Annotated in this window: 48 protein-coding genes (1 of these 48 running past the window's edge); 20 read left to right on the top strand and 28 right to left on the bottom strand. The window is 71.4% G+C overall.

Translation table 11 applies throughout. The features are described from left to right. Window positions 1-121: 121 nt before the first annotated feature. A complete protein-coding gene (locus tag MXD95_RS18830; protein ID WP_250641980.1) occupies window positions 122-958 on the bottom strand; it encodes an ABC transporter permease in 837 nt (278 codons plus the stop codon). Window positions 959-1,005: 47 nt separating this feature from the next. Then, window positions 1,006-1,923, bottom strand: a complete 918-nt coding sequence (locus MXD95_RS18835) for an ABC transporter ATP-binding protein (protein WP_250641981.1) — start codon at window positions 1,921-1,923, stop codon at window positions 1,006-1,008. A 377-nt stretch (window positions 1,924-2,300) separates the two neighbouring features. Between MXD95_RS18835 and MXD95_RS18840 the strand changes: the two genes are divergently transcribed. Then, on the top strand, window positions 2,301-5,681 hold the full coding sequence (locus tag MXD95_RS18840; RefSeq protein WP_250641982.1) for a WD40 repeat domain-containing serine/threonine protein kinase: 3,381 nt from the start codon (window positions 2,301-2,303) through the stop codon (window positions 5,679-5,681). Window positions 5,682-5,700: 19 nt separating this feature from the next. On the opposite strand, the gene MXD95_RS18845 is transcribed toward MXD95_RS18840, so the two are convergent. Beyond that, window positions 5,701-7,371 carry a DHA2 family efflux MFS transporter permease subunit gene (locus tag MXD95_RS18845; protein ID WP_250641983.1) on the bottom strand — a complete coding sequence of 557 codons (1,671 nt, stop codon included), beginning with the start codon at window positions 7,369-7,371 and terminating at the stop codon, window positions 5,701-5,703. Window positions 7,372-7,633: 262 nt separating this feature from the next. Here MXD95_RS18845 and MXD95_RS18850 point away from each other — a divergent pair, with 262 nt between their 5' ends. The 6 genes from MXD95_RS18850 to MXD95_RS18875 all read left to right on the top strand — a co-directional run bounded on the left by MXD95_RS18850 (window position 7,634) and on the right by MXD95_RS18875 (window position 13,602). After that, the gene (locus tag MXD95_RS18850; RefSeq protein ID WP_250641984.1) at window positions 7,634-8,230 is read left to right on the top strand and encodes a MarR family winged helix-turn-helix transcriptional regulator; all 597 of its coding nucleotides are present in this window, start codon (window positions 7,634-7,636) and stop codon (window positions 8,228-8,230) included. Window positions 8,231-8,878: 648 nt separating this feature from the next. Then, window positions 8,879-9,880: an ABC transporter substrate-binding protein gene (locus MXD95_RS18855; protein ID WP_250641985.1), complete on the top strand. Its 1,002-nt coding sequence runs from the start codon at window positions 8,879-8,881 to the stop codon at window positions 9,878-9,880. Continuing rightward, window positions 9,877-10,761: an ABC transporter permease gene (locus MXD95_RS18860; protein WP_250641986.1), complete on the top strand. Its 885-nt coding sequence runs from the start codon at window positions 9,877-9,879 to the stop codon at window positions 10,759-10,761. Before MXD95_RS18855 ends, MXD95_RS18860 begins: the two co-directional genes overlap by 4 nt. Window positions 10,762-10,895: 134 nt before the next feature. Then, window positions 10,896-11,663, top strand: a complete 768-nt coding sequence (locus MXD95_RS18865; RefSeq protein WP_250642028.1) for an ABC transporter ATP-binding protein — start codon at window positions 10,896-10,898, stop codon at window positions 11,661-11,663. A 119-nt stretch (window positions 11,664-11,782) separates the two neighbouring features. Further along, complete coding sequence (locus MXD95_RS18870) at window positions 11,783-12,709, top strand: TauD/TfdA dioxygenase family protein (protein WP_250641987.1); 927 nt, start codon at window positions 11,783-11,785, stop codon at window positions 12,707-12,709. 146 nt (window positions 12,710-12,855) lie between these two features. Next, a complete protein-coding gene (locus MXD95_RS18875; protein ID WP_250641988.1) occupies window positions 12,856-13,602 on the top strand; it encodes an SDR family NAD(P)-dependent oxidoreductase in 747 nt (248 codons plus the stop codon). Window positions 13,603-13,710: 108 nt separating this feature from the next. Here the strand turns inward: MXD95_RS18875 and MXD95_RS18880 are convergent, their stop codons facing one another. Further along, a complete protein-coding gene (locus tag MXD95_RS18880) occupies window positions 13,711-14,487 on the bottom strand; it encodes a TetR/AcrR family transcriptional regulator (protein ID WP_250641989.1) in 777 nt (258 codons plus the stop codon). 79 nt (window positions 14,488-14,566) lie between these two features. Between MXD95_RS18880 and MXD95_RS18885 the strand changes: the two genes are divergently transcribed. From MXD95_RS18885 to MXD95_RS18895, 3 genes are all read left to right on the top strand, one after another. Continuing rightward, the gene (locus MXD95_RS18885) at window positions 14,567-16,225 is read left to right on the top strand and encodes an MFS transporter (protein ID WP_250641990.1); all 1,659 of its coding nucleotides are present in this window, start codon (window positions 14,567-14,569) and stop codon (window positions 16,223-16,225) included. Window positions 16,226-17,214: 989 nt separating this feature from the next. Then, entirely contained in the window at window positions 17,215-19,002 is a 1,788-nt protein-coding gene (locus MXD95_RS18890) for a phosphatidylglycerol lysyltransferase domain-containing protein (RefSeq protein WP_374122075.1), read from the top strand. Window positions 19,003-19,345: 343 nt separating this feature from the next. Continuing rightward, window positions 19,346-19,996 carry a histidine phosphatase family protein gene (locus MXD95_RS18895; protein WP_250641992.1) on the top strand — a complete coding sequence of 217 codons (651 nt, stop codon included), beginning with the start codon at window positions 19,346-19,348 and terminating at the stop codon, window positions 19,994-19,996. A 96-nt stretch (window positions 19,997-20,092) separates the two neighbouring features. Here MXD95_RS18895 and MXD95_RS18900 read toward each other — a convergent pair whose 3' ends face one another. From MXD95_RS18900 to MXD95_RS18915, 4 genes are all read right to left on the bottom strand, one after another. Beyond that, window positions 20,093-21,346 carry an LLM class flavin-dependent oxidoreductase gene (locus tag MXD95_RS18900; RefSeq protein WP_250641993.1) on the bottom strand — a complete coding sequence of 418 codons (1,254 nt, stop codon included), beginning with the start codon at window positions 21,344-21,346 and terminating at the stop codon, window positions 20,093-20,095. A 105-nt stretch (window positions 21,347-21,451) separates the two neighbouring features. Continuing rightward, window positions 21,452-22,657 (bottom strand): SfnB family sulfur acquisition oxidoreductase, encoded by a 1,206-nt coding sequence (locus MXD95_RS18905; RefSeq protein ID WP_250641994.1) that lies wholly within the window; start codon window positions 22,655-22,657, stop codon window positions 21,452-21,454. Window positions 22,658-22,760: 103 nt separating this feature from the next. Beyond that, the gene (locus MXD95_RS18910) at window positions 22,761-24,044 is read right to left on the bottom strand and encodes an acyl-CoA dehydrogenase family protein (RefSeq protein ID WP_250641995.1); all 1,284 of its coding nucleotides are present in this window, start codon (window positions 24,042-24,044) and stop codon (window positions 22,761-22,763) included. Window positions 24,045-24,304: 260 nt separating this feature from the next. Further along, window positions 24,305-25,534 carry an RNA-guided endonuclease InsQ/TnpB family protein gene (locus MXD95_RS18915; protein ID WP_250641996.1) on the bottom strand — a complete coding sequence of 410 codons (1,230 nt, stop codon included), beginning with the start codon at window positions 25,532-25,534 and terminating at the stop codon, window positions 24,305-24,307. Window positions 25,535-25,556: 22 nt separating this feature from the next. Between MXD95_RS18915 and tnpA the strand changes: the two genes are divergently transcribed. Further along, window positions 25,557-25,973 (top strand): IS200/IS605 family transposase, encoded by a 417-nt coding sequence (tnpA, locus tag MXD95_RS18920; RefSeq protein WP_250641997.1) that lies wholly within the window; start codon window positions 25,557-25,559, stop codon window positions 25,971-25,973. 40 nt (window positions 25,974-26,013) lie between these two features. Here tnpA and MXD95_RS18925 read toward each other — a convergent pair whose 3' ends face one another. Next, complete coding sequence (locus MXD95_RS18925; RefSeq protein ID WP_250641998.1) at window positions 26,014-26,241, bottom strand: hypothetical protein; 228 nt, start codon at window positions 26,239-26,241, stop codon at window positions 26,014-26,016. Window positions 26,242-26,894: 653 nt separating this feature from the next. Between MXD95_RS18925 and MXD95_RS18930 the strand changes: the two genes are divergently transcribed. Beyond that, window positions 26,895-27,818, top strand: a complete 924-nt coding sequence (locus tag MXD95_RS18930; protein ID WP_250641999.1) for a LysR family transcriptional regulator — start codon at window positions 26,895-26,897, stop codon at window positions 27,816-27,818. Here MXD95_RS18930 and MXD95_RS18935 read toward each other — a convergent pair. Together MXD95_RS18935 and MXD95_RS18940 are read right to left on the bottom strand one after the other, a co-directional pair. Then, window positions 27,806-28,267, bottom strand: a complete 462-nt coding sequence (locus MXD95_RS18935) for a hypothetical protein (RefSeq protein ID WP_250642000.1) — start codon at window positions 28,265-28,267, stop codon at window positions 27,806-27,808. The two genes, MXD95_RS18930 and MXD95_RS18935, sit on opposite strands and share 13 nt — an antisense overlap. Before the next feature lie 35 nt (window positions 28,268-28,302). Next, entirely contained in the window at window positions 28,303-29,037 is a 735-nt protein-coding gene (locus tag MXD95_RS18940) for a M24 family metallopeptidase (protein ID WP_250642001.1), read from the bottom strand. Window positions 29,038-29,178: 141 nt separating this feature from the next. Between MXD95_RS18940 and MXD95_RS18945 the strand changes: the two genes are divergently transcribed. Further along, the gene (locus MXD95_RS18945) at window positions 29,179-30,375 is read left to right on the top strand and encodes an RNA polymerase subunit sigma-70 (RefSeq protein WP_250642002.1); all 1,197 of its coding nucleotides are present in this window, start codon (window positions 29,179-29,181) and stop codon (window positions 30,373-30,375) included. Between the two features lie 3 nt (window positions 30,376-30,378). Here the strand turns inward: MXD95_RS18945 and MXD95_RS18950 are convergent, their stop codons facing one another. The 6 genes from MXD95_RS18950 to MXD95_RS18975 all read right to left on the bottom strand — a co-directional run bounded on the left by MXD95_RS18950 (window position 30,379) and on the right by MXD95_RS18975 (window position 36,392). Next, window positions 30,379-32,271 (bottom strand): MFS transporter, encoded by a 1,893-nt coding sequence (locus MXD95_RS18950; RefSeq protein ID WP_250642003.1) that lies wholly within the window; start codon window positions 32,269-32,271, stop codon window positions 30,379-30,381. Beyond that, complete coding sequence (locus MXD95_RS18955; protein ID WP_250642004.1) at window positions 32,271-32,696, bottom strand: MarR family winged helix-turn-helix transcriptional regulator; 426 nt, start codon at window positions 32,694-32,696, stop codon at window positions 32,271-32,273. Before MXD95_RS18955 ends, MXD95_RS18950 begins: the two co-directional genes overlap by 1 nt. Window positions 32,697-32,901: 205 nt before the next feature. Further along, the gene (locus MXD95_RS18960) at window positions 32,902-34,311 is read right to left on the bottom strand and encodes a phosphotransferase family protein (RefSeq protein WP_250642005.1); all 1,410 of its coding nucleotides are present in this window, start codon (window positions 34,309-34,311) and stop codon (window positions 32,902-32,904) included. Between the two features lie 198 nt (window positions 34,312-34,509). Next, the gene (locus tag MXD95_RS18965; RefSeq protein WP_250642006.1) at window positions 34,510-34,680 is read right to left on the bottom strand and encodes an antitoxin; all 171 of its coding nucleotides are present in this window, start codon (window positions 34,678-34,680) and stop codon (window positions 34,510-34,512) included. Between the two features lie 143 nt (window positions 34,681-34,823). Next, window positions 34,824-35,249, bottom strand: coding sequence for a MarR family winged helix-turn-helix transcriptional regulator (locus MXD95_RS18970; RefSeq protein ID WP_250642007.1), 426 nt, complete (start codon window positions 35,247-35,249; stop codon window positions 34,824-34,826). A gap of 375 nt (window positions 35,250-35,624) precedes the next feature. After that, the gene (locus MXD95_RS18975) at window positions 35,625-36,392 is read right to left on the bottom strand and encodes a type 1 glutamine amidotransferase domain-containing protein (protein WP_250642008.1); all 768 of its coding nucleotides are present in this window, start codon (window positions 36,390-36,392) and stop codon (window positions 35,625-35,627) included. A 674-nt stretch (window positions 36,393-37,066) separates the two neighbouring features. Between MXD95_RS18975 and MXD95_RS18980 the strand changes: the two genes are divergently transcribed. The 3 genes from MXD95_RS18980 (at window position 37,067) to MXD95_RS18990 (ending at window position 40,016) form a co-directional block, all read left to right on the top strand. Beyond that, entirely contained in the window at window positions 37,067-38,149 is a 1,083-nt protein-coding gene (locus MXD95_RS18980; protein ID WP_250642009.1) for an aromatic ring-hydroxylating oxygenase subunit alpha, read from the top strand. Window positions 38,150-38,272: 123 nt separating this feature from the next. Then, window positions 38,273-39,478, top strand: coding sequence for an isopenicillin N synthase family dioxygenase (locus tag MXD95_RS18985; protein ID WP_250642010.1), 1,206 nt, complete (start codon window positions 38,273-38,275; stop codon window positions 39,476-39,478). A gap of 211 nt (window positions 39,479-39,689) precedes the next feature. Further along, on the top strand, window positions 39,690-40,016 hold the full coding sequence (locus MXD95_RS18990; RefSeq protein ID WP_250642011.1) for a hypothetical protein: 327 nt from the start codon (window positions 39,690-39,692) through the stop codon (window positions 40,014-40,016). Between the two features lie 301 nt (window positions 40,017-40,317). Here the strand turns inward: MXD95_RS18990 and MXD95_RS18995 are convergent, their stop codons facing one another. Beyond that, window positions 40,318-40,734 (bottom strand): hypothetical protein, encoded by a 417-nt coding sequence (locus MXD95_RS18995; protein WP_250642012.1) that lies wholly within the window; start codon window positions 40,732-40,734, stop codon window positions 40,318-40,320. Window positions 40,735-41,475: 741 nt separating this feature from the next. On the opposite strand from MXD95_RS18995, the gene MXD95_RS19000 reads away from it, so the two are divergent. Next, entirely contained in the window at window positions 41,476-42,378 is a 903-nt protein-coding gene (locus MXD95_RS19000) for an alpha/beta hydrolase (protein ID WP_250642013.1), read from the top strand. Between the two features lie 142 nt (window positions 42,379-42,520). On the opposite strand, the gene MXD95_RS19005 is transcribed toward MXD95_RS19000, so the two are convergent. From MXD95_RS19005 to MXD95_RS19030, 6 genes are all read right to left on the bottom strand, one after another. Then, the gene (locus tag MXD95_RS19005; RefSeq protein ID WP_250642014.1) at window positions 42,521-43,822 is read right to left on the bottom strand and encodes a hypothetical protein; all 1,302 of its coding nucleotides are present in this window, start codon (window positions 43,820-43,822) and stop codon (window positions 42,521-42,523) included. 5 nt (window positions 43,823-43,827) lie between these two features. Continuing rightward, window positions 43,828-44,124: a hypothetical protein gene (locus MXD95_RS19010; protein WP_250642015.1), complete on the bottom strand. Its 297-nt coding sequence runs from the start codon at window positions 44,122-44,124 to the stop codon at window positions 43,828-43,830. Further along, window positions 44,121-47,039: an SUMF1/EgtB/PvdO family nonheme iron enzyme gene (locus MXD95_RS19015; RefSeq protein WP_250642016.1), complete on the bottom strand. Its 2,919-nt coding sequence runs from the start codon at window positions 47,037-47,039 to the stop codon at window positions 44,121-44,123. The genes MXD95_RS19010 and MXD95_RS19015 overlap by 4 nt, the downstream gene beginning before the upstream one ends. Before the next feature lie 34 nt (window positions 47,040-47,073). Then, window positions 47,074-47,403, bottom strand: coding sequence for a hypothetical protein (locus tag MXD95_RS19020; protein WP_250642017.1), 330 nt, complete (start codon window positions 47,401-47,403; stop codon window positions 47,074-47,076). A 25-nt stretch (window positions 47,404-47,428) separates the two neighbouring features. Beyond that, window positions 47,429-47,998: a class I SAM-dependent methyltransferase gene (locus tag MXD95_RS19025; protein ID WP_250642018.1), complete on the bottom strand. Its 570-nt coding sequence runs from the start codon at window positions 47,996-47,998 to the stop codon at window positions 47,429-47,431. Window positions 47,999-48,195: 197 nt separating this feature from the next. After that, complete coding sequence (locus MXD95_RS19030) at window positions 48,196-48,483, bottom strand: EthD family reductase (protein WP_250642019.1); 288 nt, start codon at window positions 48,481-48,483, stop codon at window positions 48,196-48,198. 306 nt (window positions 48,484-48,789) lie between these two features. Between MXD95_RS19030 and MXD95_RS19035 the strand changes: the two genes are divergently transcribed. After that, the gene (locus MXD95_RS19035; RefSeq protein ID WP_250642020.1) at window positions 48,790-49,635 is read left to right on the top strand and encodes a TIGR03619 family F420-dependent LLM class oxidoreductase; all 846 of its coding nucleotides are present in this window, start codon (window positions 48,790-48,792) and stop codon (window positions 49,633-49,635) included. Between the two features lie 654 nt (window positions 49,636-50,289). Further along, window positions 50,290-51,210: a hypothetical protein gene (locus tag MXD95_RS19040; protein WP_250642021.1), complete on the top strand. Its 921-nt coding sequence runs from the start codon at window positions 50,290-50,292 to the stop codon at window positions 51,208-51,210. A gap of 434 nt (window positions 51,211-51,644) precedes the next feature. Here the strand turns inward: MXD95_RS19040 and MXD95_RS19045 are convergent, their stop codons facing one another. The 3 genes from MXD95_RS19045 to MXD95_RS19055 all read right to left on the bottom strand — a co-directional run bounded on the left by MXD95_RS19045 (window position 51,645) and on the right by MXD95_RS19055 (window position 55,756). Next, window positions 51,645-52,976, bottom strand: coding sequence for a CoA transferase (locus MXD95_RS19045; protein ID WP_250642022.1), 1,332 nt, complete (start codon window positions 52,974-52,976; stop codon window positions 51,645-51,647). Further along, complete coding sequence (locus MXD95_RS19050) at window positions 52,973-54,280, bottom strand: CaiB/BaiF CoA transferase family protein (RefSeq protein ID WP_250642023.1); 1,308 nt, start codon at window positions 54,278-54,280, stop codon at window positions 52,973-52,975. Before MXD95_RS19050 ends, MXD95_RS19045 begins: the two co-directional genes overlap by 4 nt. A 216-nt stretch (window positions 54,281-54,496) precedes the next feature. Beyond that, the gene (locus MXD95_RS19055) at window positions 54,497-55,756 is read right to left on the bottom strand and encodes an amidohydrolase family protein (RefSeq protein WP_250642024.1); all 1,260 of its coding nucleotides are present in this window, start codon (window positions 55,754-55,756) and stop codon (window positions 54,497-54,499) included. Window positions 55,757-55,817: 61 nt separating this feature from the next. Between MXD95_RS19055 and MXD95_RS19060 the strand changes: the two genes are divergently transcribed. After that, window positions 55,818-56,756, top strand: a complete 939-nt coding sequence (locus tag MXD95_RS19060; RefSeq protein ID WP_374122076.1) for an AraC family transcriptional regulator — start codon at window positions 55,818-55,820, stop codon at window positions 56,754-56,756. 310 nt (window positions 56,757-57,066) lie between these two features. Here MXD95_RS19060 and MXD95_RS19065 read toward each other — a convergent pair whose 3' ends face one another. Next, a protein-coding gene (locus MXD95_RS19065) for an NAD(P)H-binding protein (protein WP_250642025.1) crosses the window boundary here: on the bottom strand, window positions 57,067-57,671 show its 3' portion. Its footprint extends 253 nt past the window's final position; the window shows 605 of its 858 coding nt (coding positions 254-858); its start codon lies beyond the right edge, outside the window — the gene reads right to left on this strand; the stop codon is at window positions 57,067-57,069.

The following is a 57,671-nucleotide window of genomic DNA, read 5'->3' on the forward strand; positions in this document are numbered from 1 at the left end:
CCCCGCGTGGGGGGGGATGGTAGCCGGCGCCGGGGGGGGGGCGGCGGGGGGGGGGGGCCGGGGGGGGGGGGGGGCGCGCCGCCCGCCGGCCGCTGGTCGAGGAAGAGCATGTCGCGGCCGGTCACTGCCAGCGGAACCGGCGGACGGCAATCGTGCCGAACACCGCGGCATAGGCCACGAGCACCAGCAGGGCTGTGACGGCGGGCCAGTGCCCGTCGAGGGTGTCCTGCACGGCGCGGGCGCCGGCGCCCAGCGGCGTGACGTCACTGACGACGCGCAGCGCGTCCGGCATCTCCGAGCGCGGAACCCACATGCCGGCGAAGAACAGCATCGGGAAGAACACCACCAGGCTCAGCGCGTTCGCGGCCTTCTCCCCCGGGGCAAGCGCCGCCAGCAGCAGGCCGATACCCAGCGTCGCCGCCGCGACCAGCAGCAGCGTAAGCAGGAACCCGGCGAACTGGTCGGGCATCGGCGTGCCGGCGACGACCGCGATGACGAGCATCACCACGTCCACGACGAGGGCGAGCGAGAGGTAGATCAGCGCCTGTGCACAGAGCAGCCGCGACGGCGGCACCGGTGTGGTCGACAGCCGGCGCAGAATGCCCCGCTCCCGATAACCGGCGAGCACCGCCGGCAGCAGATTCGCCGCCGTGATCAGGAACTCGTACATCATCAGGACCGGCAGCCAGGTCTCCAGGGCGCTGCGGCCGCCGAACGAGCCGCTCGGATGCCGCGTGCCGGGGATGGCGCCCAGCACGATCACCGCGGCCAGGGGGATCAGGGCCGTCCAGACGACGCTGCCGGCCGACCGGCCGAACAGCAGGGCCTCGACCCGCGCGAGCTCCCAGAACGGGTTCCGTCTGGTGGTCGGCGCCGTGCCGCGCGGCCCAGTACGGGAACGGGAACGGTCCACGGAGTCACGGGTAGTGGACGAGGTGAGCGGCGCGATCGATGTCATGGCGTACTCCTCGGGCACCGGCGGGATGACGTAGGTGGAGCGGACGGTCACGACGCCTGCGCGGCGGGCGCGTGGGCGGTGAGGGCAAGGTAGGCGTCGTCGAGGCTGGCCTGCTCGACCCGCAGCCGGTGAGCCAGTACCCCGCGGCGGGCCAGATGCGCGGTCAGCACGGACAGGGCCTCGCCGTCCCCGACGACGAGGAACTCCTCGCCCTGCCGGGTGGCCGATTCGATGCCGGGCAGCCCGGCGAGCTCCCGCTCGTCCAGCGGCTGCGACGGGACGAAGCGGATGCGCTGCCCGGCGTCCACCCGGGTGGTGAGCATCGACGGTGAGTCGCAGGCCACCACGCGGCCCGCGTCGATCACCGCGACGCGGTCGCACAGCCGCTCGGCCTCGTCCATGAAGTGCGTGACGAGCAGGATCGTCACCCCACGGTCACGCACCGCGGCGATGAGATCCCAGGTGTCGCGGCGCGCGGCCGGGTCCAGCCCGGTGGTCAGCTCGTCGAGGATCGCCACGTCCGGCTGGCCGACGAGGGCCAGCGCGATCGACAGCCGCTGGCGCTGCCCGCCGGAAAGCTTGCCGAACCGCACGCCCGCCTGCCGGGTCAGCCCGAGGATCTCCAGCAGCTCGTCCGGGTCGGCCGGGTCCGGGTAGAACGACGCCTGCAGCCGCAGGGCCTCGCGGACCCGCAGGTTCGCCTGCACCTGGCTGTCCTGCAACTGGACGCCGAGCCGCGCCGTCACCGCCGCCCGCTCGCGCACCGGGTCGTGGCCGAACACCCGCACGGAGCCGCCGCTCGGCTGCCGAAGCCCGGCGACGCACTCGACCGTCGTGCTCTTGCCGGCCCCGTTCGGCCCCAGCAGGCCGAAGATCTCCCCCTCGGCCACGGAGAACGACACGTCACGCACCGCGATCCGTTCCCCGTACGCCTTGCGAAGACCGGCCACCTCGATCGCCGTCATTGCCCGCACCTCCCGCGCTGTCGGACGTCGCCCTGGTGTGGCGCCGGCGTCCCCGTCGTTGACGTCCACGACGATCTCGCGGAACCGGTCGCCTCAACATCGCCCGCGCGGCTGCATCTGGCGCCCCGCCGGGTGGACTCCCCCCATCCACCGATCGGTGGATGGCACCGTCCCTGTTACCGGGCGGGCTTTCGGCTCGCTGCCCGGCGCGGGCCGGGCCGGACCCGCGTCCCGCGAAATCGCCGACAGCGTCAGGGGTGTCGTACACAGGACCCATGGCGCCCGGGGCGCCGCGAAGGGCACTACGATGCTGCGCTACCGGGGCGATCCGGCCACTCTCGGCAGGCCTCCAGCGGAACCGGCGGAGAGGCTGCCATATGACGCACGGCGAGCAGCAGGCCGCACAGCCGTGGGCCGTACAACCGCTGGAGCCCGAGGATCCCGCCCAGGTTGGGCCCTACCAGCTACTCGGCCGTCTGGGCGCGGGCGGTATGGGCAGCGTCTACCTTGGCCGAGCGAGAAGGTCCCCGACCGGGAGCACCGCGGTGGCGGACAGCCACGGCACGGGCAGCCACGGCGTCGACGGCCCTGGCTACGACGCGGACGACTACGGCCCGGACGGCGACGGCCCGGACGGACGAGGCGCGGACAGCCGTGACGCGCACAGCCGTGACGCGGACGAACGGTCGATGGACGGGCGGGCGGTCGCGGTCAAGCTGATCCGGGTCGAGCTGGCCACGGATCCGCAGTTCCGGGCGCGCTTTCGGCGGGAGGTCGAGCTCGTCCGGACGGTCGACGGTTTCTGCACGGCCGCCGTGCTCGACGCCGACCCCGAGGCACCCCGGCCCTACCTGGTCACCGAGTATCTGCCCGGGCCGACCCTGCGGCAGAAGGTCAAGGCCGATGGCCCGCTGCCGGCGGACGCCCTCAAGCAGCTCGCCGTGGCCGTCGCTACCGGACTGACCGCGATCCACCGCGCGGGGATCGTGCACCGCGACCTCAAACCGTCCAACGTGCTGCTTTCGGCGACCGGGCCGAAGGTCATCGACTTCGGGGTGGCGCGGGCCGTGGACGCCACCTCGGGGCTCAGTCACGCGGCGGCGTTCCTCGGGACGCCGGCGTTCATGGCCCCCGAGCAGATCAGACACGACGTGATCACCCCGGCGGCGGACATCTTCGCCTGGGGTGGGCTCATCGCCTACGCCGGTACCGGCCGCGAGCCGTTCGGGGACGACGTCCCGGTGCACGCCCAGTTCTACCGGACCGTGCACGAACAGCCGCGCCTGGACGGTCTCGACCTGCGGCTGCGCCCCCTGGTCGAGGCGGCGATGTCGAAGGACCCAGCCGCCCGGCCCAACGCCCATGACCTGCTGATGCGGCTGCTGGGCGAGCACCCGACGGGCGACGGCGGCCCAGGAGACAACGCCCTGGGCGACGACGTCCCAGGCCACGTCTCGGGCCACGACCCCTCGGCCGACGGCGGCCTGAGCGACCCCATCCTGGCCGACGGCGTCCTGGGCGACGGCGGCCCAGGCGCGGGTCGCAGGGGCGGGACGGCCCGCGCGAACGGTCCCGACGCGACCGTCACCTTCGACGTGAGCCCGGTGCTGTCGCTGCCGCCGAACGCCGCGGCGGCCCCGGTCCGTCCGAGCCCGGCACGCCGTGGACGCCGCCTGCTCGCGGCCATCGCCATGCTCGCCGCGGTGGTCGTGCTGGTGACGACCGTGGTCGTCTGGCGTGGCAGGGGGGCCGGCGCCACGGACACCGCAGCGGTCTCTCGCCGGATCGCCGCACAGTCGTTGCAGGTCAGCGACACCGACCCGGCGCAGGCCCGGCGGCTCGCCGTCGCCGCCTTCCGCCTGTCCCCCACCGCCGGGTCGCGTGCGGCGCTGATCGCGGCCGGCCTGCCAGTCAGCCAACCGGAGGTCCTCACCGACGGCGACGGCCAGATGCTGGCGGTGGCGTTCGCACCCGGCGGTCATGCTCTCGCGACCGCGAGTACCGGGCCGTCCCCGGGAAGCCCGGTCTGCCCGGCCGGCTCCACCGCCTCCGGCAGCGGCCAGTGCGTGTCCCCCGCGCAGGGGAACTGCCCGGCCGGCTGGACGTTCTCGACCGGCACGTCCCCGCCGGACGGCGCGTGCCTGCGGACGGTGAACCGGACCTGCCCGGTCGGCTCGACCCGCCACGGGCAGAGCTGCGTGTCGCCGCCGGTCTACCAGTGTCGCACCGGCGGCACCCTGAGCCAGGACCGGTGCCTGACCACCCCGGACTGCCCCACCGGGCTGACGCCGGAGGGCCAGCAGTGCGTCGCCGACCCGGTCGCGCAGCCGACCACCGCGCCCACCTGCGCCAGCCCGCCGAGCGGCAGCCCGCCGCGGGCCAGCCCCGGAACGGGTGCGAGCCCGGGGGTGAACGCCTCGCCCGGCGGGAGTGGCGCCGCCGGCTGCCAGCCGATCGCCCCCATCTGTCCGGACGGGCAGACGGCGGTCTCTGGTCGGTGTGTCGCCCCGGCGATCTGCCGCTCGGGCACCCCGACCCCGCAGGGGTGCTCCCGGCCGGCCGAGCGGATCTGCCTGCTCGGAACGCTCACGGCCGCCGGAACGTGCGAGACCGTGCTCGCCACGGCCTGCCCGGACGGGTCGTCGCCGAGCCCGGGCGACCCGGATGGCGCGGATGGCGCTGACCGCCCGGATGGGTCAGGGACCTGCGTCCGGGCGGCCACGCTCACCTGCCCGGACGGCACGACGAGGACGAAGGCGGGCTGCGCGCGGCCGTCCGAGAAGATCTGTCCGTCCGGCCAGTCCCTGCACATCCTGTCCTGCGGCCTTGCCCGGATGTGGACGCTCCCGGCCCACTCGCCGATGCCCACGCTCGCCGGGCACACCGGCCCGGTGTTCGGCCTCGCTCTCAGTCCCGACGGGCAGGTGCTCGCCACGGGCAGCGGCGACACCACCGTGGGCCTGTGGGACGTCCACGCCCCGGCGAGCCCGGTTCGGCAGGCCACGATTCCCGCGCACCGCGGGGCGGTGAACGCTCTGGCTTTCGCACCCACCGGGCGGCTGCTCGCCACCGCCAGCAGCGACCGGACGATCCGCCTGTGGGATCTCGCCACACCGACCGAACCGAAGCAGCTCGCGACCCTGCCCGAGGACACCACCGGCGTCCTGACCGTCGCCTTCGCCCCGAACGGACGGCTGCTGGCCACGGCCGGCGTCGGCGGGACCATCCGGTTGTGGGATGTCAGCACGCCGACGAGGCCGACCTCCGCCGGGGTCGTGCCGGTCGCGGGTGGCCTGGTCCGGGCCGTCACGTTCGCACCGGACGGGCACACGCTGGCCGCTGCCCACGCCGACGGCGGCGTGCGGCTGTGGGACGTCACCGAGCCCACCCACCCCCACCTGGATGCCACCGTCACCCACGGGAAGGGCGAGGCCCGCAGCATCTCGTTCGCCCCCGACGGGCGGCTGGCCGCCAGCGCCGGGGACGGTGGCTCCGTCCGTCTGTGGGACACGGCCAGGCCGACCGCCCCCGCACCGCTGACCACCCTGACCGGGCACGCCGGGACCGTCAACACGGTGGCGTTCGCACCGGACGGCCGGTGGCTCGCGACCGCCGCGGACGACGGCACCGCCCGCCTGTGGAGCCTTGACCCGGCAGCTCTGATCAGGGCCATCTGCGCACGCTCCGACGCACGGATGACGCCGGCCGCCTGGGCCGGCGTCATCCCCGACGTCCCCTACCGTTCGTCCTGCCCCTGACGGAAACGGCCAGCGGCCGCTATTCGACCGGAACGGGTACGGCGCGCGGCGCCGCGGGCTGGGAATCGGCGGCGTCCGCGGCGTGCGGCCCCGGTGGGGTCGACGCTGACGCGGCCGGCGCCGGGCGGCCGGGCAGGAAAAGGCTCGCGACGAAACCGACGGCGGTCAGGGCGACGATCCACCAGAACGTCGAGCCGAACGCCTCGCCGACCTTGTCGGCGATCGGCCCGGGCAGTTTCACCCCGGCGGACTCCGCGAGCGCCGACCCACCGGTCACGCCCGGCAGTCGGTGGGCGATGGCGTGCTGCAGCTCGACGGCGACGAGCGCCGTGGCCAACGATCCGCCGACCCGCTGCAGGATGTTCAGCGTGGTGGTCGCCCGCGGCACCGCGGACGGTGCGAGGGTCGCGTAGGCGGCGGCCATCGCGGGCATCATCGCCGCGCCGAAGCCCAGGCCGCGCACGAACAGCGCGCCGGTCAGCAGGCCGGTGTTGGTGTGCCCGTCGAGCTGGGTGAACGCAAGGGAGCCGAGCAGCGAGAGCAGCATGCCGAGCGGGACGACCGCGCGCGGCCCGCGCCTGTCGGCGACCCGGCCGCCGATCGCCATGGAGATCATCGCGCCCAGCCCCTGCGGGGCGAGCAGCAGGCCGGCGTGGCTGGCGCTGTCCCCCCGCGCGACCTGGTAGTACAGCGGCAGCAGGAACAGCGCGCCGAACAGCATGGCGCCGATGACGAACGTGGCGACGCTCGCGACGGTGAACGTCTTGTCGCGGAACAGGCGCAGGTCGAGCAGGGCGCCTCGGGTGCGCAGCGCGTGCACCACGAAACCGATCAGCAGGACCAGACCGAGGGCGATGCTGATCTCCACCTGCACGGAGCCGAATCCGCCGCCGTTGCCCGCCTCGGACAGCCCGTAGACGAGCGCGGCGAGGCCTGGCGAGATAAGTGCGAGGCCGCGCACATCCAGCCGCTGGCTGGCGGAACCGCGGTCGCCGCGCGGCAGCACCCGCCAGGCGAGGAACAACGCGAGCGCACCGAGCGGCACGTTCACGTAGAAGATCCAGCGCCAGCTCAGATGATCGACGATCAGACCGCCGACGACCGGCCCGAGCACCGGCGCGAGCAGCGTCGGAACTCCGATGATGCTCATCACCCGGTTCATCCGGGTGGGGCCGGCAGCCTGGGCGAGCAGTGTCATGCAGATCGGCATGATCATGCCGCCGCCAATGCCCTGCAGGACCCGGAAGACGATCAGCGCCTCCGCCGACCAGGCCAGCCCGCACAGCGCACTGCCGAGCACGAAAAGTGTCAGCGAGATCGTCCACATCCGCACCGCGCCGAACCGCTCGACCGACCAGCCGGCCAGCGGGATCACGACGGCCAGCGCCAGCAGGTAGCCGGTGCTGACCCAGGAGATGGTGGACAGCGAGGTGTGGAACTCGTTGCCAAGCGCGTGAATGGCGACCGACACGATCGTCGTGTCGAGGATCACCATGATCGCGCCGAGCATGACGGTCGCGGACAACCGGATCAGCGCCGGATCCAACTTGTCGTCGGAGGCCGCGGCGGGCGCCGCGCCCGAGGACGGCGCGCTGACGGACGGGGTGCCGGCAGGCGGCGGGCTGGCGGACGGCGCGCCGGTGGACGGGATGCCGTCGGGCGGCGAGGCCGCGTTCGGCTGATCGGGCACGTTGATCTCCGTGGCGAGAGACGAGACGAGGTGGGTACCAGGACGGACAGCGACATCCCGGCCGATCGGCCCGATCGATGTCGTCAGCCAGTGCCGACGCTCCCCTCCCTGACGAACACCAGCATCCACCTTGTCATTGAGTTGCGTCAAATATATTGTGGAAGCAACAACAGGATGGGGGCGATGTCCCGTACGATCGAGGCATGATCGACGCGCCGATCGAGGCGCGGCGGGAGTCGAGAGGGATGGGAGGACGCGCACTGTGACCATCCGGGACGCGGCTGCCGAGGCAACCCACATCCGCGAGGTGCCAACCACCCGGCCGGCCGACCCGGGAGCGCCGAGCCCATCGATACCGGATGCGGTGGAACCGAGTTCGGGCACGCCGAGCACTTCGGCGGCTCGCGAGGCGTGGCGGGCGATGCTGGCACTGACCTTCAGTGGCGAGGCACCCAGCCGGATGCACATCGTCTGCCAGGAGCTCGACCTCACTCCCGCCGCCCTGAAGATGCTCATGGTGCTCTCCAGCGGCCCGCGACCCATGCGCGCGCTCGTCGAGACGTTCCGGTACGACCCGAGCTACCTGACCAGCATCGTCGACCTGCTCGAACGCCGGGGCGTCGCCCGCCGCGAACCACACCCGACCGACCGGCGGGCGAAGACGGTGGCGCTCACCGAGGAAGGCGAGCGTGTACTGGCCCGCGCCCAGGAGCTGCTCTCCGTCCCGCCCGAGTCGCTGCGGCGACTCTCCACGGACGACCAGGCGCAGCTACTGCGCCTCCTGCTCCGCGTCGTCGACGCCGAGCCCCGCATCCTCGAGGCCCTGCGCCCACACCCCGTCGGCCCACCCCCCGCCTGATCACCCCTGGTCGATCACACCCGCCGATGTCGTCCACGCGCCCGCTATCAGCACCGCCCGCGGGACTCAGGGTGCGTCCAGGTCAGCGCCATCGTGACGGAGGGTCGAACCTCACCGGGAGGCCAGGGCGATGACGTCCACGAGCGCCGGGCGGGCTGTTGACAATCTCGATCGGTCTGGTCGACTATCGGCACTATGTCGACGATGGGTTGCACTGCGGCGCTGACCTTGCGCCGCTGCGTCGACTTCAAGCGCATCTGTAGCGCTCTGTGTCCGAGCTGACGGCTGGGCACATCTCGGCACTCTGAGTCCGTGGGGTATCGGGCTACGCGACCACCGTGCCGCCGTCGCCTCCTTTTCGCACGTTCATGTCTCGTGCGCCCCTGATGCAGGGTCTGTTTCCCGCGCACCCCTTACCCGCTTCCCGCACGTTCTTGCCCCGGATGACCGCTGCTCGCGTGCGCAAGTGCCGCGCCACGGCACGCATACCGCCGACCCCGTTACCCGCTTTTCGCCTGTCCACCGTGCCGCACCGCCACGCCTCCCGTCGCGGTCGGCGACTGTCATGCTGCCTGGAAATGGATGTCCGTGCGTTCCCGTCTCGCTTTTCGTGCCGTCTCACGATTCCTCGTCGTCGTCGCATTGGCCGTGACCGCAGCGGCGTGCGACAGTGGCGCGTCGACCCGTTCCAGTAGTGGCGAGACTGCCGCTACCGCCACCCCGGTGGCCCTCAGCACGACCATCCCGTCCGGCACGACGCTGCGGGTGGGCGACCAGCTGGACTTCCTCAAGAACCTGCTGCACCTGTCCGGCCAGGACAGCGACTTCCCATACAAGGTCCAGTACTCGGCGTTCATCGGTGGCCCGCCGATGCTTCAGGCCTTCGAGGCCGGAGCGCTCGACACCGGCACCGTCGGCAGCACTCCTCTGATCTTCGCGCAGGCCGGAAAGCAGGCGCTGCGCGCGGTGGCCGGATTCCAGTACAAGACGGGCAGCTATCAGCTCGTCAGCGCCCCGGGCCACACGGACATCACCGGCTGGAATTCCCTGCGGGGTAAGAAGGTCGCCTACCAGAAGGGCACCGCGGGCGAGGCGGTGCTTCTCCAGGCCCTAGACAGCGCCGGGCTGAAGCTGTCCGACGTCACCTCGGTCGATATCCAGCAGACCCAGGTCGCCGCGGCGTTGCAAAGCGGCTCCGTCGACGCGGGCCTGTCCATCGAGCCACTGACCAGCGCCTTTCTGGCCAAGAACCCGACCGCCAGGAACGTCGCGAGCACGACGGAGCTGCCCGACCGTTCCAACTACATCATCGCCAGCGACTCGGTGCTCGCGAGCCCCGCGAAGACGGCCGCCGAGGCCGACTACATCACCCGGCTGGCGAAGGCGTCCGTCTATCTCAGTTCGCACCCCGGCGTGTACACGAACGCCATCTACGTCACGTTGTACGGCCTGACCCAGGCTCGCGCGAACGAGATCGTCGCCACCACCGGCACGCCGACCTTCGTCCAGCTTCCCGGCGGGATCATCGCCCCCCAGCAGCGTCTGGCCGACCTCTTCCAGAGCGCGGGTGAGATCCCGACGAAGGTCGACGTCTCCGAGGAGTTCGACACCCGGTTCAACCAGGTCGTCGCGAAGGCGCAGGGCCAATGACAGGCTCCGATCTGACCAGGACCGTCCGTGCGCCGGTCACCGGGCCGGTCATCGCCGCCGCGCAGCCCCGCCCCGGCCTGGTGCGACTGCCGACGCGTCGGCCCGACCAGGCGGCTCGGGCCCGCTTTCGAATTCCCCGCGGCGTCGAGCGGTTGGCGGGAGTGGTGCTGCTGTTCGCGGGATGGCAGACAGCGTCGAGCGCCGGGTGGCTCAGCCCGCGGGTGCTGGCGGGTCCCTCCGCGGTGGTCACCGTCGGCTGGGATCTCATCCAGGACGGAACGCTCTGGTCGGCGCTTCGGGCATCGTTGTGGCGGGTTCTGTGGGGCCTCGGGCTCGGTGTGCCCATCGGGGTGGTCCTCGCGCTCGCGTCCGGGCTGACCCGGGTCGGCGACGACCTCGTCGACGGGAACATCCAGATGCTGCGCTTCGTGCCGATCATCGGCCTGCAGCCCCTGCTCATCCTGTGGCTCGGACTGGGTGAGACCGCGAAGATCAGCCTGCTCGTGATGGGCGTGGCGTTCCCGATCTACGTGAACACCTCGGTCGCCATCAGGTCACTCAACCCGGGCTATCGCGAGCTTGCCGACGTCGCCGGGCTCGGCCGCGCCGCACTGATCCGTCACGTGGTCATTCCAGGTGCGCTGCCCAGCTTTCTCGTCGGCCTACGGCTCGCGACGGCCGTCGCCTGGCTGCTGCTGGTGTTCGCCGAGCAGATGAACGCCCACAGCGGCATCGGCTATCTCATGATCCGTGCACAGACGTTCTTCCAGTCGGACGTGATCGTGCTCTGCCTCGTCGTCTACGCCCTGCTCGGCCTGATCTCGGACGGGCTCATCCGAATTCTCGACAGGAGGGTCCTACGTTGGCAGCCGGGACGCTGAACACGCACACCGCGGGGTCCACCCGACAGTCGGCGACCACGACGGAGACCGCCGCGACGCAAGCAGCCACGTCGCCGGCCACCCCCACGTCGACAGCCACGACGGAGACGGCCACGACGGTTTCGGGCCACAACGTGTCGGGCACGACACCGACGGATGCCGCCGCCGGTTTCGTCACGCGCGGCCTGACCCGGTCGTTCGGACCGCGCCGGGTGCTGCGCGGCATCGATCTCGAGGCCGCGCCCGGCGAGTTCGTGGCGTTGCTCGGCCGCAGCGGCTCGGGCAAGAGCACCCTCCTGCGCGCCCTCGCCGGTCTCGACTCCGAGGCCGGCGGGGAGCTGCTCGTCCCCGAACGCCGGGCCGTCGTCTTCCAGGACCCGCGGCTGCTGCCGTGGAAGAGCGTGCTGGACAACGTGACTCTGGGTCAGCGCGGCGCCGCGGCGGCCGAACGCGGGCGCGCGGCGCTGGGCGAGGTCGGTCTGACCGGCCACGAGCGGGACTGGCCGAAGACCCTCTCCGGCGGCGAGGCACAACGCGCGGCTCTCGCCCGGGCCCTCGTCCGCGAGCCGGCGCTGCTCCTGCTCGATGAGCCCTTCGGCGCGCTCGACGCCCTGACCCGGATCAGGATGCACGCGCTGGTGCAGGAGCTGTGCGGCCGGCACCGGCCGACCGTCCTGCTCGTGACGCACGACGTCGACGAGGCGATCCTGCTGGCCGACCGCGTGCTGGTCCTCACCGACGGGCACATCTCGCTCGACGTCCCCGTCGGGCTGCCCAGTCCGCGGCTACGCGGCGACGAGGCCTTCACCGTCCTGCGCTCGCGGCTCCTGCGCGAACTCGGCATCGACGAGAACGCCGCCGGTATCCACGCGTCGTCCGCGGCAGCACCGCAGGCCGGCTGAGCCGACCCCGGCGCATCGACCCCAGCCCCCCGGCCGCCCGGACGCCCGGCCGCCGCCGGCGTCTCCCACCCCAGGCCCCAGGCGCCACGTCCCGACCCACCTCGCAAGGAGATACCGCAATGACCGTCACCGCTGAGCCAGAAGTGACCGTCCGCCCCGCCGCGGCCGGGTCCTCGGCGCCCGACCTCCCGTTCGAGGTGATCCCGCTCTCCGGCCACCTCGGCGCCGAGATTCCCGGCCTCGACCTGCGCACCCTCGACGACGGCGAGATCGCGGCGATCCGCACCGCCTGGCTGCACTACAAGGTCGTCTTCTTCCCGGGCCAGGATCTGACGCCGCGGGAGCACCTCGCCTTCGCCCGTCGCTTCGGCGAGCCGACGGAGGGCCACCCGGTGATCCCGGGTCTGGCTGACCAACCCGAGGTGTTCCAGATCAACTACACCGAGGCCAGGGAGCTCGCGGCGGCCTATGGCAAGGTCAGCGACGTCTCGCGCGGACTGCACTGGCACACCGACGTGACCTTCGTGAAGCGCCCGCCGCTCGGCTCGATCCTGCGCGCGGTCGAGGTGCCCCGGGCCGGGGGTGACACCCTGTTCTCCAGCCAGGAGGCCGCCTTCGACGATCTCAGCCCGGCGCTGCAGGAGTTCCTGAGCACACTGACCGCCGTCCACGACGGCGAGGACCAGTTCAGGGTCATCCTCGACCTGGTCGGCGAGGGCCACTGGGAGGGCGAGACCTTCACCAAGCTCGAGCCGGTCGAGCACCCGGTCGTGCGCACGCACCCGGAGACCGGAAAGCGGTCGCTGTTCGTGAACCCCGGCTTCACCTCCCACATCAAGGAGCTGAAGCCCGCCGAGAGCGACGCGCTGCTCGCCTTCCTCTACCATCATTCGGTGCGCCCGGAGTTCACGTTGCGCTACCACTGGCAGCCGGGAACCATCGGCTTCTGGGACAACCGCGCGACCCAGCACGCCGTCGTCGGCGACTTCGGCAACGCACACCGCGTGATCCAGCGCGTCACCCTGCGCGGCGACGAGCCCCGCTGACTCTCGCGAACGCCGTGACCATCGAGGGTCCGGCCAGTCCAACCGGACCGCCGGACCCTCATCGCACTCCCATACCAGTTCACTGCACCTCAGGTCGCCTGCCGCGGTTGGATAAGCGAGCCGTACGGACGAATTAAGATGATCTCATGGACTTTGAGGGCAAAGTGGTACTCATCACTGGCTCGACGAGTGGGATCGGCGCAGCGACTGCTGCCCTGTTCGCCTCGCGCGGCGCCCATGTTCTTGTCACTGGTCGTGACCCGGACCGAGGGCGCGAGGTCGTCGCGGACATTCGCGCGGCCCACGGCGAAGGGGAATTCCTGCCAGCGGTGCTGTCTGATGCGGCGAGCGCGCGGGACCTGGCAGCGCGGGCGACCGAGGTCGCCGGCCGCGTGGATGTTCTGATCAACAACGCGGCGATCGCCTCGTTCGGTTCCACCGGCGACATGACCGAGCGGGCGTTCGAGGACATGTATGCGATCAACGTCAAGGTCCCGTACTTCCTGGTCGGCGCCCTGGCACCGGCGATGGCGCAGCGCGCGAGCGGCATCGTCGTGAATGTCACGACGATGGTCGCCGGCTTCGGCGCGGCCGGCTCGTCCATCTATGCCTCCAGCAAGGCCGCGCTCAACGCGCTGACCAAATCCTGGGCCGCGGAGTACGGGCCTCACGGGGTGCGGGTCAACGCGGTGGCACCAGGGCCGACCTACACCGAAGGGACGCGGGTGGGGTACGGAGTACAGGCGTTGGAGCGACTGGCGTCGCGTGCCCCAGCACGGCGCGTTGCCGACGCCGCGGAAATCGCGCGGGTCATCGCCTTCCTCGCCAGCGACGAGGCCAGCTTCATACACGGCGTGGTCCTCAACGCGGACGGTGGCCGCGGCGCGGTGTGATCGCGCGCGGCCCACAACCGCGGACCCCGGAAAGAAGCCCACGGAAGATCGCCGGCAGGCTCGATCCTGCTGCGGTTCGATGGATGAGAAGGCGGTACGGTCCAGCGATCATGCGCGGCCGTCTCGATCTCGGTGGATGAAGGTGCCGGTGCGCGTCCCGAAGCGGAACCGGGCGTCCGGTGCCCGTGCGGCCGTGGCCGGGACCGGGCCGAAGAGAGTGGTGCGCAGGGACGGGCCGAAGGCGCGGACTATTTCATCGGGGCGCATGGATGCCACGGGTTCGGCGGCGAGCAGGTAGCGGGTGAAGATCAGGCCGCCGATCTGGGTGACGAAGATGCCGGCACGCCTCTGGGCGTCGGCCCCGCCGATGCGCTCGGCCAGCCGGTCGACGAGCTGGCGGTGGATGCCGCCACGGATCAGCGCGGCGAGCTCGGGATCCGCCATCGCGGCGCGGATGCCGGCGATCAGCGGGACACCGGTCTCCGGGTTGTCGTATGCGGCGAGCAGGGTCGGGAGCAGGCGCTGCGGCAAAGTTTCAAGATCACCGCGGAGCAGGCCGGCCATGATGTCCGTGGGGCTGAGGGTGAGTTCGAGGACGGCGGCGAACAGGCCGCTCTTGGACCCGAAGTAGTAGCTGATCAACGCCGCGTCGACACCGGCATCGGCGGCCAGCGAGCGCATGGTGACCGCCTCATAGCCCTCACGGCGGAACCGATCCCGCGCCACCTCGAGGATCTGACCGCGCACGTCCGGACGGCCCGGCCGCCGGCCGCGCGGGGGCGGCGTGGGCGTCAGGTCCGCCCCCACCTCCACCTCCACCTCCGACGCCGACTGAGGCTCCGGCTCGACGTGCGGCTCGGGGAGCGGCTCCGCCGAATAATTCATCACGGTTGAACAACCGTAGTTCCTGAGAGCACGGTCGGTCCAGAGCTCGATGACCCGCCACTCCGAAAGGACCCGGACCATGACCACGCCAGCCGCCGTCCCTGCCTCGAACACCGCGCCCCGGCACCAGAAGGCGCCACCGTCCGCGACGGGCGGAGGGCCATCGCCATCCGTCCGTGCCGGTGCGGACGACGCGGACGCCGGAGGCGGCGCCAGCGGCCGTGCCAGCGGCGGCGGGAGAGAGGCGGACCGGACCGACACGTCGTCGGACGGCTCGGGGCTGCGGCACGGGCGAGTGCTGGCGGTGACCTGCCTGGGGCTGGCGACGGTGGTGTCGGCGATGTCGTCACTGAACGTGGCGTTGCCGTCGATCGCGACGGACACGCACGCCTCGCAGACCCGGCTGTCGTGGATCATCGATGCCTACAGCCTCGTCTTCGCCTCTCTGCTGCTGCCGGCGGGAGCGCTCGGAGACCGGCTCGGTCGGCGCCGCGCGCTGCTCGCGGGGCTTGCGATCTTCGGAGCCGGGTCGGCGGCGGCGCCGTTCACGTCCAGTGCGGCGGCGCTGATCGGGTTGCGCTGCGTTCTCGGGCTCGGGGCTGCGCTGGTGATGCCGGCGACGCTGTCGACGATCACGGGGACGTTCCCCCGGGAGCGGCGGGCTGCGGCGGTCAGCGTCTGGGCCGCGGTCGCCGGGTCGAGCGCCGTCGTCGGCGTGCTCGCGTCGGGGCTGCTGCTCGAGGTGTGGTCCTGGCGAGCGGTGTTCGTCCTCGGCGTGGTGCTCGCCGCCGTCGCCCTGCTCGGGACCTGGCGGTTCGTGCCGGACACCGCCGACCCGCAGCATCCGCCGATCGACGTTGTCGGCGCGGTGCTCGCCGTCGCCGGGCTCGGCGCGCTGGTCTACTCGATCATCGAGGCGCCGGAGCATGGCTGGCTGTCGGCAGCCACCCTGGTGGGGATCGGCCTCGGAGCGGTGCTGCTGGCCGGATTCGTCGGCTGGGAGCTGCGCACGTCCAACCCGTTGCTGGACCCGCGGCTGTTCACCCGGCCGGCGTTCGCGGCCGGATCACTGTCGATCATGTTGCAGTTCTTCGCGTTCTTCGGCCTGATCTTCGTGCTGATGCAGTATCTGCAGCTCGTCCGGGGTGACAGTGCGCTGATGGCGGCGGTCAGTGTGCTGCCGATGACCGCGGGCCTGATTCCCGCGTCCAGGCTCGCCCCGAAGCTCGCCGGCCGGATCGGCGCCCGCGCCTGCTGCGTGGCCGGGCTGCTGCTGCTCACCGCGGGGATGGCGATCCTGGCCCAGGTGGACGAGGGCAGCTCCTATGGACTCCTTGCCGGCGGCCTGTTCCCGCTCGGTCTCGGGATGGGATTCGCGATGACACCGGCCACGACCGCCATCACCGACAGCCTGCCGCCAGCGCTGCAGGGCGTCGGGTCGGCCGTCAATGACCTGTCCCGCGAGCTGGGCGGGGCGCTCGGGATCGCCGTGCTCGGCAGCCTGCTCGGCTCGGCCTACCGCTCCCACCTGTCGCTGCCCGCGGCCGTACCGCCGGCACTCGCCGACAAGGCCCGCGCGTCCTTCGGCCTGGCGGCCCACCTCGGCGAACCGGTCCGCGGCCACGCCCAGTCGGCGTTCGTCGACGGCATGACCGTCGCCCTGCTCGGCGGCGCCGCCGCGACCGCCCTGGCCGCCATCGCCGTCGCCCTCCTGCTCCGCCCCCACCGAACCGACTGACCTGCGACCGCCGCGGACCTCAGCCGTCACAGGGGCGTCCACATTCGTCGATGGTCACGCCCCGCAGCGGGCACCGAGTCAAGATCCCGCTACACAGGTCGCCGTGGGGGGCAAATCGGACACAAATCCCCCCACGGCGACCTGTTTGAATCTTGGGGCCGCATTACCCTAGATTCGCCATCACAGATCGTGATACTCCAGGCTTGATGGCACCACGCGCGATGAGATTTGACGGGCTGCTGTGATTCCCGCCGTACTGTCCGCCGCGCTCGGGAGCGCTCCACTGCCGCCCAGCGGGCACGCGCAGACCGGCTGCCTGGGGCGACCGTACGCGTGACCCCCTGCGATCGCATGGCCGGTCCGGCCCTGCGGCGACGACGGCGGGTGATGAGCGGGCGGACTGACAGGCACCACCTGCCCGCCGTGAACGGGCGGCGGGGTAACGTACGCCGATCCAGGACGACGGCGCGATCATGTCCTGGTTCCCGCGGGCACACCACCGGCGGTGGTGTGCCGAGGCCGAGGCCGGGGATCAAGCACGATCAAGGTCGAGACCGAAGCCGCCGCGACCGCGCCGCCCCTGCCCCCGGTCCGCGGATGGAAGTGGTTCCTACGTGATGCCCCGCCACGACGTGACGGCACCCACCAGTACCGCATCTCCACAACCCGCGTCTCCACAACCCGCCTCGCCACGACCCGCCTCACCGAAGGCCGCCGCGCCACGACCCGCCGCGCCACGACCCGCCTCGCCGAAAGCCGCCTCGCCGAAAGCCGGAGCGCTGAAAGCAGGGGCGCCGGCAGCCCGGCCGCCGAAGCCCACGGCTTCGCAACGCACATCGCCGAAGGCCGGGAGGCGATGGTGGCGGCGGCGGCCCACGCCGGCTCTGATCGCCGCACTGACGGCGCTCGTCGGCCTGATCGACGTCGTCCTCGCGATCAGCCACCGGACCACCCGGTGGACCTGGATCGGCCGGATGATTCCCGGCCTGGTGACCGACGCGGCGACCGGCACGAGCGTCGGCGCCGGCCTGCTGCTCATCGGCCTGTCCCACGGCCTGCGCCGGCGCAAACGGCGGGCGTGGCAGGCCGCGGTGGTGCTCTCCGGCGCGGCGGTGCTGCTGGACCTCGTCGCCGGCTTCGCCGTGGTCCAGGCGGCGGTGGACGCCGTCCCGTTCGCGGTTCTGCTCGCGACCAGGCGCAGCTTCCACGCCGCTGGCGACCCGCGCACCCGCTGGCGGGCCCTCGGCGCGCTGGCCACCTTCGCGGTCGCGGACCTGGCCATCGGCCTCTCGCTGATCCGCTTCCGTCACGGCCACGGCGACGGCGGGGAACGCCTCGCGCACATCCTCGCCGGGCTGGTCGGCGTCAGCGGACCGGTGCGCTTCGCCGAGGGGGACGGCGACCTCGTCGGTTCGGTCCTGCTGGCCCTCGGCGCGGTCACCGTCGGTGTCACCGGCTACCTGGCGTTGCGTCCCGCACGTCAGGTAGCGGCCCTGAGCGATGACGACGACACCCGGATGCGTGATCTGCTGGCGCGCCACTGCGGCCGGGACTCGTTCGGCTACGCGGCCCTGCGCCGAGACAACAGCGTGCTGTGGTCGCCGTCCGGGAAGTCCGCGATCGTCTACCGGGTCGTCGGCGGGGTGGTCCTGGCCTGCGGCGACCCGCTCGGAGACCCGGAGACCTGGCCCGCCGCGATCGGCCCGTTCCTCGAGCTCGCCGCCGCCCACGCCTGGGTGCCGGCGGTCGTCGGCTGCGGTCCCGACGGTGGACGGGCCTGGCAGCGCGCCGGCCTGCGCGTGTTCGAACTCGGTGACCAGGCGGTCGTGCCGACGGCGGGTTTCAGCCTCGACGGACGCTCGATGCGCTGCCTGCGCCAGACCGTCGGACGCGTCGAACGCGCCGGCTACACCACCCGGGTCGACCGGGTCGCCGACCTCACCGACGACGAGCGCGCCCTGGTCACCGACCGGGCGGCGGCGTGGCGTTCCCGCGGCGGCGCCGGCGGCTGCGCGACGCATCTCGGCCGGGTCGCCGACCTCGCCGATCTCGACTGCCTGGTCGTCCGCGCCTTCCACGGGGAACAGCTGTGCGGGGTGCTGACCTTCCTGCCCTGGGGACGCGACGGGCTGGCCCTCGACGTGGTGCGCCGCGACCGCACCTCGGCGAACGGCCTGACCGAGTTCATGGTCGTCGCGCTGCTACGCGAGGCCCCCCGGCTGCGGGTCCGGCAGGTTTCGCTCACCTTCGCCGCGTTCCGGGCGACCCTGGCCCGCGGCGAACGTCTCGGCGCCAGCCCCGCGCTGCGGCTGTGGCGGCGGATGCTGCTCGGCGCGTCCCGCTGGTTCCAGATCGAGTCGCTCTACCGCTTCAACGCCAAGTTCGACCCCGCATGGCAGCCCCGCTACGCCGCCTGGCCCACGACCCGCGACCTCCCCCGCATCCTGTGCGCCGCGATGCGCGCCGAGGCCCTCATCCCCCGCCCCACCCTCCTGCGCCGCCGCCCGACCCGCCGTCTCGACTCGGCTGCCTCACCCGACCCGACCGACCCGACCGACCCCACCGACCCGACCGACCCCACCGACCCGACCGACCCGACCGACCCCACCGACCCGACCGACCCCACCGACCCGACCGACCCGACCGACCCGACCGACCCGACCGACCCACCGTCGGTTGTCGACGCCCCGCACCCGCCGATCGTCTTCGTCTGCCCGCCGGACACCGACGACCGCTACGCTCCGCGCTCGGCGCTGCAGCAAGATCCGGCCAAGTAGGTCGCCGTGGGGGGCAAAACGGACACGAACCCGCCCTCAGTAACCTCTTTAGATCTTGGCGCACTGAAAGCAAGATCTAACTGTCACCTACAGTCACCGCGGCTGGCGGCCGGCGGCTGGCGGCTGGCCCCGCCTGGATGGCCGGGCGGACAGTCCCAGGAAACCTGGCGGTCCGCGCGACCGGCTGACTTTCATGAGGACCGGCCAGTATCCGCTCGTGGCGGTCACGGGATCACCGGCCGGCCCGTTGGGATCAGGCACGGACATGCCTGGGGATCAGGCGGGACACGACCGGATCAGAGCTCACATTGACAGGGCGGGTCAGGCTTGGTTGCCTCGCCGGGTGAGCACGCGGCGCACCGTCCGGCTGGCTGTCGTCAGTGTGGCCCCGACGCCGGCGCTGCGGGCCGCCCGTTTCGCGGCCGATGACGAGGGTCTGGACGCCGACGGGCTGCGCCGGGCCGCGGTCGCCTCCCGCGCGCTCGCCGCGCCGGGCCTGCTGCCCGGCCGCGCCCGGGTTCTGGTGGACGATTCGGCCCGAGCTCGGCAGACCGCACGCGCGCTGGGGCTCGGTGCACGGGCCGGCGAGGGCGGCGTCCAGGTGGAATCGGCTCTGCGCGACCTGGACGTCGGCGCCTGGCAGGGGCTGGACGTCAGCGATATCCCGATCGGCGATCTCCGTCGCTGGCACGAGCAGCCGGGGATGGTGCCGCCCGGCGGCGAGTCGCGGGAGGACCTGTTCAAGCGGGTCGCGGCCTGGCTCGCGGGGCTCGCGACCGCGGCGGAGCACGTGATCGCGGTGAGCCATCCGGCGGTCGTGCGGGCGGTGTTACTCACCGTTCTGCGCTGCCCGCCGGAGATGTTCTGGCGTATCGACGTCGCTCCGCTGTCCGCCACCCTGCTGCACCGTCCCGCCGCCGAACCCGACCGCGCCGACGATCCCGACGCCTCCGATGCCCTCTGGACCCTCAGTCACGCCTGCCGACCCCTGTAAACCAGGGCCGAGATCGCGGGCGGCCGAGGTGACCGCGATCGAGGTGATGCGGCGGTGTGGTGGCCTCGGCAGGTCGCGACTCCAGGAGAGAGATCGCTAGCGGGTCAGGCCGACGAACGGAATGGTGGCACCACCGGGCACCGGCAGGCCGGGTGCGGCGGTGTCGGCTGTGGGCGCGGAGCCGACGCCCGGCGTGCCCGTGACGGGACCGTCGGGCGGGGAGCTGCCGGCCCCGGTGGAGAACAGCCCGGCTCGGGTGAGCTGGGGCAGGACGCCTTCGCCGAACCAGTACAACTCCTCCAGGTGCGGGTAGCCGGACAGGACGAACTCGTCGATGCCCAGCGCCGCGTACTCGGCGATCCGCTCGGCGACCTCGAGGTGGCTGCCGACCAGCGCCGTCCCGGCGCCGCCACGGACCAGGCCGACTCCCGCCCAGAGGTTCGGCGCGATCTCCAGGGCGCGCGGGTCCCGCCAGCTGCCGTCGGCGCGGTGGCGTTCGTGCAGGGCGAGCATGCGGGCCTGGCCGGTGGACTCGCTGCGGGCGAGCCCGGCCTGGGCGGCGGTGACGACGTCCTCGCCGAGCGCGTCGAGCAGCCGGCCGGCATCGCGCCAGGCGTCCTCGGCGCGGTCCCGGCTGAGCACATGCAGCCGGATGCCGAACCGGATGGACCGTCCCCGCTCGGCGGCCAGGCCCCGGATCCAAGCAAGCTTCCCGGCGACGGCGTCCACCGGCTCGCCCCAGGTCAGGTACACGTCGGCGTGGGTGGCGGCGACCGGTCCCGCGGCGGCCGACGAGCCACCGAAGTACAGCGGAGGCACCGGGTTGGGCAGGGTCGCCAGCCGAGCTCCCTCCACGTGCAGATGCGTCCCGCGATGGGTGACCGTCTCCCCCGCCCACAGGCGTCGCACGATGGACAGGAACTCCTCGCAGCGGGCGTAACGGGCGTCCTTGTCCAGGTGGTCGCCGTACGACCGCTGCTCGTGCGCCTCACCGCCGGTGACGACGTTGAGCAGCAGCCGTCCCGGCGCGTGCGCGTGGTAGGTCGCGGCCATCTGCGCGGCCAGGGTGGGGCTGATCAGGCCCGGTCGGAACGCGACGAGGAACGCCAGGCGCTCGGACTCGCGGGTCAGCATCGCGGTGGTCAGCCAGGCGTCCTCGCACCAGGCTCCGGTCGGCATGAGCGCGCCGGTGAACCCGAACTCCTCCGCGGCCCGGGCGATCGACGACAGATAGCCGATGCTGGACCGGCGGTCTCCGGCCGCGACGCCCGCGGTCAGGCCGTGGCCGCCGCCGACGATGAACCTCGAGTCGCCGTAGGACGGCAGGAACCAGTGCAGGCGCAGCGTCATGACGCGGCCCACCACCTTTCGGATCGCACGCGGGCCCGCGGGTGTCGCGGGCCGACAGGTCGCGGGGCCGCCGGGGCCGCGGGCGCTCCCGTGTGAATGGTCCGCTCAGAGCTGGCCATGACGGGGGATCCTCGTCCCGGACAGCAGCCAGCGGCCGATGTGCTGGACCTTCCAGCGGCTCGGGTCGTGCAGGGTGTGGGTGCGCGCGTCGCGCCAGTAGCGGTCCAGGCCGAGCGGGCCGGCGGCGCTGCGGGTGCCGCCGAGCTCGAACAGCTCGGACGCGGCGCGCACCGCCGCCCGGCCGCCCGCGACCTTCGCGACCGCGGTGGCGACCGACGCCCGCGTCGTGCTGTCGTCGGTCAGGTCCCGCTCGGCGGTGTCGATGGCCGCCGCGGCCGCACGCAACAGCGCCTCCGCCGCGCGCACCTCGATCTCCAGCTCCCCGGCCTGCTGGACGAGCAGCGGATCGTCCGCGGCCTGTTCGACGCCCGCCTCGAACCACGGCCGGGCCCGCGCCACCTGCGTCACCGCCGCGTCCAGCGCGCCGCGGGCGATGCCGACGTCGATCGCGGCGTGCAGCACCTGGGCGCGGGCGCCGTAGGTGGTCGGCCCGTCGAAGATCGGCGTGAACGGGACGACCTGGTCGGCCTCGACCTCCACCTCGTCGAGATGGACGGTGCCACTCGCGGTGGTGCGCTGCCCGACGGCGTCCCAGTCGTCGTCGACCGTCACACCGGGCGTGTCACGGCGCAGGAAGGCCAACGCCTTGCCAGGTGCGCCGTCCGGGACTGCCGGACCGCCGGGGCTGGCGAGGGCGGCACGCACGACGATCCAGTGGGCGAACGTCGCGCCGGTGCAGTAGAACTTCTCGCCAGTCAGCAGGTAGCCGCCGCCCGGCCGGGGCCGCAGGGTGGTGGCGTCGTCGGTGATGGTGCGCCCGGCCCGTTCGGTCTGCGCGTTGGCGAACCGCCGGCCGGCGAGCGCCTCGGCGAAGTACCGTCGCTGCTGGGCCTCGCTGCCGGTCAAGCGCAGCACGTCGAGGTAGACGAAGTGGCTCTGCGGGATCTGGGCGAGGCTCGCGTCCACTGTCGCGAGCCGTCGGAAGACCTCGGCGAGCACCGCCACCGACACCTGCGCCCCACCGAACCGCGCCGGCACGCTGATGCCGAGCAGCCCCGAGGCCGACAGCTGCTCGACCTGCTCCCACGGCAGCACCCGCCCCGCGTCCCGGCCCGCGGCCCCGGCCGCAGACCGCTCCGCCAGCCCCCGAGCCGCCGCCACCGCCTCATCCCCGGACCGCAAAACCACCACCGCCCCATCCCCCTTCCCATCCCCGAGCACCGTCGCCACCGATTCCGGCTTCGGCGCGACGCCATCGTGACCACCCGCCGACTCCCGCGTCGACAGGGGGAGATCAGCGGTAGAGGGAGAACTGCGGGGGGCGGCGGTTGAGGGTCCAGTCGCCGACCTCGCGGGCCTTGTAGTCCACCGGGTCGTGGACAGTGTGCGTGCGCAGGTTGCGCCAATGCCGGTCGAAGCCGTAGGCGCTGGTCGTCGCCCGCGCGCCCTGGATCTCGAACAGCCGGCTGGTGGCGGCCAGGGACACCGTCGTGGTCAGGTACTTGGCCTCGTAGATGGCGACGGCCGCCTCGGCGCGCTCGTCCTCGGTGAGCGCCGGGCCGATGTTCAGCGCGGACCGCAGCGCCTCGCCGGCCCGGTCGGCGAGCAGGGCCGCGGCGCGGATCTCGCTGCGGATCTCCCCGACGGTGCGCAGGATGTACGGGTCGTCGGTGGCGCGTTCGACCCCGGAGGACTCCCATGGCGCGCCATGCCCGCGCACCCAGTCGAGGGCCTCGGCCAGGGCGCCCTCGGCGGTGCCGATGTAGAAGTTGACGAACGCCAGCTGCCAGTGCGGGGTGACCAGCGTCTGGTACGCCGACGGGACCCGCCCGGTCAGCGGATCGTCACCGAGGACCTCGGACCGCTCGACCCGGGCATCCTCGAAGACGACGCCGCCGGAGTCGGTGAGCCGCTGGCCGATGTTGTCCCAGTCACCGAGCGCGCGGAACCCGCGCCGGCCGGCCGGCAGCGAGACGAACGCCAGCTCGCCGTCGAGAGCGGCGGTGACCGAAAGCTGGTCGCCGAGGCTCGCGCCCGACGCGAACGAGCGGCGGCCGTTCAGCCGGAACCCGTCGCCGTCTCGGGTCAGCACCAGGTCGGAGCCACCCCGCGGGTTCTGCACGCCACCCCAGAACAGCTTCTCGGCGGCGTTGCGCCGGGACTGGGCGTCGGCCTGCGCGGGTATGCCGAACAGCGGAGCGATCCGGGTCTGGGCGTAGTGGTAGCCGAGCAGGTGGGCGATGGACGTGTCGCCGCGGGCGATGCGCCGGGTGAGCTGGGCTGCCTGGGCGTAGTCGAGGCCGTCACCGCCGTAGGCGACCGGCTCCTGGACCTGCAGCAGGTCGGCCGCGCGCAGCAGTTCGACCTCGGGCCGTGGGGTGCGATTGGCCCGGTCCCGGTCGGCGGCGGTCGCCCGCAGCTCGGCGGCCACCTCGTCGGCGCGGCGCAGCGCGGCGGCGAACCGGACCTCGTTGCCGCCAGGTGCCGTGCCGGCGGAGTCGGTGGAAGTGGGCGCCGCAGCCAGTGTGGGGGTAGGGATAGGGGGCGAAGTGGGCTGCTGGTCGGTGTGCGGCGACATCAGGATTCCTCCGAATGAGGTTGGGCTGATCAGGGACGCGGCGGAGATCGGGCGTGGGAACACAGGGCGCTGTCGGTGCGGCGGTAGTCGACGTGTCGTCGTCGCACCAGCCGCCGACGTCGGCGCAGCGGACGGGAGGGGGACACGGTCAGGACGCGCCGACCACGAGCTGGTCGCCGCGCCGGGCGGCGTCGTCCGCCTCGAGCTCTCGGACCAGCGTTGACATCCTCTCCGCCCTGCAGGGTGGAGATTCCAGCCTGCTACGCCGCTGTGGGCGTGAGCTTCTGGCGGGTTCCCGTTTCGCGGCGCGGTGCCGGCATGGGTGCCGGTCTTACCTGCGCTCCACGGGCGTTTACGGTCTCCGCCTGTCCGGCGGTGACCTTGCGTCCTTCGGCCCTGATGTTCCGGGCCGCGTTGACGTCCCGGTCGTGGACGGTGCCGCAGGCCAGGCAGGTCCACCCCCGGACGGCCAGCGGCTTCGGCCCGTCCTTCACCCCGCAGGCCGAGCACACCCGCGACGACGGGAAGAACCTGTCGACGCAGGCGAACGTCCTGCCGTACCGGGCGGCCTTGTACTCCAGCATGCCGACGAACTGGGACCAGCCCGCGTCGTGCACCGACCGGGCCATCCGGGTCCGGCCGAGACCGGTGACACACAGATCCTCGACGTAGACCGCTTGGTTGTCGCGGATGATCGCCGTGGAGAGTTTGTGCTGCCAGTCCCGCCGGGCGTCGGCCACCCGGGCGTGTGCGCGGGCCACCGTGACGACGGCTTTCCTTCGGTTGCTGCTGCCTTTCTTCTTGCGGCACAGTTCTTTCTGCAACCTGCGCAGCGTGCGGTGCGCGCGGCGCAGGAACTTCGGCGACGTGACCTTCGTGCCGTCCGAGAGGACCGCGAAGTGCGTCAGACCCAGATCGATACCCGTGTCGGACTCGACCGGCGGCCACGCCTCGTCCGTCGTCCGCACGACGAACGAGGCGAAGTACCTGCCCGCCGCGTCCCGGATCACGGTCACCGACGAAGGCGCGGCGGGCAGGTCCCGCGACCAGCGCACCGCCACGTCCCCGATCTTCGGGAGGCGCAGCTTCCGCCCCGCCGTGACCGTGAAGCGGGCGTTCTTCGTGAACCGGACCGCCTGCCGGTTGTCCTTCCGTGACCGGAACCGGGGCGGGGAGACCTTCCGGCCCTTCCGCTTTCCGGACAGGGAGGAGAAGAAGTTCCGGTAGGCGGTGTTCAGGTCGGCCAGCGCCTGCTGGAGCACCACGGCGGACACCTCGCCGAGCCACTCCCGCTCCGGGGTCCGCTTCGCCTCGGTGATGACCCGGCGGGACAGTTCCCCGTCCGAGAGGTAGGGCAGCCCGGCCGTACGGGCGTCCTGCCGCAGCCTCAGCGCGTCGTTGAACACGACCCGGGCACAGCCGAACACCCGGGACAACGCCGCGATCTGACCCGGCGACGGGTCGAGACGGTAGTTGTACCGAAGCTGCACACCACCATTCTACACTTGGTCTATGGCTCCCGACCTCGACGTTCGAACTGGCAGGCACTGTGTTTTCGTCCTGCACGCCCACTTGGTTTTCGTGACGAAATACCGGCACCGTGTGTTCACCGATCGGCACCTGACCCGACTGGAGGAGATCATGCGGGCGGTGTGCGCCGACTTCGAGGTCGAACTGGTTGAGTTCAACGGCGAAGGCGACCACGTCCACCTCCTCGTCAACTTCCCGCCCAAGGTCGCCTTGTCGAAGCTCGTCAACAGCCTCAAAGGCGTGTCGTCCCGCCGGATGCGCCAGGAGTTCCCCGACCTCGCCCGCCACTACTGGCGGGCCAGCCGGCTCTGGTCCGGGTCCTACTTCGCCGGTTCCGTCGACGGAGCGCCACTGTCAGTCCTCCGCCAGTACATCGACCAGCAGCAACGCCCGATCTAGAACACGCTCAGGCCGCGAGGCGGCCTTCCCACGCCGGCCTTCACCCCCGGCCTGAAGGCCGGAGCACTGGCCCGCATTTCGGGTAGCGGACCTGGCTGAGCGCGTAGTCGAAGCCGTTGTTCTCGGCGAGAACAGCGAGTTGCCGGTTGTAGTCGTAGCCCCAGTCGGTGCGCTGCTCGATACGGCTGACCACCAGGCCGCCGCTGACATTCGGCACCCAGTAGGCGAACCTCACCGGCTCGGCGCCGACCTCGGCGTCCTCGGACATTCGCGATAACCTCCATAGAATCAGGTTCCATCGGGCTCGACGGACAGTCCGGCCACGCCCGCACCGCCTCCGACCGACGCGCGCCGGAAATCGGGGGTGCCAACGCAGCCCGGATGACGACGAATACCCGGGTGACGAGGGACGGCAGGATGACGACGGAGGCACAGCGGGACGGCGAATGCAGCTGCCGTGGGCGACCCGGACCGCCCCCGAAAGCCGAAAGAAAACCGGATATGGCGGTGACGGACACAGTACGGATGATCGCGCGGACCTACATCGCTGGCCGCGATTGGCACCGACGGCCCGAGCGCCGACCTGCCCTCAACCTGGCGGCGCGGGCAGCCCGCGGCGCGGGCACGCCAACCGGCCGGGCCAGGCCGCCACGAACGGACCCGCCAGTCAGGCAGTCGGACAGACCGTGGCCCCCGCCCGGGGACAACAGCCACGGTGACGCAGGGCGGTGGCGCCGCCGGCACACATATCGACGGAGGGCCGGCGCTCGGCAATCCCTATAATTCCCATCGACATGATGAAGAGTCTCCCCCGGTCCGAGCAGCCGGTCAATCAGGGCTCGGCGAGGGTCCGATAGGGAAACCCTCGCACTCGGACCGGATCCGGCCCGCGGGCAGGGATGGTCCGACAGGGTGGGTGTCGTGCGGATCGAGCAGCTTGAGTGCCTCGCGGCCATCGTCCGGCTCGGGTCTATGCGGGCGGCGAGCGAGTCGCTGCACATGTCGCAGCCGGCACTGTCCGAGACCATCCGTAACCTGGAACGTGAGCTCGGGCTGACCCTGCTCGACCGCCGTCGCACCGGTGCGACGATCAGCGCGACCGGCGCCGAGCTGCTGCCACACATCACGGAGGTGCTCGAGGCCGTCGACCGCCTGCGCGCCGCCGCCGACGACCAGCACCGCTCCAGCCAGATGGTCCGCGTCGGCACGGTGAACGCCGCCACCGTCCCGCTGCTCGCTCCCGCCCTGCGCGAGTTCCGCGCGGCCCAGCCGAACACGCAGGTCGAGGTCGTCAACACCCAGCAGGCCGACATCCACCGCCAGCTCCTGGACGGTGGCCTGGATCTGGGTCTGGTCAACCTGATGGAGGGCGATGACGTCGCCCCGGACCTGGAGACCGTCGAGCTGGTCCGCGGCGCCGCGGTGCTGTGCTGCCGCGCCGACAGCCCGCTCGCCGCCCGGGACAGCATCCGCCCGCGGGACCTGCTCACCGAGCCGTTCATCGCGATGCGCGCCGGCTACGTGATGCACCGCTACGTCCATCGGCTGCTGCGCGACGCGAACCCGGCACTGTCCTACTCGACCGACGGAGCCGAGATGGGCAAGCTGATGGTCGCCCAGGGCCTCGGCGTGACCGTGTTCCCCGACTACAGCGTCGTCGGCGACCCCCTGGAGCAGTGCGGGCTGATCACCTACCGACCGCTCGAGTCGGATGACGCCACCGTTCTGCTCGTCCTGCAGCGCCGCCGCACCCGCCGCCTGCCCGTCGCCGTCCGCCGCCTGGAGCAGATCCTCATCACCCTGGCCGCCGACTACCGCACCCGCCGTTCCCGTCAGGCCGGCTGACGCCCACCGTCCGAGACGGTCGACGTACCGCGGTAGTGCGCCGGTCGGCCACGGGTCCTACGTTTCGGACGCGGTTCCGGTGGGGCGACGAGGCGGGGGCCGATGCGTTCCATCGCGAGGACGAACTCCATCGGCGGGCTGCCAGGCAGAGTGAGCTCGCAGATGAGATCGTCGGCGCCGAGGCGAAGGCGCTGGATCGTGGTGATCGGGCGCCCCGCGATCCGGGCCTGGTACGGAAGCGTCCACACGCCGATGCTGTCGATCACGCCCGTGTAGCGCAGATCGTCGATGAATCCGAACGCGGCGGTGAGCATCAGCCGCATCGACGCCCGGCCGCGGAAGCGGTATCGGCCGACGTTCGGCGGCACCACCCGCACCTCGTCGGCCAGGCAGGCAGCGGCGGCGACGGCGTCGCGATCCTCGGTCGCGGCCTGCCACGCCGTGATCATGTCACGAGCGGCAGCCTGGGACCGGCCACCGCCGCTCACGGCGGACCGCTCGGTGGGACGGCGCGGCCGGACATCTGGCGCGGGCCGAGGTCGAGGAGTTGTTCGATGAAACCGCCGATGCGGCGGGGGATGTCGACGAGGTGGATCTCGAGGATCCAGTGGCAGCGGCGGCCGTCGTGGTCGAGGCGGCGCATGGGCTGGTCGCTGCCCGGCGTCACGTAGTACTCGACCTTGTTGCCGGGGATGCGGGCGTGCGGGAACTCGCCGACCAGATGGCCGGCGATCGGGCCGCCGAACGTCCAGCCGGCCGCCTCGGCCAGCCGCCCGGCCTCGGCGAACAGCTCGGCGCCGGTGACATCGGGATGGGCGTCGAAGTAGGCGCGTCCGGCGTCGAAGAGGCGGGGCAGGTCGGCGAGCAGGCGGTGCTTCACCGGGTCGTCACCCAGAACGAACGTGCGGCCGAAGTCGGCCTCCCAGTTCTCGAAGACCGGGCCGAAGTCGAGGAAGACAATGTCGTCCTCGACGATCGTGCGGTCGGGCGGGTTGTCGGCGTAGGGATGCAGGGTGTTGGGCCCGGCGCGGACGATCCGCTTGTGCCAGTGCCGCTCGACGCCGAACATGTCCGCCGCAAGGTCCCGGATCAGATCGCTGACCTGGCGTTCGGTGCGTCCCGGGGCGACCAGCGCGCGGGCGCCGACCTCATCGAACAGCGCCTGCGCCCGCTCCTGCGCGTCCAGCAGGCGGGCAACCCGGTCAGCTTCGGACTCCACAGTGACCCATCGTAGGTGGCCCGCCGTCGGCAGACGTCCGAGCAGCCGCGAGAATGACCACGACCTGCGCCGACCGAGTGTCCGGCTCGGATGGCACCACATCCGAGCCGGGTGGGAGCAGCAGAAGGGACGCCGCGCCGGATGGACGCCTCGACCAGCTTCGACCACGCCGCCCGCACGGACCAGGCGGAGGAGGACGCACTCGTCGCCGCCGCGCGGGCGGGTGACGCCGAGGCGTTCCGGCGGCTGGTCACGCCATCGCAGCCGCGGCTGCGGGCGCACTGCTACCGGATGCTCGGCTCGCTGTTCGACGCCGAGGACGCGTTGCAGGACACCCTGGTCAAGGCCTGGCAGGGCCTCGACGGGTTCGACGGTCGGGCTCGGATCGGCACCTGGCTGCACCGGATCGCGACGACGACCTGCCTGAACGCCCTGCGCAGCCGGTCACGCCGCGCGCTGCCCGTCGACACCGGTTTCCGGGCGTCCGGGCCGTCGGACGCCGCCGGCACGCCGATCGCCGAGTCGGCGTGGCTCGAGCCGTTCCCCGACTCGGCGCTGGGGCTGGGGCTGGGCCACGGCGGCGTCGGTCCGAACGCCGAGCCGGACCCACAGGACACCTACGAGCTGCGCGAAAGCGTGGAGTTGGCGCTGGTCGCGGCCTGGCAGCACCTGCCGGCCAACCAGCGGGCGGCGCTCATCCTCACCGACGTGCTCGGCTACCCGGCACGGGACGCGGCGTCCCTGCTCGAGACGACGACCGGCGCGCTCAACAGCGCCCTGCAGCGGGCCCGAGCGCTCGTCGCCGAGAAGGTGCCAGCGCAGTCGCAGCAGGCCACGCGGCGCCAGATCGGCGACGCGACGATCGGCGCGGCCGTCGAACGCTTCCGCACGGCGATGGACGCCGCCGACGTCGACGCCGTCATCGACCTGCTACGGGCAGACGCCACCTGGTCGATGCCGCCGCAGCCGGCGTGGTTCCGCGGGCACGCGGCGATCGCCACCTTCCTCGCCGCCAACCCGTTCCACTACTTCCGCTGGCGCAGCCTGCTGACCTGGGCGAACGGCCAGCCGGCGCTGGCCGCCTACTCGGTACTCGCCACCGAGCCACCGGGCACCCCCTACCTCCCCCACGCCATCAACGTGCTCACCTTCGACACCGGCGGCGGGTCCGCGGGCACCAGGACCGGGGGTGACGGGCCCGGCGACGGCGGCCGGATCATCGAGGTCACGACCTTCCTCGACGTCACCCGCCGCGGCGTCACCGGCCCGGACTTCCGCGCCTTCACCGCCACCGGCCTGTTCACCCGCTTCGGCCTCCCTGCCTCCCTCCCGGACTGACCCTCAGACCCGATCCGTGACATCCGGCAGCCGCTCCCCCACACCGCCGCCCACCGGACGGCGAGCCTTCGCCGGGACGCGGCCGAGGACGGCGCCGGCGCCAGGGGCGGGGGCGGGCTGGGTTGGTTCTTGTTGGTCGGGCTTGGTGGGGTGGATGGGGCGGGGCGGGGTGGCGCCGCGTAGAAGGGAAGACATGCCGGCCAGGGCGCCGAGGGCGGCGGCGACGCCGAAGACGATCAGTAGGCCGTGGTGGAACGGGCCGGCCAGTAGCTGGGGGAAGAAGGCGTGGCCACTCACGGTCGCCTGGTGGGCGGCCGGCACCGCGGACAGGCCGCCGTCATCGGCCAGCAGGTGCTCGACCGGGTTCACCCCGAGCACGGTCGCGAACAGCGAGGCCACCGGCGGCAGCGAGCTCGCGTGATGCGCCACGGACGCCGAGACTCCCTGGTCGCGCAGCCCGTCATACAGCGAGCTCGGCAGGGTCGCCGCGAGGCCCGCGATCATCAGCGAGAAGAACACGCCGATGGACAGCGCGGTGCCCGAGTTCTGGAACGTCGCCCGCATCCCGGAGGCCGCACCGCGCTGCTCGGCCGGCACCGAGCCCATGATCGCGGACGAGTTCGGCGCGGAGAACATCCCGGCGCCGATCCCGTTCGCCGCGATGAGCAGCGCGAACGTCCAGTAGGAGAAGCTGACCGGCAGCAGCATCAGGCCGAGGAAACTCGCCGAGAACACCGCCATCCCGGACGTGGCGATGCCCCGGGCGCCGAACCGGTCGGACAGGTAGCCCGCGAGCGGCCCGGCCAGCAGGACGCCGACGGTCAGCGGCAGCAGATAGATGCCCGCCCACAGCGGCGTGTCGTCGTAGTCGTATCCGTGCAGGGGCAGCCAGATCCCCTGCAACCACATGATCATCATGAACTGCAGGCCGCCGCGGGCGATCGCCACTGCCAGGCCCGCGAGGTTACCGGTGGTGAACGCCCGGGAGCGGAACAGCCCGAGCTGGAACATCGGGTCGGGATGCCGGCGTTCGATGCCGACGAACGCCGCCAGCAGCGCCAGTCCCCCGCCGAGCAGGGCGAGGACCGCCGGGTTCGTCCATCCCATGGCGTGCCCGTGGTAAGGCTGCAGGCCGAGGGTGACGGCGATGAGCACCGCGGACAGACCCACCGCGAACGTGATGTTGCCCCACCAGTCGATGCGCGGACGGATCGTGCGCCGTGGCGGCGCGGTCTCCTTGAGCCGCAGGTATGCCCAGAGCGTTCCGAACACGCCGACCGGAACGTTGACCCAGAACACCGCCCGCCAGTCCAGCACCGCGAGCAGACCGCCGGCGACCAGGCCGACGAACTGCCCGGCGAGCGCCGCCACCTGGTTCACCCCGAGCGCGAAGCCACGCTGCTCGGCCGGGAACGCGTCGGTGAGGATCGCCGCCGAGTTCGCCGTCAACATCGAGCCGCCGACCGCCTGGAGCAGCCGCCAGCCGATCAGCCATAACGCCCCGTGACCACCGCCGAACGGATCGAACGACAGCAGGATGGATGCCGCGGTGAACACCGCGAACCCCAGGTTGTAGATCCGCACCCGGCCGAACAGGTCCCCGAGCCGGCCGAGCGCCACGACCAGCACCGCCTGGACCAGGCGATACCCCATGATCATCCACAGTAGGTAGCCGACGTTACCCGGGGCCAGTGGGTCCAGGTGGATGCCGCGGAAGATCGGTGGCAGCGCGATGAGGACGATCGACCCGTCCAGCGCCGACATGAACACCGCCGCCGTGGTGTTCGACAGCGCCACCCACCGGTAGCGACTGTCGGTAGCGGCCGGTCCGCGGGATCCGCGCCCCCTGCCGGGACGACCGGGGCCTCGTTCCGCCGCCCGGGCGCTGGCCGCCATCAGAGCTTCTCCGCGAGCCTGGTGAGCAGCGGCACGGCGGCGGCAAGCCGCTCGAGTTCGGCCGAGGTGAACCCCGCCAGCACGTCGGCGATGAGGTCGGTGCGCGCGTCCCGCCGGCTGTTCAGCGCCGCGAGCCCCGCCTCGGTCGCCGAGAGGATCACCTGCCGGCCGTCGGAGGGATCCCGGCGCCGTTCGAGGTAACCGCGGGCCTCCAGGCTGCCCAGGGTGGCACCCATCGCCTGCGGGCTGATCTGCTCCTGGCGGGCCAGCGCCGCCGAGGTCGCCGGGCCGCCGCGGTCGAGCCGGGCCAGCGCCGCCGACTCGGGAATCGTCAGCCCGCCCGTCGGCGACACCTGCCGAATCCGCCGGATCAGTATCCCCACGCTCAGGCGTAGCGCCAGAGCCAGCCGCCGGACGTCGGCCACCTCGGCTGTCTCAGCCGTCTCGGCCGCAGCTGCCGTGCTGGCCACATGAGGTGGATCTGCCGTCTCGGCCGCGGCTGCCACGCCAGCCGTCGCTTGCGCATCTCCCGAGAACATATCTTCAGCCTAGGTTGATAAACCTAGGCTGACAACTTGTCGGCAACGGACGGCGACGGGAGGCGGAGGACAGCGGACGGCAGGAGGTCGACTATCCCCGGGGGGCCTGGTAGGGATCGCGGGCCTGGTACGGACGTCGGGTCGCGTGCGGGGCCCGCGTCTCGTCGAGGACCCGGGCGAGCAGGTCGGCGGCGAACAGGTCCATCGGCGGAACCTGGTCGGGTGGCAGCAGGCCGTGCTCGCGGACCAGCCGGGTCACCCGCGCGGCGAGCAGGGTGTGCCGCACCGAGGCGAACAGCAGATACCTGTCGAGGTCCTCCAACGGCCGGCCGAGTAGCTGCGCGTAACGCTCGACGGTTGCCTCCCGGTCGGGCAGCCCGGAAAGGCGCGTCACCCCGACCCCCTCACTGAGATGGCGATCCAGGTGTAGGTACCAGGCCAGATCGGACTCGGGCTGGCCAAGCGCCGCCATCTCCCAGTCGAGCACCGCCGCGACGCGCTCATCCTGGAAGATCAGATTGCCGATCCGCGCGTCCCCCCACAGCAGCCTGGCCGGATGGCGTTCCGCCGGCGGATGCGCCCGCAGCCACGCGAAGGCCGCTCGCAGCGTCGCGGCCGTGTCGTCCGCCGGGGCGAAGAAGTCCAGGTGACCCTCGTACACGTCCAGCTGGCCCAACAGGCCGCGAAGCGGTACCTCGGGCCCCGGTCCCTGCTCCCGCTGCCGCGGCAGCTGCGCGCCCAGCCCCGATGCCGACCCCGGCTCCAGCTCCGGCTCCAGCTCCGGGCCCGGCTGCGTGCTCGGCTCGGCCTGGGCGCCCGTCCTCGTTCCCGGCTCCGCCCGTGCCTGCGCCACGTTCTTCCCGTCCACCCCGCCGCCGTCCATCCCGCCGGCGACCGTCTGGCCGCCGACCGCCTGGCCGGCGGATGCCTGGCTGACGAACACGTCATCGATGAACTCGAGGCCGAGCTCGGCCGGGTCCAGTCGGTGCAACCGGGTCATGGCAGCGAGCCCCGCGTCCCAGATTCGGGCCCGGGCGTCGAGCGACAGGTCCGACGGAAATCCGCCCATGTGGTACGGCGGGATATCCGGTGGAACCTGTCCGTCCACGAAGCCCATCACCAGGAACGGCGCCCCCAGCACGGCCGGATCGAGCTCGTAGCCGTGGACGGGCGGCACCGGGATATCGGTGTGCTGGGCGAGGATCTCGACCAACCGGCATTCCTCGGCGAACCTGGCCCAGGGGTAGAGCCGGTAGCGGCCCGGTGCGAAGCGAACCATCAAAGGCCACGCGGTCCGCTCGCCATCCGCCCCGATCTGGTAGGCCGTGACCCGCACCATTTCAGCGGACAGCCCCTGCTCACGCGGCGTCTCCGGTTCCCCCAACTCCCAGCGCACCGCGGGCGGTACGGCCGGGCCCCCTGCGCCGGGTGGATGGTCGGCAAGCCAGGCGGCCAGCCGGGCGCGTAGGAGTTCCGGGTCGAGCTGCGACGGGACGGCCACCACGGCCACCTTTCCTCGGGAACGTGCCGACCCGACCCGATCCGCGTGAGCCGGGTGGAGCGGTCACGCGCCGTCGGATACCCACCGCCGGATGCGCCCACTGTCAGACAGGCAAACGCAGACAGACACACGCAGACAGACAGGCACACGGCCGGCAAGGCGGTCGGACGGACAGGCGGAGCCGGGCGACCGGCCCGGTCAGGTGCGGTCCTGCACCTCGCGGACGACACGGTCGATGTGCTCGGTGTGCTTGTGGTCAGTACGGTCGTCGATCACGTCACCGAGCTTGTCGACCGCATTATCGATCTTGTCATCGTGCTTCTCGGCCAGATCACCCAGCTTGTCAAACGCGCCCTTGAAGTCAACCATCGAACGCCCCCTCCGTCGGAACACCTGCCCACCCACGTGCCCGGTACGGACGCGGGTGTCATCTCCAGCGCTGCTGTCCAGCACGATACCGATCTCACGGTTGGCTTCGCGGGGAAAGCTGCCGGGTCGCGCCGTCGGCGGAGTCAGGCCGGCTCGTCGTGGACGATCCGCCGGGCGACGGTCGCAAGCTGCTGCTGCTCGGCCTGCGGGACGCGCTCGAGCAGCGTGCGGACCCGCGCGGCGACGTCCCGGTAGGTGCGCATCGCGACCGCGGTGCCCTCATCGGTCAGTGTCACCTCGGTGGCGCGTCGATCATGGGCGGCGCGTGAACGGACGACCAGGCCACGGCGTTCGAGCCGATCGGTGAGGTTGCTCAGGTTCGGCTTCTCCACATGCAGGAGCCGGCCGAGCTCCGTCATCCCGACCGCCCCACGGACGATCACCGCGCAGAGCAGCTCGACCTGCTGCTGGCTGAGACCGTGGCCGCGACCCGCGTCGGCGAACAGGTGCAGGACGTGGTGCGACAGGTCGACCAGCGCCTCGGCGAGGCCAGCGTCCTGGGAGCGCACCTCGGCACCGCGGTCCCGGTCTCGCCGTAGCAGACAGACGGGGGCGGCGCACGGCCATGCTCAGTACCCAGTTGGTTCGCAGCAACGGGGCACCATTCAGCGGAAAGAAAGTCACGGTCCGTGACGAAAACCCTCGGGCCGCCATAGTTCAAGATTCAAACAGGTCGCCGTGGGGGCATTCGCGTCCGATTTGCCCCCCACGACGACCTGTTTAACGGGATCTTGCTCGACAGCTCACTCCGGGGCGTAGCGATCGCGCGGCGGTCGATCGCTGGGGCAGAACGGCCGGCGTTCGGCGCGAGGCGTCGGCGCGGGACAGGGCGTCGGCGAGGCGCGGGCGCGGGCGCGGGACAGGGCATCAGCGCGAGAGGAGTGTCAGCGCAGGTCGTCGGCGCCGGCCCGGGCGGCCTCGATGTCGGTGGTGGCGCCGCCGGATTCCCGTGCGAGGACATCGGCGGCTCGTCGGTCCGCGGACGTCTGGCCGGCGACCTGACGGGCCGCCTCGCCATCCCGCAGTCCTGCACCGGCCGGACGGGTAGTGCCGCCGGAACGGGTGGAGCCGCCGGAACGGGTGGAGCCGCCGTCGCGTGCCGGGCGGACGTGCGTGACGATGGCCGCGCAGAACGCCTCGAGGTCGTCCGGACGCCGGCTGCTGATCAGGGTGTTCGGCCCGGAATCGTCGACGACGACCTCCTCGTCAACCCAGTCGGCGCCGGCGTTACGCAGGTCGGTGCGCACGCTCGGCCAGCTGGTGATCCGCCGCCCGCGCACCGCGTCGGCCTCGACGAGCGTCCACGGACCGTGGCAGATCACCGCGACCGGCCGGCCCGCGTCGAAGAACGCCCGACTGAACCGGACGGCATCGGGCCGGGTGCGCAGCTGATCGGGGTTGGCGACGCCTCCGGGCAGGACCAGCGCGTCGAAGTCGGCGGGATCGGCCGCCTCGACGGTGATGTCGACACCGAACTGGTCGGCCCGGTCGAGATGGTCATACGCCTGGATCTGCCCGGGTTGGGTGGACACGAGCACCGGCTCACCGCCGGCATCGCGGACGGCGTCCCAGGGCCTGGTGAGTTCAGCCTGCTCGACGCCTTCCGGCGCGACCAGAAAGGCAACCCGGGTTCCCGCGAGGTCGTGTGCCATGAGTGTGTTCTCCCTCCACATCGAGGACAGCGGTGCCTGCCCGCGACCAAGCCCCCGTGGACGAAGCGGGTCTGGCCCGCCAAGTCCGTGGGCTGCCCGAGGCCCGCGGCGGTGATGCGTGACCCGTGATCCGCGCTCGGCCTCCGCTCGCGTCTGCTTCGTCACAAGCTGTCGAAGCTCACCGGAAGATCACTGGGGACCCTCGTCCGGACCACTGCGGGCACTCCGCGCGGGCCCGTCCTCACCGCCATCAACTCCGCGGCCATCTGGGCGGCATCGCCCTGTCGCCCATCGCCTGCCCGCCGCACTGTCCGTTACGCGGATCGCCGCCAAAATCCGCGGAATCGCACCCGAACCATCGGCGAATCTCACTCTTCGCATCCGCATTCTGACGCAGAGCCGCACGATGCGGCGGGGGGCGGGGGGCGGGCCGCACATGGTACGCAATGCCACGCCTTCTTGCCTGTCAGGACAAGGACGTATCCCGGCGCATGGGCAACTTATGACGGCCACATACTATTTCGTTCCAACCCGGGCAGCACGATCCTGCGTCGCCGCCGTAGTCGCACCCCCATTCGTGTCCGGCATACCCGAGGAGGCCTCCGATAGACCGCTACGAGCTCATCGACCTGACTCGACGGGCACTCAAAGTCGCAACGGACCGGACAACGGACATGACGGCGTCGGAACGTCGCCTGCCGGCCAGCGCGTACACGGACAGCGAGCGCTTCGAGCAAGAGCGGGAACTGGTTCGGCGCGCTCCGCAGCTTGTCGGATATCGGTCCGAACTGCCGACACCAGGCAGCTACTGCACCAAGACCGTCATGGACGTTCCCGTGCTGATGACCCGGGGCTCCGACGGCCAGGTCCGGGCCTTCCAGAACGTCTGCGCGCACCGTGCGGCCCCGGTCGCCCAGGGCTGCGGCGAGGCGGAGCGGTTCGTCTGCCCGTTCCACGCCTGGACCTACGACAACCTCGGTCGGTATGTCGGCGGCCCTGGTCGGGAGGGTTTCCCGACCGCGCTGACCCCCGGCGCCGGGCTGACCGAGCTGCCCGCGGCCGAGTACGCCGGCTTCCTCTGGGTGGGCCTGCGCCCGCAGGACGGCCCGCTCGACATCGCGTCGCACCTCGGCGAACTCGGGCCCGAGCTCGCCTCCTGGAACGTCGGAAGCTGGTCGTCGGTCGGCGAGAAGTCGCTTGACGCACCGATCAACTGGAAGCTGGCACTGGACACCTTCGCGGAGAACTACCATTTCGCGACCGTCCACCGGGACACCTTCGGTAGCTTCGCCCGCAGCAACTGCGCCCTGTTCGACGCGTATGGTCCGCATCATCGGCTGGTGTTCCCGCTGCGGAACATCACGGACATCGCCGATCAGCCGGAGGACAGCTGGCAGCCGCTGAACCATCTGGTGGTCATCTACGCGTTGTTCCCGAACATCGTTCTGTCCTGCACGGTCGCCAACGGCGAAGTGTTTCGCGTCTACCCCGGACAGACGCCGGGACAGTCGATCACCTACCACCAGAACGCCACCCCGATGGACCTCACCGACGAGGCGATGCGTATCGGTGCCGGCGAGATCTTCGACTACGCCCACATCTCGGTCCGGGACGAGGACTACAAACTCGCCGCTGAGATCCAGCGAGCGCTGGCCTCCGGCGCCCGCCCCGAGCTGGTCTTCGGCCGTAACGAGCCTGGCCTGCACCACCGGCACGGCGCCGTCGACGCGGCCCTCGGCGCGGCGCCGGGCGTCTGACCGCCCCGCGCGGGCGGGCCACCCCCTGCGCCCGCCCGCGCCGCGGACAGTATCGGCGGTGTGCTCGACACAGGCCGGTAACGAAAACGCACTACCGTGCGTGGCTGGGCTGAGGAGGGGCCGATGGCAGACCGTGGATCATCCGCCGACGCGGGGATCGTCCCCGTCGTCGACATCTCGTCCTGGGTTCGGCCGGACGGCAACCGCACCGGCCACGAAACCAGCCGCGGCGACGGTACCGCCCAGCACCACACTCGCGGCTCGGACGAAGGCCAGGCGGCCAGGCGGGAGGCCATGGCAGACGCCGGCGAGGCCATCTCGCGCAATGCCAGCCCACCGCACGACCTGGCGCGGGAGGCCGTGGCGCGGGATCTTGACGAGGTGTGTCGGACGGTGGGGTTCGCGCAGATCGTCGGGCATGGGGTGCCGGCGGATCTGATCGCCGAGATGCTGGCCGTCACCGCCGAGTTCTTCGATCTCCCGCCGGAGGAGAAGCTCGCGCTGCGACCGCCTCGGCCGGAGGTGAACCGGGGCTACGCGCCGCTGGGCAGTGAGGCGCTGGCATACAGCCTGGGCGCCGAGCAGTCGCTCCCGGACCTGTTCGAGGCGTTCAACATCGGTGTCGACAGCTGGCCGGCCGGTGATCCGTACTACGAGGCCGAGGCGCACCGGATGTTCGCGCCGAACCTGTGGCCGGCGCGGCCCGAGCGGATGCGGACGGTGTGGACGGCGTACTTCGACGCGCTCGCCGCGCTCGCGAGCCGGCTGATGGCCGCGTTCGCCCATGCCCTGGACCTACCAGCGGACTTCTTCGCCGCCCGCACCGGACGGGCACCGAACGTGATGCGGGCCAACCGCTACCTGCGCCAGCCCGGCTCCCCCGACCCGGCGCCGGGCCAGTTGCGGATGGGGGCCCACACGGACTACGGCGCCTGTACCATCCTGCTCGCCGACGACGTGGACGGTCTGGAGATCCTTGGCCCGGACGGGGCATGGCATCCGGTGCGCCCGGCGCCGGGGGCGTTCGTCGTCAACATCGGGGACCTGCTGGCCCGCTGGACCAACGACCGGTGGCGCTCCACGCTGCACCGGGTCGTCCCCCCACCCGTGGCCGAGCGCGGGCCGGCGCTGCGCCGCTCGATCGCGTTCTTCCACGAGGGCAATCACGACGCGATCGTCGACTGCCTGCCGACGTGCGTTTCGGGCGACAACCCGGCCCGTTACCCGGCCGAGACCGTCGCCAACCATCTGTTGGCCAAGCTTCTCGGCCCGCGCACCCTGTCCACGTCCGCCGCGACGTCCACCACGACCGGCCGGGCCAGCACCTGACCCCCGCCCTGGATCCCGCCGACACCCCACCCCGATTGCCCGGCGCTGGGCTCTCGGCCCCCGTCCCCGCTCGCCCGGTACCAGGGGTGGCCACTGTCGGTCCATCGGCTTTCGGGCACGCCGACCCTTCATGATCGTACCGATTGGCGTCACTTATCCCGCCGCGGCCACGGTGGGCCGAGCCGGTGCCACCGGGGCGTAGCGTGCGGGCATGGCTTCCGTACCCACCGCACCCGTTGTCGCGGCCGGTCTCGTCGGCGGATATTCCGTCGCCCGACTCAGCGGGCGACGGCCCCTCGGCGGGGTCGTGCTCGCCGCGGCCGGCGCCGTGTGCGGGCGTTCCTGGCTGCGCACCCGCGGGCCTGCCCTCACCGGCGTGCTGCTTGGCACCTACCTGACCGCCTTCGGAGCGTCCCATCCCCTGGCAAAGAAGCTCGGTGCCTGGCCGTCCGTACTCACGGTCACCGCCGCCGCGGCGGCCGCCTCCCACCTACTCGCCGACCGTCCGGACGCCCGGGCCAGCTCCACCGGGACCTGAACTCGCCCACGTCTGACCAGCCTGGCCCGGGTCCTGAGCGACCCGACCGATAGCGACCTGGCCCATCCGGACCAGAACCAATGGCAACGAACCGGCCGCCGGGATGGTTGCGCCTTCCCGGCGGCCGACTGACGAACACAGCGGCAAGGGGGCCCGGTGGGGCCACCCGTGCGGGGGTGGCCCCACCGCTGGCGCGGTCTGTGTCGGATACCCCCCAGGTGCGGGGCCGACCACAGCTCGCGCCGGTACCGAACCGCTCAGAGGCCGGTACCGAACCGCTCAGAGGCCGGTGCCGAACCGCTCAGAGGCCGGTGCCGACCGTTGCGGTCACCGCACGTAGAAGATCGCCGAGGCGGTCCCAGGCGACCCGGGCCTCGGCGACGTGTTGCTCGTTCGGCGGCCCCGAGGCCAGCAACTGGACGGTCTTCAGCGCCGCGTAGAGGTAGAGCGGGCGGCCTCGCCAGATGGTCAGCAGCGGATACGTCTCGTCGAGCGCGCGGTGGACGACCCGGCGCAGCGGGATGTCGGGGCTGCGCTGGCCAACGTCCATCCGGTGCAGGATGGTCACGGCCGCATCGATCTCGTCCATGTCCGGGGTCCAGATCCCGGCCGTCAAGGCCTGCGCCGCCTCGTTGTAGGCATCCGCCGCAGCCACCACCGGGTACCCGCCGCCGTGGTGCACGGGGGGCGGAGCCCAGTCGTCGTCATCATCGGTCACCCGACCACCGTCCCTGACAACCACGGCCGCGGGACCAACAGTGGTCAGCTCCATAGCGACACCCCTGGCACCCACGTGCCAGTTTCCTCCTTCCGGCACCGGCTACGAGGACGACGGACAACCAGCCCCATCCGGTAGGCAGCCCACCCCTGACCCGCCCGACCCGACCAGCCAAGCCCGGTCCGACCACGCCCGCCTATGGCTTTCCTCGCCGATCATGATGGTCCATCACAGCAGACCGGCCGGTTCCCGTCTGATCCCCGGTCGGGCTCGGACCACGTCCGACGTCCTCGGCGGCACGCGCACCGTCCGACGTGCCCGGTGGCCGGTGGCCGCCGGTGGCCGGTGGCCGCCGGTGGCCGGTGCCCGGTGGCGCACGATGCCCCTGCCGTCACCGTCAGCTCCGGTCGTCACGACCAGCGAGCACTGTCCCCACCGCCGACCCGCTACCGCCCTCCTCGCCGCTGCTGCGCGCGACGGCGGCTCGGCCCCGGAAAACCTCCGTGTCGCTTCTACCGGGTTACGAAGGGACAAATCGGGCAGATTGCCCGGTAGAAGCGACATCCCCGCGCACCAGCAACGGCACCCATCACGGACAGCGAGATTCACCGGGTGAACCCGGCCGCGAGCCGGACATCCACGAGAAAACAACCTAGCCCGACCCGGCAGCCCAGGCCCGATCCGACCGGTGAGCCTGGCGCGTCGGCTGGGAGCATCGTCGGTATGCGACCAAGCCGGCGAATGTTACTGATCACCGGAGCGGCCACGACGGCCTGCGCTGCCCTGAGCGATGTCGCGATCGCCGGATGCGCCTCCACCTCGGCCCCGGTCGCCGGCACCACCGGCACCACCGGATCGCCGCCCGCCGGCAGCGGGACACAGGCCTCAGCGGACACTCGGGCGGGGCGTACGCAGCGGGCGGCGTCGGGGCCGGCGGTGGTGACCGCGACCTCGTTCGCCAGTGCGGCGCGGGGGCGGCAGGTGTCGATGGTGGTCGTGGCTCCGGCCGGTGGAGCGCGTGACCTGCCGGTCTGCCTGGTGCTGCACGGGCGCGGCGACGACGCCCGCGGTTCGGTCGGGCTGCTCGGACTCGACACGCTACTGCCGGCGGCGATCCGCGCGGGTGTCGCGCCGTTCGTGCTGGTGACGCTGGATGGGGGCACTGCCTACTGGCACCGGCGCGCCTCCGGCGACGACCCGGAGGCGATGATCCTCGACGAGGTCCGGCCCCGGCTGGCCGCCGCGGGGATGCGCGCCGAAAGGATTGCGGCGCTCGGCTGGTCCATGGGCGGCTACGGTGCGCTCCTGCTCGCCCGGCGCCACCCCGACCTGGTCGTCGCCGCGGCGGCGAGCAGCCCGGCCATGTGGCATACCTACGCCGCCAGCGCCCCCGGCGCCTTCGACTCGTCCGCCGACTTCGCCGCCCACCGCGTCCTCGGCGCCGGGCCCGCACCAGGCGTTGCCTACCGCATCGACTGCGGCAGCTCCGACCCGTTCGCCGCCGTCTCCCGCGAGGCGGTCACGCAGCTACGTCCCACCGAGTACAGCCTCGGCGCCGGTGGCCACACCCCCGGCTACTGGCGCTCGGTCGCCCCCGCCCAGCTCACCTTCGTCGGCACCGCCCTCGCCCGGACCCCTGGGTAACTGCGAGGCGGGCCCAACGGCGATGGGGCGGCGGTGCGGCTCGTCCGTTCTCCCTCCCGCCGGGGCGAGACGCGCGTGCCCCTGGCCCCTGGCGCCTGCGCCTGCGCCTGCGCCTGCGCCTGCGCCTGCGCCTGCGCCACGCCTAGCCAGGCGTACGCAGGGAGCGTAGGAGCAGGCGCCCAAAGCGGGTGCGGAGCAGGGCGCCGGAACCGGCAAGGGCAGCCGCCATGGCGATGGCGAGGTCGGCGGGCGAGCCGTCGCCGAGGACCTGCAGCACCGCGAACGCGGCACCGAATGGCAGACCGACGACGGTGAGCACGCCGAGGGCGGCACTGACGTACTGACCTTCCTGGGCCTGGGCGATCCGGTTGAGGTCGACGATCTCGCCGAGCACCGCCTCGAACCGTTCGGGCAGACGGTGCTGTTCCTGGTATGCGGTGAGGATGTCATTGGCCGGGCCGTGGGAGCTTGCGTCCCGCAGCCAGTAGATGCTGCGGAAGCGGGCGGTGCGCTCCTCAAGCGCGGCGAGGTGGCGGGGCAGGTCATCGGCGTCGAATGCCCGGGCCGCATCATCGATCATCTGGGTGATGCTGCCGTGCTGCACCATTCCGATGACGAGAGCGTCCACATAGGTGGTGTGCGTGTAGAGCTGCGCGAAGCCGAAGAACGGGTCGGCGGGTCCAACGTCCGGACGCAGGCCGAGGAAGGCGGCGCCGTCCCGCGTGATCAGGCCGCGCCAGTCGGCGGAGAGAACGACCCGCCCGGCCAGAAGCCGGTCGGCATGTTCGGGGTCAGGTGGGTAATCGACGCCGGCTGTCCGGGAGGCCAGGTGCCACAGCCACGTGTCGGCCGCGCTCCAGGATCCTGTTCGGGTGGCGCCGACGGGCAGCGGAACCTGACCGTCCGGGAATTCGCCGTTCAGGTACTCGTCGCCCGGCAGCGTGGTGAACGCGACGGTGAATGCTCGTGCCGCCGGGGTCAGGCAGGCCCAGGCGGGTAACAGACCAGCGAAATCGGGTGGGTTGATCTGGCTCGCTCGGCGGCCGGCGACCGCCCGCAGGAGATCGAGACTACCGATCCCACTGATTGACACCCGCACGTGGAAGATCGCAAATGCCTGGTCCAGCCGTTCCGGAAAGGGCAGGACGATCTCGACACCGAAGATCCCGTAGTCCGCTCCCGCCGGGAGCAGGTCGCTACGGGGAATGATGCCGCCCCCATCCCCGGTCGGGGCGCCTTCGCCCGCAGAAATGTGACAGTGCCAGCGCCTCGGCCCCTCGGCAGTTCCGTAGAGGATGCGGGCACAGGCCGCACTGAAATAGCTGCCGCGGGCTGCGGCGGTGGCCTGCACCTCCTGCCAGCGCAGCGGCAGAGGGCCGACCGGCCAGTCAGGTGGGCCGGTGATCCGGGCAGGGAACAACGCCGCGAACGACTGTCGGGACATGCGGCCTACCGGTAGAACTCGTCGACCTCAGGCAGGTCGAGCCGGATGACGAAACGGGCGCGGCTGGTGTGTTCATCAACCTCGAACCGTACTCGTTCACCGATGATGATTGTACGGAACCCTTCGGTGACGATGTCGCTGTAATCAAAGCCATGAAGCTCGCCGCTGACATCGTCGCGCACGACATAGGTCGCCGTCACCTGGTGTGGCCCGGCGCCGAACTGCTCGCGTTCGACCATCCGGCCGAACCGTTGACCGGCCGCTACGTCTTCGGCCGGCAGGCTCGCCGTCGTATCGGTCATGGCATCTCCCGGACACAGCGGAAACCGACCGCGTTGCTGCTCCCACGTCGGACGTAGAGCGCTTTGGAGCTCACCTGAACCGCTCGATAGGGATTATCGTAGGAACCACCGCAGATGACGGCGGAGCCCAACTGATCGAACACGCTCGACGTCCACTCCCAGACGTTTCCGGCCATTCCTCGTACGCCGAACGGCGAAACATTTGCGGGATGATCGGTAACCGAGGTCGGCGCGCAGTCCCGCAGCCGCCCGGAGTCGATTTCCTGTTTCCAGACCTCGTAGGTCACCAACGGATGACCACTCCAGGCGTCGGCGCAGTTGACCGCGGCCAGGTCGAGCTCATCTCCCCACGGGAACAGCCGTCCGTCGGTGCCACGAGCAGCCGCCTCCCACTCGATGCTGGTCGGCAGTCGTTTGCCCTCGAACCGAGCAAAGGCGTAGGCGCTCCACCAGCTCACGCAGACGACGGGGTGGTCTGCATACTGCGGATCGGTGAGATATGCGGGATTACGCAATCGCTCCTGCCACGGTTCGTGGCTGTGGCCGGGCGGGGTATCCGGATGGTCCCACCGCCCGGAGCCCCGCTCGGCAACAGCTGTCAGAAACGCCCGATAACGCCGGACGGTGACGGGAAACTCGTCGAACCGCACCGGACTCTCGATCCGACGCAGCAACAGCCGGTGGCTCGGCCCAAGCAGATAGGCGCCGGCCGGAAGCACCGGCTCCACCGGCCCAGCCGGCATCGGACGGCCGGGCGTTGGCGGGTCGTCTGCCACCAGCGGATCAGCGGAGGCCGACGAGTCGGACATGAGCGGCACGGCAGCCCTCTGCCCGGGGCTCTGATATTCGGGGACCGGGGGCGGCTCGGTGCCGAGATGAGTGAGAAAAGCCCGGACCTGTTCGGTGAGGATCGGCTCGTCCAGCCCGGCAGCGGCCTCCCGACCAGCGGCGGTACGCAGAAATCGGGCGGCGAGGTACTCCTGGAAGACGGTATGCACCAGCGCGACGTCGCCGTTGCCGGCCGGCCGGAACAGCGGCGCGAGGCGAAAGTTCTCCCAGGTGACGCGTCCGTCGGTGAAACAGTCGATGCCGAGGTGGGAGCAGAGGTCAGCGAGGGTGAACACCGTGTGGTCGGCCAGGTAGGCGGGCCCGAGGTACGACTCCAGGGTGGGCCCGAGCTCGGCGAGGCCCTCGACGGCCAGGATCTGGCCGAACCGCTCGGCGACCAAGCCGGCAAGGCTGCCCGCGTCCTCGCCGATCTCCCCAGCGCCGTTGGGGAGACGGCGGCCGGTGGGAGCACTGCCGCCGGATCCGCCCCGGGCAAGGCGCCCGGTCTGCTGGGCCAGGCGCAGCTGCAGCGGTGAGACCTGGAAGGACCGCTCGCCCACCCGAAACGTCAGATCCGCCAGCCGGATCACGCTGAACCGCGGCAGATCCAGCGGATCAACGCCGCCAGCGTGCAACTGCTGCACGATACGTTCGGAAATCAGGGATGAGCTGTTGAGTAGGCGGCGGACCTCGGGCGAGTCCGCGAGAAACGAGTAGCGAGACGCGAGCACCACCGTCGACTCGGCTGACATCGCCTGCGCGACGTCCGCGAACAGATCGAGGAAAGCGGCGAGGCTCGTGCCCCGTACTGCCTCGTCGATCGCATCGAGCACGCACAGTACCGAGCCCGACCGGATCAGATACAGGAACACGTCAAAGACTCGGTTGCGGGGAACGTCCAGGTAGGGCCGCAGTACTCGGGTAACGAACTCGCCGAAGTCCTCGTCCGGCTCCTTGAGACTCATGTCGAGGTAGAAGCGGTAGCGGTGGGCCGCCGGTGGTCCACCATCGACGACCAGCCTTTTGAGTAACGTCGTCTTCCCGCTGCCCGGTCCGCCGATGACCAGGGCGTTCGCCGATGCCTCGACGAGGCGGCGCAGGATCTGGACCGCGTCCGATGCCTCCGTCACCGTCATCTCGCCGGTGCTCTGGTCGGTGGCGAGTACTTCACCGGCGATCTGGAGCGGTGCGGGCGCTGTCTGCGGCACGTCCTCCTGCTCGGGCGATGCCCGAGGCATCGGCGTTGGCCCCGGCTCTGGCGTGGCTGCGGGATAGCGTACGGTGAGGGCCGCCAGGTGCGACGGGACGTCGATGATCCGCTCGATGAAACGGTCGTAGGTGATGATTCTGATCTCGCCGTCGGCGAACGGGGCGACGGACATCGCCGGCTCGTCGTCGACCAGCAGGAACCGGGTGTGCTTGGGGAGCTGAGTGTCGAGCAGCTCGCCCCCGGTGGACGCCAGCAGTTGGTTCAGTTCGTCGAGGCTGCGGCTCAGCATGAGCTCGACATATTCGGCCTGCAAGCCCACCTGTCGGCAGAACAGCTGGTAGACGGTACTTGAGGACAGGTTGAACCGTTTGATCGCCCGGTAGCCGAGTGTGGCATACAGGCCGGCAAGAAATTCGGCCTTCCGCGCGACGAGCGGGTCGAGGTCTGGGGCGTCACCAGTAATGGCCGCGACCCCGGTGCCGGTGAACCAGTCGAGAACGTCCAGCAGGCGGCGGACAGCGAGCAGCCCGTCCTCCTCGGCGATGTCATAGCCGTCGTGCGAGGAGCGGTTGCGCAGCCGCTGAATGTCGGTGAACGCGTTGATGACACCGGTGCTACGTATATATGGTCGGCAGCCCTTGATCAGGTCGTTGAGGGCCTTGCCGTTCGGGTCGCCGGGAATCTGGTGATGCGTCCAGAGCTGCTTGAGGAGTCGTTCGGCGATCTTACCGACAAGGGAGACGGTGTTCTCCGGGTAGCCGTCGCCGAGCGACCTGATCGGCCGGGTGAAGTCCAGGCCGAGGTGCCGGGCGATCCGGTCATGTCCGTTGAGCTCGGCCTGCAGCCGACGCAAACGTTCGTCGACGGACTCGGTCACGGTGCGGGCCTCCCCTGCGCGATGGTGGGACCGGTCACGGCTCGGGCCTTCGGCGGACACCGAGCACGAAGGCAAATCGGTCGGGAAAGCGGAACTCCGCCTGCGGATGAGCGGCCGCGATTTCCGCGAGGCCAGCGGCGATCTCGGCGTCGTCGAACATAGACAGCAACGACATGTACCGATTCCGGACCATGTCCAGATACCGGCTCCGCGGGATCCTCAGCTCGTACTCATGATAGGCGAGCTCCGCCGAGAGCCCGGCCGCCCGCATGGCGTCGGCAACATCAACGGGATCGGGCTGGAGCTGTTCGAACCGCTTCAGCGCGGCGGCGAACAGTGGATAGCAAATTCGGGTGGGGAGCATGACGACGAGCAGACGCCCGTTCGCATCAAGAAGCCCCGCGAGCCCGGCGATGGTGCGACGGCGATCGGCGACGGAGACGTGATGAAGGGCCTCCTTTATAAGGATTGCATCCAGCAGCCCAGATCCCGCACCCCCCCCCCGTCACGAATTTGACGTCTGTTGCTTTTTCGGGCATTTCGGAGCCAGCCAGTTCCTCGGCTGACGCACGCAAAGGGAGCAGTCCCGGGTCGGCGGGAAGCTGCGCGAGCATGGCCGCCGACGGGTCGACGCACAGAATTGGCGTTTCCGGTCTGACGATCTCACGCACTCGCCTGGTGTACAGTCCGGTGCCGCAGCCGATGTCCGCGATCCGGTCGGCCGCGGTCAGTGCGAGCGCACCGCTGATCTCCCTGGCCATCCAGTCGACGAAACCACTGCCGTAATCCCAGTTCTGGTCATACCCGCCGGCCAACCGCTCGTAATGTGCCCGCGTTTCGTCCCGCGTCCACCCCGCCGTGCCGCGGTCGTGGCCGGCGAGCTGCCCCGCCTCGCCTTGGGCGGCAGGGGCGCTGTGGTCACAGGACGCGTCGTGCGCTCCGCCTGCCTGCTCGCCCATGCTCCACCACCTCCGCACCACCTCCGCCCGCCTACCCAGACGGATAGTAGCCGATCGACTCCCACATGAGACTACAACGGTCACCGTCGCTGATTCCGGTGCGCCGCCCGAGGTAGTAGTGCGGGTGCGGGTGCGGGCCGACCGGACTTCGAGGCGGGACGGAGGCCAGACCGGACCCCGCAGGCACCGGACCGACGTCAGCTGACGATCTCGCTGGTCTGCATCTTCGGGGTGATGGTGCTGTAGTTCGGCAGGTCGTCGAGGAGCGGTTTGAGGTTCGTGCTCGCCAGGACGGCCCGCATCGCCTCGACCGACTCGAACGTCACGGACGCGGTGGCCTCCTCGGGGCCATCGATGCCGCGGGTGATCTCGATGTCGGAGCGGTTGAGCGCGGCGGCGAACGCCGGGATGTGCTTGTCGCGGTAGTAGTCGTGGTCGAACGTCGCGCCTTCGGTCTTCGGGTAGGTGATGGTCCACCGGATCACTGCGACCTCCTGCAGCTCGAGGCGCGCGGCATGTGTCGCACGTCTCGTCCAGTCTGTCCATCCTGGCCTGACTGCTCAACAAATACCTGATCAGCAACGCCCGGAGAGCTCGGCACTGTGCCGGTGTAGGTCAGCGGACCCGCGGCCGGGCAGCCGCGGCCGACCCTTCGGCCAGCCATCAGTCGCCATGTGGCATGGGTCATAGATCGGCCGGGATGGAATGCCGGCCGGCCTCGGAGGCACTGACCAGGAGGAGCTGACCATGTACAACCCGGACCACGATCCACGCATCCAGGGAGCAGGACCATGGAACTCGGCGTGCACGGAGTGAACATCTCGGTCGCGGCCACGGGGGCGGACACCGCGCGCCTCGCCCGGCGGGCCGAACAGCTCGGCTACGGATCCTGGTGGACGGGCGACCACGTGGTGATGCCGGCGTCGGCACCGCAGGACGGGCCGAACGGGCCGGCCGATCCCATCGTCGACTCGCTCGTTCATCTGTCGTACGTGGCGGCGGTGACCGAACGGCTCAGGCTGGGAACCGGCATCCTGATCCTGCCGCAGCGCAATCCGCTGGTGCTGGCCAAGCAGGCGGCGAGTCTCGACGCGCTCAGCGGCGGGCGGCTACTGCTCGGCGTCGGCCCCGGCTGGCAGGCGGCCGAGATGCGCGCGGTCGGCGTGGACCCGACCCAACGGGGAGCGCGCACCGACGAGTACCTGGACGCGATGACCTCACTGTGGACGGACGAAGCACCCGAGTTCCACGGTAGGTACGTCGACTTCGCCGATGTGATCGCCGCACCGCGTCCGGTGACACCCGGCGGGCCACCGATCATCATCGGCGGGCAGAGCCCGGCGGCGCTTCGCCGGGCGGTCGGACGTGGCCACGGCTGGTTCTTCGCGGGCACGGTCGACGGCCTGGTGGAGGGCCTGCGCGGGCTGGAGAAGGCGGCGGGCGAGGTCGACCGCCCGGCACGCCTCGGCCGACTGGAGATCACCTTCATGAACGCCAATCCGGCCGACATCAGCGCCGACACGGCCCGGCAGGTGGCCGACCTCGGCGTGGACCGGTTCCTCGTCTTCGCCACCCCAAGCCGCACGGCCGACGCGGCCGAGAGGTTCCTCGAGCGCCACGCCGACCTCCCCCGCTGACCGTCCCGCCCCACATAGACGCGAGCGCAGGCGATACCAGGGATCATGACGTTCTCATGTGGCTCTCGTCACTGTAGGCGCTGATATGCCCCCACCGATGTGATAGCCACGCAACGGTACGCAATATGCGCGTCACGCATTCGGCGGATGCGGTCAAGTCGACGAAGGGGCCGTGACAGGGTGAGGCGTCCAATCCGACGCATCCTCGCGATCATCTGCGCGCTGGCCGCACTGGCGTCCAGCGCGGTGCTCGCCGCCTGCGGCAACGGCCTCGAGTCGCGAGTGCGGGACACCGCGGCAACCTCGTCGGCCGCCCCTTGGCCGCCTACCTCGGCTGGCGGCGTCGGGGGCGGCAGCGTTGGGGGCGGCAGCGGGAGGCGGGCCGCAGCCCCCGTCCGAGACTTCGACCCACCGTCCCATTTCAACCCGACCGGCGCGGTGCCACTGCCGAGTGTGGCCGGGTCGGTCAGCGGCCTCGGCGACCCAACCGGAGAGCTTCCACTCGCCCTCGCGGGCAGCACGGCCTATGTCGCCACCCCCGACTACCTGGCCGCGATCGATACCCGCACCGGCCGACTGTCCGAGACACTGGCGTCACCGACGGCCGGTAAGCCGATCAGTCACTCCGACGACGAACGGGGCGAGCCGCCGCTGGTGGCCACCGCGGACGGCCACACCCGGGTCTACGCCGCATTCGCCGTGGAGGTACCGGGCAGCGGCACAACACCGGGCCACCGGAGTCTCGAGGTCGTCGGGGCCGACACGGCGGCCAGGGAGCCGGTATGGCATGCAGTGGTACCGGTGGAAGCCTGGGCGGACAAGTCGTACAGAAGGCTCACAGCCGCACCCGTCTGGACCGACGGCCACACCCTGATCACTCGCCTGCTCGACAAAGACAGTCTTTCCAACGAAGGCGAAAGCACGACCTATGCCTTTGACCTGGCCAGCGGAAAGGTCGCATGGAAGCAGGTTGGTTTCGCTGCGCAGGTCGTCGCCAGTTCGGTGGTGATCGGCATCGAATACGATCACGACAAGTACCGGACCGTGGTGGTGGGGCGCTCCGTCGAGGACGGATCCACCCGGTGGACACAGCCTCAGGAAACCTATGTGACCGTCGCACTGTATCCGGCCGGCCCACATTTTGTGCACGCCATCCTGGACAACGCCGGCCAGGACGACTCAATGAAGATCATCGATGTTGCCACCGGCGCGACCAAGGAAACCTTGGTGGGAGCATTCAATGGGGTCGCCTGCGCATACGATGGGCGATCTGTCACCGTCTGCTTCAAACGGGATCCTGGCAACACCTGGACGGGTGCGTACGACGCGACGTCGGGTTCGTACCTGTGGTCCCTGCCCGACGAAGACGCCAATCGGGTCGCGCCGACCGTCACCACCGCCTGGCACGGTGCCGTGTACGGAAAGACCGAGAACGGCCCGGTCATCCTCGACGCGCGGACCGGAAAAGACCGCGCCGCCGCGGCGGGAGCCGCGCCCTACCTGGTCGACGCCCAGGCCGGGATCGCGGTGGACCCGCAGTCCGGATCTCTCACGGCCGTTCCCGCCGACCGGTGAGTGACCACCAGCCCTCGGTGGCCCGCCAGCAGCGTCGACCCACCCTCAAGGACCGGGCCTGCGCACTGCGATGCTCGGTCACGCCTCGATGACGCCGCCGACCTGACGCAGGTGGTCGCGGAACGTGTAGGTCGGGTCGTTGCCCGGCTCCGGACGGCGGTGCGGCGCCGCCGTCCGGAGCGACCGAGACGACGGGCCAGTCGGGGGCTGTGGTCGCTTTGGTAGGGCAAAACGGACACGAAACCGGTCAGTAGAACCACGGCGGTCCGATTGATTCCGCGTAACACCCCACGAGGGGGAAACAGCATCAGATGGCGGTGGGTAACCAGGACCCGGTCATGAGCTGGCGGTGGTCACCAGGCCCTGGTCATGGTCCGCGCCGCGCTTCGGCCCTTGTGGCGTGGCGTGACGGCGTGGCGTGACGGCGCACTGGCTCAGCCGCTGTCCCAGCCGGAGGTGAGGACCGACTCGGTGTGTTCGCCCAGGTGCGGCGCGGCACGGGAAATGCGCCACGGGGTGCGGCCGAACCGGTAGGGGGCGCCGGGGTGCAGCTCGGTGCGCCCGGAACGCGGATCGGGGACCTCGGTGGCGAAGCCGCGGGCGACCAGGTGCGGGTCGCGGATCGCCGCCTCCGGCGACGCCACGAATCCGGCGACGAGCGCCCGACGCTGGGCGCCCAGGAAGAACTCGTAGGCGGGCAGATGGCTGGCGAGGAGCATCATCGCATCGCGGGCGGAGTTCCAGATCGGCATCGCGAGCGGATCGGTCGCGAGCTCGACCATCGAGACCCCGCCCCGTTCCACGCCGAGCTCGAGCAGCACCACGTCCGCGAACTCGTCGCGCAGCCCGACCGTGTCGATCCACTCGACGAGGGCCGCGTAGTGCTCGGCCGCGCGGGGCGGGAAGCCGAGCACGACATGATGCCCGTCGGCCGCCTGGACCTGCGTCTGGCTGGTCAGGTTCACCATCGCGTGCCGGCCCGTCTGGCGCGCGACGATGCCGCCGTCGGCGAGGTACTGGGTGGTGGCCATCTCGCAGCTGACGTTGAGCGCCGCATCCACGCTGACGTCGACATGCTGGCCCCGGCCGGACCGGTTGCGGTGCAGCAGCGCGGTCAGCGCCGCCGCGACCGCGAACGATCCGGCGACATGCGCGGCCTGGCCGCCCGCCCCGCGCACCGGCGGCAGGCTGTGATCGTCATAGCCGCAGGCCTGCACCGGCCCGCCGCCGGCGAGCAGCGTCAGGTCGGTGGTGGGCCGCGCCGAGCTCGAGGCCCGTCGGCCGTAGGGCGTCACCGTCACCCAGACCAGCGTCGGGTACGTCTCGGCGACGGTGGCCGGGTCGAGGCCGAGCGCCTCGGTGCCGGCCGCGGGCAGGCTCTCCAGCAGCACGTCACAGTCGGCGAGCAGCCGGGCGAACCGGGCGCGGTCGGCACCGTCCGTCAGGTCGAGGACGATCCCGCGCTTGGATGTGTTGTAGTGCCGCCAGCCGAGGCCGTCCGCACCGTTCGGGGCAGCCGTGCCATCCGGTGCAGCCCTGCCAGCCGGGGTGGCGGCCGCACCCTCCGGACGAGCCGGGCCGGGCGGCGTGGTGCCGACGAACGGGGGACGCCGACGGGCGGCGGCTCCCTCGGGGGGTTCGACGACGACGACGTTCGCGCCGATGTCGGCCAGCGCCTTGCCCGGGTAGGCGGAGAACTCCCCGGCCAGCTCCAGGACCCGCAGCCCGTGCAGCGGCCCGCGCGATCCGGGCTCGGGGGCGCTCACAGCACACCCGCTTCGGCGAGTTCGGCGAGTTCGGAGTCCTTGACGCCGAGCAGCTCCCCGAACACGAACTGGTTGTGCTCGCCGAGGCAGGGCGCCCCGCGGCGCAGCGACCAGTCGGTCTCGGACAGATGCACGGGCAGGCCCTCCACTCGGGCGGCGCCGATCTGGGAGTGGATCACCGTAGGCCACAGGCCCCAGTCGGGGGTGGCGGGGTGCGGCCCGTCGATCCGCTGCGCCGCAGTGCGTACCGGGCTCGCCGGGATGGCGGCGTCGACGAGTCGGGCGGCGAGCTCCTCGGCGTCGAAACCGGCGGTCCAGGCACCGATCAGGTCGTCGAGCGCGTCCTGGCCGGCGAGGCGGGCCGCCACGGTCGCCAGGGCGCCGTCGGCCGCCCAGGGCTCGCCGATCCGCGCGGCGAGTCGGCGCCAGTCCTCGTCATCCCGGCAGGCCAGTGCGATCCAGCGGTCCTCGCCGCGGGCCGGGTAGATCCCGTGTGGCGCCATCCCCGGGTCACGGTTGGCATGCACGGTGCCCGGCTCGCGCGGCATGAGGCCGGCCAGGTGCCGTTCCAGGATGTCGGTGCCGGTCAGGCCGAGGCCGACCTCGACGGCGGAGACGTCCACCGCCTGGCCCTCGCCGGTGGCGTCCCGGTGCCAGAGCGCGGCGAGCACGGCGATCGCCGCCGCGTAGGCGCCCATGTGGTCCATGTAGGAGTAGCCCCAGCCGGCCGGGGGCTGGCCGGGCAGCGCGCTGGTGAACGTCAGGCCGGACACCGCCTGCACGATCGGTCCCCAGGTCCGATAGTCCCGATACGGGCCGCTGGCGCCGAAGCCGCTGTTCGAGACGTAGATGATCGACGGGTTGAGCTCGCGCAGCCGTTCGTAGGGAAAGCCCATGCGGGTGAACACCCCGCCGGCGAAGTTCTCGGTCACCACGTCCGAGACGGCGATCAGCCGTTCCAGCAGCTCCCGGCCGCGCTCGGTGCGCAGGTTCAGGGTGACACCGAGTTTCTCGGTGTTGTGGTTGTTGAACGCGCCGCCGAACTCGATGCCGCGTCGCTCGTCGACGTACGGCGGAGCGCCGCGGACGATGTCCCAGCCGCCCTTGTTCGTCGGATCCTCGACCCGGATGACCTGGGCGCCGAAGGCGGCGAGCAGCCGAGTGGCGCCGGCGCCGGCGAGCTGGCCGGACAGGTCGCACACCCGGATGTGGCGTAAGGCGTCGGAGCGGGCCTCGAGGTCGGGCGGGCAGCCCGCCCACCGGTCGGCGGGCGCGCCGAGTTCCTCCCAGGGCGATCCGCTCACGTACGGCGACTCGTCCACGTGCTGCCTCCCGACGTCCGTAGCGATGCCCGCGGACCACGGGTGTACCAAGCGCCGGACAGGTCGGTCCACCTGTGGTCGCCGCGGGGCCGCCTGTCGCCGCGGGGCGGGACCTCCCACCGAGGTCCGGATGGCGGCCCGGCGGGGTGCCCCGGGTGGCCGCTCGGACCTGCGACCACCCGGACACGATGACGGGTGTCAGACCTCGGCGTGACGCTCCGCGTACAGGCGTGCCCACTCCTTGCGGGAACGGATCGCGGTGTCGACGTCGGTGGCGGTCGCCCGCAGCGCGCCGACGGTCGCCCGCTCACGCGGCAGCTCGGCGAACGGGTCCCAGTTGAAGAACCGACAGGCGTTCTCCCAGGTAATCTTGTTGATCTCCTCGTCGGTGGCGCCTGCGCCGTTGAGCTCGTTGAGCACGAACTCCGGCGCCTCCGGCCAGATCGAGTCCGAGTGCGGATAGTCGCACTCCCACGCGATGTTGTCGATCCCGATCTCGTTGCGCACCCGCAGCGAGATCGGGTCGGTGACATAGCAGGCCAGCGAGTGCTCGCGGAACACCTCGCTGGGCAGCTTGTCGCCGAAGTCGCGGCGCAGCCACCGCTGGTTGGTGTAGTGCCGGTCGCTGCGGTCCAGGTAGAACGGGATCCAGCCGATCCCGCCCTCGGAGAACGCCACCTTCAGATCCGGGTAGTTGCGAAACGCCGGCCCCCACAGCAGATCCTGCGCGCACAGGACGGAGATCTGCGTGGCCAGGATGATCATGTTGTCGATCGGGCTGTCCGGGGCGAGCTTGAGCGCACCGAAGCCCGCACCGATGTGCAGGCACATCACCACGCCGGTGTCCGAGAACGCCTTGAACACCGGAGCCCAGAAGTCCAGGTTGTGATAGCTCGGCAGCCCCTCCAGATGCGGCAGCTCCGGCATCGTCACCGCCCGGGCGCCCTTCTTGGCCACCCGGTGGATCTCGTCCACCATCAGCTGCGGCTCCCACGTCGGCACCAGCGCCAACGGGATGAACCGGCCCGGGTAGGTCGCCGCCCACTCGTCGATGTGCCAGTTGTTGTACGCCTCGACCATGCGCACGGTGACGTCGGACTTGTAGTGGTTCAGATGACCCGCGCTGAACCCGGCGAACGTCGGGAAGCACATCGACGCCACGATCCCGTTACGGTCCATGTCCCGCACCCGGTCATGGATGTCGTACACACCCGGGCGCATCTCGGCGAACTTCGCCGGCTCGAGGCCCCAGTCCTCCGGCGGCCAGGACACCACCGCGTTCAGACCGGTCACTCCGGTGACCCGACCCTGGTAGATCCACTGGTCGACGCCCTGCTCGTTGCGCACCACCTTCGGCGCCTGATCGGCCAGCGCGGCCGGAACATGGTTGCGGAACATGTCCGGCGGTTCCACCACATGATCGTCGATACTTACCAGCACCATGTCGTTGATGTCCATCTCAGTCCCCTCTCGTGCCGTGACCGGCATACCCACCCATTAGGTTGTACGCTGTCGAGCCATGACCGTCTCCGCATCATCGGCCAGAAGAGATGCCGAAACGGCCATCCCGATCCGCTCGGACGCATCCCGGGCGGCCCATCACGGCCTGGTCGGCCACGCCCCCACCGAGAACGCCCCACCCGGCCCTGCCACGGCCGGCCACTTCCAGATGGACAAGGGCACGATCGACCTGCGCCGGGGCGGGCGCGGGCTCGGCGGCGCGTACGTCTACGACGGTCCGCCGCTGGTCACCGGCTGGCACCGCCACGACCTGCACCAGATCGAGTACGCGGTCAGCGGGGTGATCGAGGTCGAGACCGCCGCCGCCCACTACTTGCTGCCCCCACAGCAGGCCGCGTGGATCCCGGCCGGCCTGCAGCACTCGGCGACGATGAACTCCTCGGTGCGCTCGGTGGCGGTGCTGTTCGACCCGGCCCTCATCGCCCGGCCCGGCGACCGGGCGCGCATCATCGCGGTGCCGCCGCTCATCCGAGAAATGATGATCTACGCGCAGCGCTGGCCGATCACCCACGCCCGGCCCGACCCCGTGGTCGACGGCTTCTTCCGCACGTTGGGGCATCTGGTCGACGAGGCCCTCGACCAGGAGGCGCCGCTCGACCTGCCCACCCCGGCCGACCCCCTGCTGGCCGCGGCGGCCGCCCACACCCGCCGGAACCTCGCCTCGGCCACCGCCATGCAGGTGAGCCGGGCCGTCGGCGTCTCCGAACGCACGCTGCGCCGCCAGTTCCAGGCCGAGCTCCACATGTCCTGGCGGGACTACCTGACCCGGGCCCGGCTGCTGCGCGCGATGGCACTGCTCGCCGGGCCCGGGCCGTCGGTCCTGGAGGTGTCCACCGCGGTCGGCTTCGACAGTGCGAGCTCCTTCGCCCGGGCCTTCACCCGCCACTGCGGCGAGAGCCCGTCGGACTACCGGCGCCGGGTGACCACCCGCTTCTGATCATCCGCCCCGACCGCCCGCCCCGACCCAGCCGAATCCGGACGATCAGGACCAGCCGACGCGGTGTGGACGTCGGATGGGCGGAGTGGGTTGCCTGGGCGCCAGGGCGCGATGAGTCTGGTCCACCTCGGCGTGTGTACCGCTCCGCCGCCTGCGATCGGTCTGTGATACCCCAGCTCGTCGGCAGCGGAACGACACCGCACCCGCCCGTCGCTGACTCGCCGCCAGTTCGAGGACACCCACCCGGGCGAACTCCTCGCCGGGATCCGCGCCCACGACCTCGGGCTCGCCCGTCCGAACCCGCCCGACTCTAGCTGAGGGCGTCGGCGACGGCGTCGGCGAGCGTGGTGGTCGGTCGGCCGATCAGGGTGCGTAGGTCGTCGGTGACGTCGGCGAGCGCACCTTCGGCGATCTTGAGGTCGGCGTCGACGAGGAGGTCGACCATGTACGGAGGCAGCCCGACGTCGGCGAGCACCGCGGCGTACTGCTCGGCGGGCAGGTCGGTGTAGGCGACGGGGGTGCCCGAGTGCGCTGCGGCGGTCGCGGCCAGCTCCGCCATGGTCCACGCGGAGTCGCCGGTGAGTTCGTAGACCTTGCCTTCGTGGCCCGCCTCGGTCAGCACCACTGCGGCTGCCGCGGCGAAGTCGGCTCGGGAGGCGGCGGCGAGGCGCCCGTTCCCGGCGGCCCCGACGATGCCGCCGCGCTCGACGGCGCCGGCGAGGGTCGCCGTGTAGTTCTCGAAGTACCAGTTGTTGCGGAGCAGGGTGTAGGGCAGGCCGGAGGCGACGATCGCTGCCTCAGTGTCGCGGTGCACGTCCGCAAGCTCGATCGGGTTCTTGTCCGCGTCCGCGATCGAGGTGTAGGCGATCGACCCGACGCCGGCTGTCGCGGCGGCCTCGACCACGGACCGGTGGC

Origin of the sequence: Frankia sp. AiPa1, assembly GCF_023243075.1 — a bacterium.
Lineage (GTDB): Bacteria > Actinomycetota > Actinomycetes > Frankiales > Frankiaceae > Frankia.

What these genes read in the sequence shown, in the direction of transcription:
- MXD95_RS19020 (WP_250642017.1), bottom strand. Translation starts at nt 47,403, where the DNA reads ATGCTCCCCACCCGAATTTGCTATCCACTGTTCGCCGCCGCGCTGAAG.
- MXD95_RS19010 (WP_250642015.1), bottom strand. Translation starts at nt 44,124, where the DNA reads ATGACCGATACGACGGCGAGCCTGCCGGCCGAAGACGTAGCGGCCGGT.
- MXD95_RS18985 (WP_250642010.1), top strand. Translation starts at nt 38,273, where the DNA reads ATGGCAGACCGTGGATCATCCGCCGACGCGGGGATCGTCCCCGTCGTC.
- MXD95_RS18880 (WP_250641989.1), bottom strand. Translation starts at nt 14,487, where the DNA reads ATGAATTATTCGGCGGAGCCGCTCCCCGAGCCGCACGTCGAGCCGGAG.
- MXD95_RS19055 (WP_250642024.1), bottom strand. Translation starts at nt 55,756, where the DNA reads ATGGACATCAACGACATGGTGCTGGTAAGTATCGACGATCATGTGGTG.
- MXD95_RS18910 (WP_250641995.1), bottom strand. Translation starts at nt 24,044, where the DNA reads ATGTCGCCGCACACCGACCAGCAGCCCACTTCGCCCCCTATCCCTACC.
- MXD95_RS19005 (WP_250642014.1), bottom strand. Translation starts at nt 43,822, where the DNA reads ATGTCCCGACAGTCGTTCGCGGCGTTGTTCCCTGCCCGGATCACCGGC.
- MXD95_RS19035 (WP_250642020.1), top strand. Translation starts at nt 48,790, where the DNA reads ATGGAACTCGGCGTGCACGGAGTGAACATCTCGGTCGCGGCCACGGGG.
- MXD95_RS19000 (WP_250642013.1), top strand. Translation starts at nt 41,476, where the DNA reads ATGTTACTGATCACCGGAGCGGCCACGACGGCCTGCGCTGCCCTGAGC.
- MXD95_RS18840 (WP_250641982.1), top strand. Translation starts at nt 2,301, where the DNA reads ATGACGCACGGCGAGCAGCAGGCCGCACAGCCGTGGGCCGTACAACCG.
- MXD95_RS18980 (WP_250642009.1), top strand. Translation starts at nt 37,067, where the DNA reads ATGACGGCGTCGGAACGTCGCCTGCCGGCCAGCGCGTACACGGACAGC.
- MXD95_RS18860 (WP_250641986.1), top strand. Translation starts at nt 9,877, where the DNA reads ATGACAGGCTCCGATCTGACCAGGACCGTCCGTGCGCCGGTCACCGGG.
- MXD95_RS18965 (WP_250642006.1), bottom strand. Translation starts at nt 34,680, where the DNA reads ATGGTTGACTTCAAGGGCGCGTTTGACAAGCTGGGTGATCTGGCCGAG.
- MXD95_RS18975 (WP_250642008.1), bottom strand. Translation starts at nt 36,392, where the DNA reads ATGGCACACGACCTCGCGGGAACCCGGGTTGCCTTTCTGGTCGCGCCG.
- MXD95_RS18830 (WP_250641980.1), bottom strand. Translation starts at nt 958, where the DNA reads ATGACATCGATCGCGCCGCTCACCTCGTCCACTACCCGTGACTCCGTG.
- MXD95_RS18945 (WP_250642002.1), top strand. Translation starts at nt 29,179, where the DNA reads ATGGACGCCTCGACCAGCTTCGACCACGCCGCCCGCACGGACCAGGCG.
- MXD95_RS18935 (WP_250642000.1), bottom strand. Translation starts at nt 28,267, where the DNA reads ATGATCACGGCGTGGCAGGCCGCGACCGAGGATCGCGACGCCGTCGCC.
- MXD95_RS19060 (WP_374122076.1), top strand. Translation starts at nt 55,818, where the DNA reads ATGACCGTCTCCGCATCATCGGCCAGAAGAGATGCCGAAACGGCCATC.
- MXD95_RS18885 (WP_250641990.1), top strand. Translation starts at nt 14,567, where the DNA reads ATGACCACGCCAGCCGCCGTCCCTGCCTCGAACACCGCGCCCCGGCAC.
- MXD95_RS19025 (WP_250642018.1), bottom strand. Translation starts at nt 47,998, where the DNA reads ATGGGCGAGCAGGCAGGCGGAGCGCACGACGCGTCCTGTGACCACAGC.
- tnpA (WP_250641997.1), top strand. Translation starts at nt 25,557, where the DNA reads ATGGCTCCCGACCTCGACGTTCGAACTGGCAGGCACTGTGTTTTCGTC.
- MXD95_RS18925 (WP_250641998.1), bottom strand. Translation starts at nt 26,241, where the DNA reads ATGTCCGAGGACGCCGAGGTCGGCGCCGAGCCGGTGAGGTTCGCCTAC.
- MXD95_RS18870 (WP_250641987.1), top strand. Translation starts at nt 11,783, where the DNA reads ATGACCGTCACCGCTGAGCCAGAAGTGACCGTCCGCCCCGCCGCGGCC.
- MXD95_RS18950 (WP_250642003.1), bottom strand. Translation starts at nt 32,271, where the DNA reads ATGGCGGCCAGCGCCCGGGCGGCGGAACGAGGCCCCGGTCGTCCCGGC.
- MXD95_RS18900 (WP_250641993.1), bottom strand. Translation starts at nt 21,346, where the DNA reads ATGACGCTGCGCCTGCACTGGTTCCTGCCGTCCTACGGCGACTCGAGG.
- MXD95_RS18875 (WP_250641988.1), top strand. Translation starts at nt 12,856, where the DNA reads ATGGACTTTGAGGGCAAAGTGGTACTCATCACTGGCTCGACGAGTGGG.
- MXD95_RS18990 (WP_250642011.1), top strand. Translation starts at nt 39,690, where the DNA reads ATGGCTTCCGTACCCACCGCACCCGTTGTCGCGGCCGGTCTCGTCGGC.
- MXD95_RS18835 (WP_250641981.1), bottom strand. Translation starts at nt 1,923, where the DNA reads ATGACGGCGATCGAGGTGGCCGGTCTTCGCAAGGCGTACGGGGAACGG.